The 45470-nt window shown below is 66.3% G+C and carries 52 protein-coding genes and 2 pseudogenes; 25 read left to right on the forward strand and 29 right to left on the reverse strand.

Going from position 1 to position 45470, the window contains the following annotated elements; genetic code table 11:
* Positions 1-107, reverse strand: a 107-nt coding sequence (locus A9W96_RS32520) for a hypothetical protein (protein ID WP_231999609.1), incomplete at its 3' end; no start/stop codon positions are given.
* Positions 108-209: 102 nt separating this feature from the next.
* On the opposite strand from A9W96_RS32520, the gene crcB (A9W96_RS06080) reads away from it, so the two are divergent.
* Both crcB (A9W96_RS06080) and crcB (A9W96_RS06085) read left to right on the forward strand, forming a co-directional pair.
* Positions 210-608, forward strand: a complete 399-nt coding sequence (gene crcB, locus A9W96_RS06080; RefSeq protein ID WP_066864904.1) for a fluoride efflux transporter CrcB — start codon at positions 210-212, stop codon at positions 606-608.
* Complete coding sequence (crcB, locus tag A9W96_RS06085) at positions 605-988, forward strand: fluoride efflux transporter CrcB (RefSeq protein WP_066879131.1); 384 nt, start codon at positions 605-607, stop codon at positions 986-988. The genes crcB (A9W96_RS06080) and crcB (A9W96_RS06085) overlap by 4 nt, the downstream gene beginning before the upstream one ends.
* Before the next feature lie 7 nt (positions 989-995).
* Here the strand turns inward: crcB (A9W96_RS06085) and A9W96_RS06090 are convergent, their stop codons facing one another.
* Together A9W96_RS06090 and A9W96_RS06095 are read right to left on the reverse strand one after the other, a co-directional pair.
* Positions 996-1622, reverse strand: coding sequence for a GNAT family N-acetyltransferase (locus A9W96_RS06090; RefSeq protein ID WP_066879134.1), 627 nt, complete (start codon positions 1620-1622; stop codon positions 996-998).
* 8 nt (positions 1623-1630) lie between these two features.
* The gene (locus A9W96_RS06095; RefSeq protein WP_066879137.1) at positions 1631-1987 is read right to left on the reverse strand and encodes a DUF488 domain-containing protein; all 357 of its coding nucleotides are present in this window, start codon (positions 1985-1987) and stop codon (positions 1631-1633) included.
* Between the two features lie 52 nt (positions 1988-2039).
* Between A9W96_RS06095 and A9W96_RS06100 the strand changes: the two are divergent.
* Positions 2040-3315, forward strand: a pseudogene (locus tag A9W96_RS06100) (DUF222 domain-containing protein).
* 3 nt (positions 3316-3318) lie between these two features.
* On the opposite strand, the gene A9W96_RS06105 reads toward A9W96_RS06100, so the two are convergent.
* Both A9W96_RS06105 and A9W96_RS06110 read right to left on the reverse strand, forming a co-directional pair.
* A complete protein-coding gene (locus tag A9W96_RS06105) occupies positions 3319-4242 on the reverse strand; it encodes a CoA ester lyase (protein WP_066864920.1) in 924 nt (307 codons plus the stop codon).
* Positions 4243-4334: 92 nt separating this feature from the next.
* Positions 4335-5297: a hypothetical protein gene (locus A9W96_RS06110; RefSeq protein WP_067138434.1), complete on the reverse strand. Its 963-nt coding sequence runs from the start codon at positions 5295-5297 to the stop codon at positions 4335-4337.
* A gap of 341 nt (positions 5298-5638) precedes the next feature.
* On the opposite strand from A9W96_RS06110, the gene A9W96_RS06115 reads away from it, so the two are divergent.
* The 3 genes from A9W96_RS06115 to A9W96_RS06125 all read left to right on the forward strand — a co-directional run bounded on the left by A9W96_RS06115 (position 5639) and on the right by A9W96_RS06125 (position 8214).
* Entirely contained in the window at positions 5639-5911 is a 273-nt protein-coding gene (locus A9W96_RS06115; RefSeq protein ID WP_067138436.1) for a WGxxGxxG family protein, read from the forward strand.
* Between the two features lie 230 nt (positions 5912-6141).
* Positions 6142-6708: a hemerythrin domain-containing protein gene (locus A9W96_RS06120; RefSeq protein ID WP_066864929.1), complete on the forward strand. Its 567-nt coding sequence runs from the start codon at positions 6142-6144 to the stop codon at positions 6706-6708.
* A 30-nt stretch (positions 6709-6738) separates the two neighbouring features.
* Positions 6739-8214: a YdiU family protein gene (locus tag A9W96_RS06125; protein WP_067138438.1), complete on the forward strand. Its 1476-nt coding sequence runs from the start codon at positions 6739-6741 to the stop codon at positions 8212-8214.
* Between the two features lie 2 nt (positions 8215-8216).
* Here A9W96_RS06125 and A9W96_RS06130 read toward each other — a convergent pair whose 3' ends face one another.
* The 5 genes from A9W96_RS06130 to A9W96_RS06150 all read right to left on the reverse strand — a co-directional run bounded on the left by A9W96_RS06130 (position 8217) and on the right by A9W96_RS06150 (position 12068).
* Entirely contained in the window at positions 8217-9044 is an 828-nt protein-coding gene (locus A9W96_RS06130; protein ID WP_066864936.1) for an LLM class F420-dependent oxidoreductase, read from the reverse strand.
* A 32-nt stretch (positions 9045-9076) separates the two neighbouring features.
* Positions 9077-10648 carry an adenylate/guanylate cyclase domain-containing protein gene (locus A9W96_RS06135; protein ID WP_067138440.1) on the reverse strand — a complete coding sequence of 524 codons (1572 nt, stop codon included), beginning with the start codon at positions 10646-10648 and terminating at the stop codon, positions 9077-9079.
* A 70-nt stretch (positions 10649-10718) separates the two neighbouring features.
* A complete protein-coding gene (locus tag A9W96_RS06140) occupies positions 10719-11129 on the reverse strand; it encodes a DUF4267 domain-containing protein (RefSeq protein WP_066865234.1) in 411 nt (136 codons plus the stop codon).
* A 58-nt stretch (positions 11130-11187) separates the two neighbouring features.
* Complete coding sequence (locus A9W96_RS06145; RefSeq protein WP_066864943.1) at positions 11188-11460, reverse strand: hypothetical protein; 273 nt, start codon at positions 11458-11460, stop codon at positions 11188-11190.
* Between the two features lie 11 nt (positions 11461-11471).
* The gene (locus A9W96_RS06150; RefSeq protein ID WP_067138442.1) at positions 11472-12068 is read right to left on the reverse strand and encodes a TetR/AcrR family transcriptional regulator; all 597 of its coding nucleotides are present in this window, start codon (positions 12066-12068) and stop codon (positions 11472-11474) included.
* A 97-nt stretch (positions 12069-12165) separates the two neighbouring features.
* Between A9W96_RS06150 and A9W96_RS06155 the strand changes: the two genes are divergently transcribed.
* The 3 genes from A9W96_RS06155 to A9W96_RS06165 are packed head-to-tail and all read left to right on the forward strand — an operon-like array spanning position 12166 to position 14329.
* The gene (locus A9W96_RS06155; RefSeq protein WP_067138473.1) at positions 12166-13170 is read left to right on the forward strand and encodes an oxygenase MpaB family protein; all 1005 of its coding nucleotides are present in this window, start codon (positions 12166-12168) and stop codon (positions 13168-13170) included.
* 50 nt (positions 13171-13220) lie between these two features.
* Positions 13221-13718, forward strand: a complete 498-nt coding sequence (locus tag A9W96_RS06160; protein ID WP_067138443.1) for an RNA polymerase sigma factor — start codon at positions 13221-13223, stop codon at positions 13716-13718.
* 14 nt (positions 13719-13732) lie between these two features.
* Entirely contained in the window at positions 13733-14329 is a 597-nt protein-coding gene (locus A9W96_RS06165) for a methylated-DNA--[protein]-cysteine S-methyltransferase (protein WP_066865237.1), read from the forward strand.
* 46 nt (positions 14330-14375) lie between these two features.
* On the opposite strand, the gene A9W96_RS06170 is transcribed toward A9W96_RS06165, so the two are convergent.
* Positions 14376-14765, reverse strand: coding sequence for a DUF732 domain-containing protein (locus A9W96_RS06170; protein ID WP_066864956.1), 390 nt, complete (start codon positions 14763-14765; stop codon positions 14376-14378).
* A gap of 184 nt (positions 14766-14949) precedes the next feature.
* On the opposite strand from A9W96_RS06170, the gene A9W96_RS06175 reads away from it, so the two are divergent.
* From A9W96_RS06175 to A9W96_RS06185, 3 genes are all read left to right on the forward strand, one after another.
* Entirely contained in the window at positions 14950-16407 is a 1458-nt protein-coding gene (locus A9W96_RS06175) for a phospholipase D-like domain-containing protein (protein ID WP_067138445.1), read from the forward strand.
* 82 nt (positions 16408-16489) lie between these two features.
* Positions 16490-17356, forward strand: a complete 867-nt coding sequence (locus A9W96_RS06180; protein WP_067138447.1) for a phytanoyl-CoA dioxygenase family protein — start codon at positions 16490-16492, stop codon at positions 17354-17356.
* A 193-nt stretch (positions 17357-17549) separates the two neighbouring features.
* The gene (locus A9W96_RS06185) at positions 17550-19091 is read left to right on the forward strand and encodes an LCP family protein (protein WP_067138475.1); all 1542 of its coding nucleotides are present in this window, start codon (positions 17550-17552) and stop codon (positions 19089-19091) included.
* 7 nt (positions 19092-19098) lie between these two features.
* Here the strand turns inward: A9W96_RS06185 and A9W96_RS06190 are convergent, their stop codons facing one another.
* The gene (locus A9W96_RS06190; RefSeq protein ID WP_369830818.1) at positions 19099-20436 is read right to left on the reverse strand and encodes a serine hydrolase domain-containing protein; all 1338 of its coding nucleotides are present in this window, start codon (positions 20434-20436) and stop codon (positions 19099-19101) included.
* Between the two features lie 353 nt (positions 20437-20789).
* On the opposite strand from A9W96_RS06190, the gene A9W96_RS06195 reads away from it, so the two are divergent.
* Together A9W96_RS06195 and A9W96_RS06200 are read left to right on the forward strand one after the other, a co-directional pair.
* Positions 20790-21491 (forward strand): M15 family metallopeptidase, encoded by a 702-nt coding sequence (locus A9W96_RS06195; protein WP_369830819.1) that lies wholly within the window; start codon positions 20790-20792, stop codon positions 21489-21491.
* Positions 21492-21519: 28 nt separating this feature from the next.
* Positions 21520-22029, forward strand: a complete 510-nt coding sequence (locus A9W96_RS06200; protein WP_066879164.1) for a DUF2505 domain-containing protein — start codon at positions 21520-21522, stop codon at positions 22027-22029.
* A 95-nt stretch (positions 22030-22124) separates the two neighbouring features.
* On the opposite strand, the gene A9W96_RS06205 is transcribed toward A9W96_RS06200, so the two are convergent.
* From A9W96_RS06205 to A9W96_RS06220, 4 genes are read right to left on the reverse strand one after another with little or no spacing between them, the layout of a single operon-like run.
* Positions 22125-23003 (reverse strand): TIGR03619 family F420-dependent LLM class oxidoreductase, encoded by an 879-nt coding sequence (locus A9W96_RS06205; protein WP_067138453.1) that lies wholly within the window; start codon positions 23001-23003, stop codon positions 22125-22127.
* Positions 23000-23830 (reverse strand): TauD/TfdA family dioxygenase, encoded by an 831-nt coding sequence (locus A9W96_RS06210; protein ID WP_067138455.1) that lies wholly within the window; start codon positions 23828-23830, stop codon positions 23000-23002. Before A9W96_RS06210 ends, A9W96_RS06205 begins: the two co-directional genes overlap by 4 nt.
* Before the next feature lie 5 nt (positions 23831-23835).
* A complete protein-coding gene (locus A9W96_RS06215) occupies positions 23836-24159 on the reverse strand; it encodes a hypothetical protein (RefSeq protein WP_067138457.1) in 324 nt (107 codons plus the stop codon).
* Entirely contained in the window at positions 24156-25433 is a 1278-nt protein-coding gene (locus tag A9W96_RS06220) for an SRPBCC family protein (RefSeq protein ID WP_067138459.1), read from the reverse strand. The genes A9W96_RS06215 and A9W96_RS06220 overlap by 4 nt, the downstream gene beginning before the upstream one ends.
* 97 nt (positions 25434-25530) lie before the next feature.
* Here A9W96_RS06220 and A9W96_RS06225 point away from each other — a divergent pair, with 97 nt between their 5' ends.
* From A9W96_RS06225 to A9W96_RS06245, 6 genes are all read left to right on the forward strand, one after another.
* Positions 25531-26454: a LysR family transcriptional regulator gene (locus A9W96_RS06225; RefSeq protein WP_067138461.1), complete on the forward strand. Its 924-nt coding sequence runs from the start codon at positions 25531-25533 to the stop codon at positions 26452-26454.
* Between the two features lie 28 nt (positions 26455-26482).
* Complete coding sequence (locus A9W96_RS32040) at positions 26483-26641, forward strand: hypothetical protein (protein ID WP_197499417.1); 159 nt, start codon at positions 26483-26485, stop codon at positions 26639-26641.
* A 26-nt stretch (positions 26642-26667) separates the two neighbouring features.
* The gene (locus tag A9W96_RS06230; RefSeq protein ID WP_067138463.1) at positions 26668-27105 is read left to right on the forward strand and encodes a nitroreductase family deazaflavin-dependent oxidoreductase; all 438 of its coding nucleotides are present in this window, start codon (positions 26668-26670) and stop codon (positions 27103-27105) included.
* Between the two features lie 81 nt (positions 27106-27186).
* Positions 27187-27645, forward strand: coding sequence for a hypothetical protein (locus A9W96_RS06235; protein WP_067138465.1), 459 nt, complete (start codon positions 27187-27189; stop codon positions 27643-27645).
* Positions 27646-27832: 187 nt separating this feature from the next.
* Positions 27833-28870 (forward strand): UDP-glucuronic acid decarboxylase family protein, encoded by a 1038-nt coding sequence (locus A9W96_RS06240; protein WP_231999607.1) that lies wholly within the window; start codon positions 27833-27835, stop codon positions 28868-28870.
* Positions 28867-30036 carry a glycosyltransferase gene (locus tag A9W96_RS06245; protein WP_067138477.1) on the forward strand — a complete coding sequence of 390 codons (1170 nt, stop codon included), beginning with the start codon at positions 28867-28869 and terminating at the stop codon, positions 30034-30036. Before A9W96_RS06240 ends, A9W96_RS06245 begins: the two co-directional genes overlap by 4 nt.
* A 7-nt stretch (positions 30037-30043) precedes the next feature.
* Here A9W96_RS06245 and A9W96_RS06250 read toward each other — a convergent pair whose 3' ends face one another.
* Both A9W96_RS06250 and A9W96_RS06255 read right to left on the reverse strand, forming a co-directional pair.
* Positions 30044-30772: a class I SAM-dependent methyltransferase gene (locus tag A9W96_RS06250; RefSeq protein WP_067138469.1), complete on the reverse strand. Its 729-nt coding sequence runs from the start codon at positions 30770-30772 to the stop codon at positions 30044-30046.
* Between the two features lie 134 nt (positions 30773-30906).
* Positions 30907-32235 carry an adenylate/guanylate cyclase domain-containing protein gene (locus A9W96_RS06255; RefSeq protein WP_066865011.1) on the reverse strand — a complete coding sequence of 443 codons (1329 nt, stop codon included), beginning with the start codon at positions 32233-32235 and terminating at the stop codon, positions 30907-30909.
* 60 nt (positions 32236-32295) lie between these two features.
* Here A9W96_RS06255 and A9W96_RS06260 point away from each other — a divergent pair, with 60 nt between their 5' ends.
* From A9W96_RS06260 to A9W96_RS31230, 5 genes and pseudogenes are all read left to right on the forward strand, one after another.
* Positions 32296-32664: a VOC family protein gene (locus A9W96_RS06260; RefSeq protein ID WP_066865015.1), complete on the forward strand. Its 369-nt coding sequence runs from the start codon at positions 32296-32298 to the stop codon at positions 32662-32664.
* Positions 32592-33371: pseudogene (locus tag A9W96_RS33230) on the forward strand (BadF/BadG/BcrA/BcrD ATPase family protein); the annotation flags it as partial. The gene A9W96_RS06260 and the pseudogene A9W96_RS33230, both read left to right, overlap by 73 nt.
* A gap of 96 nt (positions 33372-33467) precedes the next feature.
* The gene (gene murQ / locus A9W96_RS33235) at positions 33468-34370 is read left to right on the forward strand and encodes an N-acetylmuramic acid 6-phosphate etherase (RefSeq protein WP_369827463.1); all 903 of its coding nucleotides are present in this window, start codon (positions 33468-33470) and stop codon (positions 34368-34370) included.
* Positions 34371-34587: 217 nt separating this feature from the next.
* On the forward strand, positions 34588-35160 hold the full coding sequence (locus A9W96_RS06270) for an N-acetylmuramoyl-L-alanine amidase (RefSeq protein WP_255362943.1): 573 nt from the start codon (positions 34588-34590) through the stop codon (positions 35158-35160).
* Positions 35161-35267: 107 nt separating this feature from the next.
* Complete coding sequence (locus tag A9W96_RS31230) at positions 35268-35498, forward strand: hypothetical protein (RefSeq protein ID WP_066865019.1); 231 nt, start codon at positions 35268-35270, stop codon at positions 35496-35498.
* 50 nt (positions 35499-35548) lie between these two features.
* Here A9W96_RS31230 and A9W96_RS06275 read toward each other — a convergent pair whose 3' ends face one another.
* The 11 genes from A9W96_RS06275 to A9W96_RS06320 all read right to left on the reverse strand — a co-directional run.
* A complete protein-coding gene (locus A9W96_RS06275; RefSeq protein ID WP_066865023.1) occupies positions 35549-35959 on the reverse strand; it encodes a cupin domain-containing protein in 411 nt (136 codons plus the stop codon).
* Between the two features lie 12 nt (positions 35960-35971).
* The gene (locus A9W96_RS06280) at positions 35972-36742 is read right to left on the reverse strand and encodes an SDR family oxidoreductase (RefSeq protein WP_066865026.1); all 771 of its coding nucleotides are present in this window, start codon (positions 36740-36742) and stop codon (positions 35972-35974) included.
* A complete protein-coding gene (locus A9W96_RS06285) occupies positions 36739-37149 on the reverse strand; it encodes a GNAT family N-acetyltransferase (RefSeq protein ID WP_066865029.1) in 411 nt (136 codons plus the stop codon). Before A9W96_RS06285 ends, A9W96_RS06280 begins: the two co-directional genes overlap by 4 nt.
* Before the next feature lie 5 nt (positions 37150-37154).
* Positions 37155-37466: a hypothetical protein gene (locus A9W96_RS06290; RefSeq protein WP_066865033.1), complete on the reverse strand. Its 312-nt coding sequence runs from the start codon at positions 37464-37466 to the stop codon at positions 37155-37157.
* Positions 37467-37559: 93 nt separating this feature from the next.
* Positions 37560-38090, reverse strand: a complete 531-nt coding sequence (locus tag A9W96_RS06295; protein ID WP_231998451.1) for a cupin domain-containing protein — start codon at positions 38088-38090, stop codon at positions 37560-37562.
* A 17-nt stretch (positions 38091-38107) separates the two neighbouring features.
* A complete protein-coding gene (locus A9W96_RS06300) occupies positions 38108-38875 on the reverse strand; it encodes an SDR family NAD(P)-dependent oxidoreductase (RefSeq protein ID WP_066865036.1) in 768 nt (255 codons plus the stop codon).
* 563 nt (positions 38876-39438) lie between these two features.
* Positions 39439-42375: an RND family transporter gene (locus A9W96_RS06305; RefSeq protein ID WP_066865039.1), complete on the reverse strand. Its 2937-nt coding sequence runs from the start codon at positions 42373-42375 to the stop codon at positions 39439-39441.
* Positions 42372-42797 (reverse strand): MmpS family transport accessory protein, encoded by a 426-nt coding sequence (locus A9W96_RS06310; protein ID WP_066865042.1) that lies wholly within the window; start codon positions 42795-42797, stop codon positions 42372-42374. The genes A9W96_RS06305 and A9W96_RS06310 overlap by 4 nt, the downstream gene beginning before the upstream one ends.
* A 241-nt stretch (positions 42798-43038) precedes the next feature.
* Complete coding sequence (locus A9W96_RS33015; protein ID WP_255362941.1) at positions 43039-43374, reverse strand: methyltransferase; 336 nt, start codon at positions 43372-43374, stop codon at positions 43039-43041.
* On the reverse strand, positions 43275-44063 hold the full coding sequence (locus A9W96_RS06315; RefSeq protein ID WP_255362942.1) for an acetylserotonin O-methyltransferase: 789 nt from the start codon (positions 44061-44063) through the stop codon (positions 43275-43277). The genes A9W96_RS33015 and A9W96_RS06315 overlap by 100 nt, the downstream gene beginning before the upstream one ends.
* 45 nt (positions 44064-44108) lie before the next feature.
* Positions 44109-45470: MFS transporter (locus A9W96_RS06320; RefSeq protein WP_067138480.1), on the reverse strand; the 1362-nt coding region annotated here is incomplete at its 5' end.

The raw sequence follows: 45470 nt of genomic DNA on the forward strand, positions 1-45470 counted from the left end.
ACGTCACCGGGGTCGGGCGCGATCGAGTAATACGCCGTCACCAGGTGGGGCAGATCGACGAGATCTTCGGGCTGGGCCGGCTGACCGGCGCGAGGGTTGGCGACCATGGTTGTCAATTCTGCCCGTGTCCGCGTCCCCCCGGGCTGCGCCGGTCTGGACTTCGGCCATACGCTGCGTAGCGCACCGGCAAACGAAGGGAACCGACGCCAGTGGCTCAACGGGACTATCGCGAATTGGCCGCGGTGTTCGCCGGTGGTGCGCTGGGGTCGGTGGCCCGTGCCGCGCTGAGCACGCTGGCCGGCGGCGATCCGGCGAGTTGGCCCTGGGCCACGTTCGCGGTCAACATCGTCGGGGCCTTCCTGGTGGGTTACTTCACCACCCGGCTGCTGGAACGGTTGCCGACGTCAAGCTATCGGCGGCCCCTGCTCGGCACCGGATTGTGCGGCGGTTTAACCACTTTCTCGACAATGCAGGTCGAGACGCTGCGGATGATCGAGCACGGTCATTGGGCGCTGGCCGTCTCTTACACGGTCACCAGCATCGTGCTGGGCCTGCTGGCGGTGCACCTTGCCACCAAGTTGGTGCGCCGGGTTCCGGTGCGCCGATGACGGCCGCCACCGTGACGACGGCTCTGGTCTGGGTCGGCGTCGCGCTGATCGGCGGCATCGGGTCGGTCCTGCGTTTCGTCGTCGACCGCACGGTGGCGCGGCGGGTGTCTCGGCCGTTTCCGTTCGGTACGCTATGCGTGAATGTCAGCGGCGCAGCGCTTTTGGGCTTTCTCGGTGGCCTGGCGTTGAACAAGGAGGCGGCCCTGCTGGCGGGCACCGCCTTCGTCGGCGCCTACACCACGTTTTCGACCTGGATGCTGGAAACGCAGCGGCTCGGCGAAGAACGCCAACTCCGCGCGGCACTGGCCAACATCGTCGTCAGCGTCGCGCTGGGTGAGGCGGCGGCCTTCATCGGACAGCAGCTGGCACAGCAGCTTTGATGGCTGTTCAGGTATCGCGCTGACGCGGGACGTCCTCTGGAGTGCGGGGCAGCACGTACAGCGCCATCCGCCGATTCGACATCTGATGCTCACCGAGGAATGTGCAACCGCTGCGCTCACAGAACTTGCGCGCCAACACGTTGCGATGGTCGGGATCGAACATGATGCGGCGACATCGCGGATCGAGGGTGAGGATGCTGACCACCAGGTAAGGCAGCAGGTAGCTGACGTGGCCGCGCTCGATGTGGTCCAGATCGGCGACCGCGACGTGCAATCCCAGATCGTGCGGGTCGTGCTCATACCGTCGGGCGATGGAATCCTTTGCCGCCCTGTATAATTCGATATACGCGCGATCGACCCCGTCCAGGGTGGCGATGAAGGGACGCGAAAACGCGCCTTCCAATTGCGCCTGCAGATACCGATGCCAGCGCTGCACCGGCCAGTTGGACTCCCAGGCCTGCACCAGATGGGGCCGGCTCATCCACTCCGCGATCATTGCGGCGTCGGCGTCCGGGTCGACGACGCGCAGACCGTAGGGCTCGGGGAGGTCCGGGATGGGCGGCGGCGGGACGCTGCTGATCGCCTCGGGAAGATCGGTCAGTTCCCGCGGAAGGATGGGCTGGGCGTCACTCATCACTGGACTCAGCGCGGCTTGAGCAGCTTCGCCAGGACGGCCGCCTGGCTGATGTCCAGGTCGCGGGTCGCCGTCACCAGCGTGACCGGGCCCTGCTTGGCAAGCGCGCGCAACTCCTGCAGGGCGGCATTGCCGTGCAGCTCCTCCTTGTAGCGTGCCGCGAATTCGTCGAACCGGTCCGCGTCGTGGTGATACCACTCGCGCAGGTCCTTCGACGGCGCGACGTCCTTGCACCACATGCCCACTCGCGGATCGTCCTTGCGCACTCCCCGCGGCCAGACCCGATCGACCAGAACCCGCTGCCCCTCGCCGGGGCTGACTTCGTCGTAGACCCGCGCCACCTGGATGCGCCTTCTGGCGCTCATCCGTTCAGCGTAGCGATGGGCGCTTGTCGGTGGGCCGTTTATAATCGAATATATGTTCGAAGAATTGGCGGCGGTCGACCCGGCTGCCGACGAAGCGGCGCTGATCGAGCGCATCGCCGACTTGGAGTCGATCAAGTCTGCGGCGGCAGCGGGCCAGGCCCAGAGCGGCGGCGGCCCTGGATGCGACGCGTCGGGCCGCCGAAGCGGCCGCCGGGGTGTCCGCGGCGCGCCGCGGCCGCGGCGTGGCCGGCGAGGTCGCGCTGGCGCGACGGGACGCCCCCGCGCGAGGCGGCCGGCACCTGGGCTTCGCCAAGGCTCTGGTGTACGAGATGCCACATACGCTGGCGGCGCTGGAGAGAGGGGTCGTGTCCGAGTGGCGGGCCACGTTGATCGTGCGCGAAAGCGCATGCCTGGACGTCGAGGACCGCCGCGCCCTGGACGCCGAAATGTGTGCCGACCCGACGAGCCTGACCGGCATGGGCGATGCGCGCGTGGCCGCGACCGCGAAGGCGATCGCCTACCGGCTCGATCCGCACGCCGTCGTCGAGCGGGCGGCCAAGGCCGCGAATGACCGGACGGTCACCATTCGGCCGGCGCCGGACACGATGACCTATCTCACCGCGTTATTGCCGGTGGCCCAAGGGGTTTCGGTGTACGCGGCGCTGCGTCGTGAAGCTGACACCCGCGGCGACGGGCGGCCGCGCGGGCAGGTGATGGCGGATACGCTGGTGGAACGAGTCACCGGGCGCTGCGCGACGGTCCCTACGCCGATCGCGGTCAACCTGGTGCTGTCCGACGAAACGCTGCTCGGCGGCGGCAATGCACCGGCCGACGTCTGCGGCTACGGTCCCATTCCCGCCGCGGTCGCGCGGAGCATGGTCGCACAGGCCGCCACCGACGATCGTGTGCGAGCGACCCTGCGCAGGCTCTACACGCATCCCCGAGCGGGGGCACTGGTGGCCATGGAATCACGGGCACGACTTTTCCCGCGCGCCCTCGCCGCGTTCATCGGGTTGCGCGATCAACGCTGCCGCACGCCCTACTGCGACGCGCCGATCCGGCATCGCGACCACGCACAGCCGTGGGCCGACAGCGGCCTCACCACCGCAGACAATGGCCTGGGCCTGTGCGAGCGCTGCAACTTCGTCAAGGAGAACGCGGGGTGGAAGGTTAGCACCGGTGTTGACGAAAACCACACGCACACCGCGCTTGTCACGACACCGACCGGCAAAACCTACCGGTCGGCGGCCCCAGCGCGTGGGCCCACGATCACCGTCAGCAAGCTGGAGATCCGCGTCGGTGTCGCGCTCGCGCGACACGCCGCATAGCGCTCAGTAGTGATAGGTGTCCGACGGCGCCGGCGAATGGTCCCGTTCTTCGTCGTCGAATTCCGACGATTCGATGCCGTACGCCCGGGCGAGCTCGAGAATCTTGGTCGCCCGGGCGATGCGCGGGAGGTCGGAGCCGTTGCGGATCTCTCCCCCGTCACGCTCGAACTCAGCGAAAAACTCTTTAGCCCACGAGATTTCGTCGTGTGAGGGTGACAGGCCCTCGTTCACCACGGCGCATTGGTCCGGGGTCAAGCAGATCTTGCCGGTCATCCCGAACTCCACGGAAACCGCCGTGGCCTCGATCAGCTTCAAAGCGTTGGAGCCGATCGTGGGCCCGTCGATGGCGCTGGGCAGGCTGGCCGCCTTGGCCGCGATCGTGAATCGCGACCGGGCATACGCCAACGTGCCCGGGTCTTCACCGAACCCCGTGTCGCGGCGGAAGTCGCCGATGCCGAAGGCGAGTCGGAAGGTTCCCTTCGCCGCGGCGATCTCGGTGATGCGCTCCAGGCCGCGGGCCGTTTCCACCAGCGCGACGATCGGCACGTTGGGCAGCCGTTGCGCCGTCTCGGTGACGTGGTCCACCGATTCGACCATCGCCAGCATCACCCCGCCGACCGGAGTGGCGGCCAGGGCGGCGAGGTCGTCCGCCCACCACGGGGTGCCGAAGCCGTTGATGCGCACCCAGTCGGTGTTCCCGGCGTTCAACCAGCGCACCACGTTGTCGCGGGCGGCGTGCTTGTCCTTGGGAGCGACCGCGTCCTCGATGTCGAGCACGACGATGTCGGCGCGCGAGTGCGCCGCGGCCTGAAACCGGTCGTCGTGCGCACCGTTGACCAGCAGCCAACTCCGGGCCAACACGGGGTCGATGCGGAAACCGATGACGTCGTCGGAGTCCGGCGCGCTGCTGTTGACCTGCTCGTACATTCCCCAACCGTAGCGATATCGCAGACGGCTCGGCCGCCCGACCGAGCGAGAACTCGGGCCGGGCGGCCGTGCCACCTGATCGGATGTTCGAACTAGTTGATGCCCACGACCTCTTGCGCAATGGCCGCGATGCGCGTTTGGGCAGCTGAGACGACCCGCTGGCGATTCTTGTTCGTCTCCTCGTAGGCGATGATCGCCCGCACGTCGCTCGGGCTGGTGAGCTCCTTGACCGCGGCCGCCGCCTCGTTGACGTTGAGCTCGTCGTAGTTGGCGATGGGCAGCTCGTCGGCGTCGAGCACGCCCACCGCGGCGCGCGCCGAGTGCAGGGCGTCGGCGGTCTGCCGGGCGCCCTCGTTGCGAGTGACCTTCTCGGCCGCCTCGAGCGCGGCGTTGCGCGACGCGGCGAGCGCTTTCGTCGCCACATCACCGGCGTGGGCGCCCCTGCCCACCAGGTCATTGATCGCCGGCCGCGCCGAACGCAGTGCGTCGGCGGCGCGGTCGATTCCGCGGGTCGACCACTCAACGGGCAGGTTGAACAGTTTCACCGCGGTCCCGGTCGCCGCCTGCAATGGCGTGCGCCGCAGCGCGGCCGGACCGCCGAGGGCGTCCTCGGCAAGCACGGTCGTCAGCCAGGCGACGGTGGCCGAGTGCGCAGTGATCAGCCGCGTCGCCAGGCTTTCGATGTCGGGGAGCTCGGCGGCGACGGCCAGCGCCTTGAGGTAGCGCGAGCGGTCCAGCAGCTGGTTTTCCAGCGCCAGATCACCCAAAAGCGCCTCATCGAAAGGTTGGGCCTGCTCGGTCAAGGCCTTGACCGCGGCCGCGGCGCGGCCCAGGAACGGGCCGACCACGTCGGGGACGCCACCGAGGTCCCGGATCGCCTTCTCGATGGCCTCCGATCGCTCACGCCCGTTCGAGGCGTTCTGCGTCAGCTCCCGTTGCACCGCCTCGGTGCGTGCCTGCGCAATGCGGGTTTCGGCGACCTGGATTTCGGTGTTGGTCAGCTGGTGCAGTGCGCGCAGCTGCGCAAGCACTGTGGTCTTGTCCGATGAAGTCATGAAGATTTCGCCTCCTGCGTTGATTACTTGGATCGGCACGAGAGCGCCTTGTTTCTGCGGCTACCCATTCGCCGGGGGGCGCTCAACATCTGCGGCGGACGTGTGACACATCTCGCTTTTTTGGTTGGCGTCCGACCGGCCCGCCAATCGCTGCGGCGGTGGCCAGCAAACGAAAAAGGTCTGGCGTCGAGTTTCGGCGTGGTTTGCCGGGGTAGCCCACACCTCGCTACGTTGCGGCCATCGGTCGTGCGTCGCGTCATGCGGAGACTAGAGCATCCTGGTCCCGAAATGCGTGTCGATCAGTCGTTATGGCTCGATCAGCAAACTCACTAGGAGTAGAAATGCGTAAGACCATTGCAATCGTTTCAGCCACCGGAGCGCTGTTGTTCGGTAGCGCGGGTGTCGCCAATGCCTCCAGTGCTCCGGCGCCCTCGTCCACGACGACGACGTTGGCGGACAGCAACAACAACAATGACCAGCACAGCGACAAGACCGGGCTGTGGGGCCTCGCTGGCCTATTGGGCCTGGGCGGACTCGCCGGACTGATGCGCCGCAAGGACACGCCCGCCGGCACCGGCGTCGGGCCGGCCACCACCCGCGACCGCGGCGTCTAACTAACCCGCGCTTCCCAGATCCCCGTCGGACGTCCGCGCGGTTGACGGGGATCTGGGGACCCGCGCACAAACACCCTGTGCCGCAAGCTATTTCAGCTGACGGTCGAGTGCCGGCGTGCGTCGCGCACGGTGAGGCGCCGTTTGGCGGCCTGTGCAGCGGGTATGCCCTGGATCAAGCCGCACACAGCCCAACGTGCGTTTCCCACTCTCTCCTCACAGGAGGTACGGCGATGGCCGAGATGATCATTCAGTCACCCGACGAAGTCGTCGCGTTCCTGAAAGCCCAGCACAACCTCATCGAGGACATGTTCGATCAGGTGCTGCACGCCACGGACCCGAAAGCGCGTGAAGAGCCGTTTGCGGCCTTGCGCCAGTTGCTGGCCGTCCACGAAACGGCCGAGGAAATGGTCGTGCATCCGCGGGTGCGGCGGGAGGACGACGCCGGCGACGCCATCGTCGATGCCCGTCTCAAAGAAGAGCACGAAGCCAAGGAGCTGCTCTCGCAAGTGGAGAAGCTCGATATCACCTCCCAGGAATTCATCGACGAACTCCGCAAGCTGCGCGAGGCCGTACTCGAGCATGCCCGGCAGGAGGAGAACGACGAATTCCCCGTGCTGGAACGCGAAGTGGACCCCGACGATCTCAAGCGGATGGGCGCGGCGGTACGCGCGGCCGAGGCCATCGCCCCGACGCGTCCGCACCCAGGCGTGGAGTCGGCGAAGCTCAACTTCGCGCTCGGGCCGTTCGCATCCATGCTCGACCGTGCCCGTGACCTGATCGGGAAAGCGCTCGGATAGAGCACCCGGGTTTTCCGTAGGCTCGATGAGATGAGCGTTGCCCCGGATACCACCGTCGCACTTCAGGATCGGTTCTTCCGCGAGCTGCCGGAGATGGCGGTCCGCTGGCAGGCCGAGACGTTCCCCGAGCTGCGGCTGCTGGTGCTCAATGAGCCGCTCGCCGCCACACTGGGCCTCGACCCCGGCTGGCTGCGCGGCGCCGAAGGGCTGCGCTTCTTGGCAGGCAACCTGGTGCCCGACCGCGCCACTCCGGTAGCCCAGGCCTACGCCGGGCATCAGTTCGGCGGCTTTGTTCCGCGGTTGGGCGACGGGCGTGCGCTGTTGCTCGGCGAACTGGTCGACGGTGACGGACGGCTACGCGATGTCCACCTCAAGGGCTCCGGAGCCACCCCGTTCGCCCGCGGCGGTGACGGGCTGGCGGCGGTGGGGCCGATGCTGCGCGAATACATCGTCAGCGAGGCGATGCATGCCCTGGGAGTGCCCACGACGCGGTCGCTGGCGGCGGTGGCCACCGGGCGTCCGGTCCATCGCGAAGAAACGCTGCCGGGGGCGGTACTCACCCGAGTGGCAAGCAGCCATCTGCGCGTCGGCAGCTTCCAATTCGCCGCGGCCACCGGCAACCACGACCTGCTGCGCCGCCTCGCCGACCACGCGATCGGCCGCCACCACCCCGCTGCCGCCGAGGCCGAGAATCCCTACCTCGCCCTGTTCGAAGCCGTGGTCGCCGTCCAGGCATCGCTGATCGCCCAATGGATGCTGATCGGGTTCGTCCACGGGGTGATGAACACCGACAACACGACCATCTCGGGCGAAACGATCGACTACGGACCGTGCGCCTTCATGGAGGCCTACGACCCCGACACCGTCTTCAGTTCGATCGACTTTTGGGGCCGCTATGCCTACGGCAATCAACCCGTGATCGCCGGATGGAACCTCGCCCGGTTCGCCGAGACGCTGCTGCCACTGTTCTCGGACAACACCGAGCAGGCGATCGCGCTCGCCGAGCGGTCGTTCGGGATCTTCCAAACCCGCTACGACGCGGTGTGGTCCTCCGGGATGCGCGCCAAGCTCGGCTTGCCCGCCGACATCGACGCCGAATTCGCCACGGTGTTGGTGGAGGAATTGCTCCTGCTGCTCAAGCAGAATCACGTGGACTACACCTCGTTCTTCCGCCGGCTCAGCGACGCCGCGCGCACAGAAGCCAAGTCGGGCGCCGAACCCGTCCGCGGGTTGTTCGCCGACCTCGCCGGTTTCGACGCCTGGCTGACGCAGTGGCGGGCGCTGGGTCCCGACGCCGATGCGATGGATCGCACCAACCCGATCTACATTCCGCGCAACCACCTGGTCGAGGAGGCCCTCACCGCCGCGACGGCCGGCGAGCTCGGCCCGTTGGAACAACTGCTCGCAACGGTGACGCAGCCCTATGCCGAACGGCCGGGTCTGGAACGCTACGCCACCCCCGCCCCCGAGGACTTCGGGAAGTACCAAACCTTTTGCGGGACTTGAGTTTAGGATAGCTTGGCGAGCTCGGCCTGCAGCCCGTCCAGGCGTCGCAGCGTCTGATCGCGAGGCTCCGTTGGCAGGTCCACCAACAGGTGTGTCACTCCCAGATCGCGATAAGCCTCGAGGTTCTCCGCCGTCGGTTCGCCACCGTGAAAGTGGATCACCGGCACGTCCTGGCCGGCCACCTCGCGCAACTGCTCGAGCGGAGCCGACAGCTCCTTCGCCGATGGTGTCATCGACAGCCACCCCGCGTTCAGCCGGGCGATGCGCTTGAAGCCCGCCGGCCCGCCGCCAAGATAAAGCGGCGGATAGGGCCGCTGCACCGGCTTGGGCCAGCTGTAGATCGGGTCGAAGTTCACGAATTCGCCGTGGAATTCCGCCTTTTCGTGGGTCCAGATCTCGATCATCGCTTCGAGCCGCTCGTCCACCACACGTCCGCGAACCGCGGGATCCACACCGTGATTGGCGATTTCCTCACGCAACCAGCCGACGCCCACACCGAACCGAAACCGGCCCTGCGACACCAGATCGAGCGATGCCACCTCTTTGGCCGCGTGGATCGGGTCGCGCTGGGGCACCAGCGCGATGCCGGTGCCCACCACGAGTCGTTCGGTGGCGACCGCCGCGGCGGTCAGCGCCACGAACGGATCCAGGGTGCGGTAGTACTTCGGCGGGATCGGCCCACCGCTCGGGTACGGGGTCTTCGCGTCGACCGGGATGTGTGAGTGCTCGGCGAGGAAGAGCGATTCAAACCCGCGCTGCTCGAGCGCCTTGCCCAGATCGACGGGACCAATGCCGTCGTCGGTAACGAAAGTCAGCACACCGAAACCCATGACGCTTAGTCAACCGCATCGCCGCGCGGCTGTCAGCGCCACGTCGTTCCGGCGGCCAGTTGGCCGCCGTCGGTGATCGGGGCCAGACGCGCCATTCCGCGCAGGATCCAGGGGGTGCGCCGGGCCAGCACCGCCACCGCCCGGTCCGATCGACGCATCGAGGTCCGTGGGCCGGGCGTGGGTGCCGAGGCCAACTGCGCTTCCCGCGACGCTATGCCGGTGCCGTGGCGGTCGACGGCGACCAGCTCCCACTCGCCCGGTACACCGCGCAACTCGACGAGACCGCGCTCCCGGAAACCGATCCCGGAGCCGACCACCAGGTCACGAACCGTGCGCGACACCAGGATTTCCCCACCACCGGCTTGACCGAGGATCCGCGCCGCGATGTGCACGGCGATGCCACCGATGTCGGTGTCCATGAGTTCGCACTCGCCAGTGTGGATGCCGATGCGAATCTCGACGCCCAGTCTCTCGACACCGTCGCGCAGGTTCTCGGCGCAGCGGATGCCCTGGGTGGGCGCGTCGAAAGTGATGAGGTAGCCGTCGCCGGTGCTCTTGACCACGGTGCCGCCGTATCGTCGCGCGGCCTCTGCGGTGATCTCGCCGAAGCGCTGCAGGATCGCGCGCCATCGCTCGTCGCCGGTCGCCGCCACGCGTTCGGTCGAGGAAACGATGTCGGTGAACAGCACGGTGCGCAGGGCGCGGTTCGACGGCGGCGGAGTGGCGTGGCTGCCGGTGAGAAGCTCCTCGATCTCGGTGGCGATCTTGTCGGGATCGGTGAACCACGGCGCGTGATCGGTGCCGTCGAGTTCGACCATCCGCGCGTTGGGAATGTGTGCGGTGAGGTACCGCCCCGCCTGCACCGGGACGCCGGGGTCCCGGGTGGCGTGCACGACCAGCGTGGGCATGGTCAGCGTCGGCAAGATCGGCCGCACATCGATCTGGAACGCCGCTTCGAGTGTGGCCCGCGCCATTCCGGGGCTCGCGCACATCCGCTCCAGCATGCCCAGCTGCCGAGAGGACCGGACGGAGGGCAGCAGACATTTGAGGGCCTCGCCACTTCCCCACGCCGACAAGACAGCCCGGCCGAACCTCTGAAAGCCGCTGATCTGTTCTTCGGACGGGGTGTACTCCTCGCCGAGCTCGGCTATGCAGCGTGCCCGCAGTTCGGCCGGATCAAGATCGAGGTCGTCCCATCCCTGGCTGGGAAGGTATGCCGCCGTGCCGGTGAGGATCAGCGCCCTCGTCCTTTCCGGTCGCGTCGCGGCGAACAACATGGCGGCCGGGCCGCCCTCGCTCACGCCCAGCAGGGCGGCCCGCTGGAAGCCCGCGGCGTCCATGACGGCCTCGATCTCGGCGGCCCGATCGTCCAGGGTGCGGACCCGCGGCACCGGGTCCGACAACCCGACGCCCGCCTTGTCGAAGAGGATCACTCGGCAGAAGGTGGCCAGCCGCTCCATGAAGGCCTGGAACTCCGGCATCGCCCAGTACAGCTCGACATGGCTGGCGAACGAGCCAGCGAAGACAAGTTCGATCGGCCCGTCACCAAACACCTGGTACGCGAGGCTGAGACCACCGCAGTTTGCATACGCCGTCTCCGGCACGCACTGAGCGTACCGAGTGCATTCCGTTCTAGGGCAGCAAAAAATTAATGATTCGCTCGGGTATGTCAGCTCAGGGCGCTGGCGGTTCGGTCACCGCGCGGTTGGCCGGACGGCGGCTCGGGCGTACCGCACCCCAGAGGCCGGTGGCGACGCCGACGGCGGCGCCGCCCAGGCCGATGATCTGTTGGGAGGGCTTCAGCTCGCCGTGCACGCTCAGCCCGCCGACCAGGTCGGCCACGTCGGCGCCGGCGGACGCCAGAAACCAGCCGCGCGTGTTCTTACCGCGCAGCGCCGCCGCGGCGAGCAGCACACCGATCAATGCGTCGCGATAACCCATCGAGCGCAACAACAATTGCGCGGTCGGCGTCGGCTCTTCCGGGTCGCCCCATAGCTTGTTCGCCCGTAAGGGATCGACGAGGAATGAAACGCCAGAGGCGAGGCGGATGGTGCCTGCAAGAAGGCCGAACCGGTCGATTGACATGTTCACAGAGCCTAGGAGCAAACCGTCCCGTCGTGCACGCATTGCATCCGCACGTCGCTCACGGCGCGGGGCAGGAATCGGCGATCTGCAACGACGCCGGCCACAGCACCGTGGCCGCCCCGAAGGCTATGGCGTCCGCGCCGGTGGGCGACACGGCTTCGATCCGTGCCTGGATTCGCTGGGTCTGCTCGGGATGAAAGACGGTCCACGCGAACCCAATACACAGATACGGAATGGTCAGCCACACCGCCAGTTCGATCAGCGCGCCGACGCTGACCTTGTGCCCGAGAATGCGTCGGACCGGGGCCATCGCATGATCGATTCCGCCCATGAGACTCCCAGCTACCGAAGCACCAGTTTGAGAGCGTAGTCGACGACGGCGTCGAGATCACTGCCCAGATGCCCGGCGAGCCACTGCTGAGCAAGCTCGGCCATGGCACCCGTGTACAGGGCGGCGGCCACCTCCGCGGCCACCGGATCGGAATCCGGATTGAGCCGCCAGCCCTCGGTCAGCACGCCCTGGCGCAGCATGTCCTGCGTCACGCGACGGCGCGCGGCCAGCACGGGATTCGTGCGGGCATCGGTGAACAACACGCGACCGCGCCGCGGATCGGCCGACGAGAAGCCCAGCACCGCCGCGATGCCGGCGCGGGTTCGGGCCCCCAACGAGTCCCCCGCCTCCTCGATGGCGGCCGCGATCACCTCGGTCAGCTGCTCGCTCACCCGGTCGTAGACCGCGCCGAGCAGTTCGTCGGTGTCACCGAAGCTTTCGTAGAAGTACCGCGTGTTCAGCCCGCATTCCCGGCATACCGAGCGCACCGAGACGGCCGCCTCGCCGCCGTTGCCGAACAGGCGATAGGCGGCCTCGACCAGCAGCGCACGACGCTCGGCGCGGCGGTCCTTGAGCGGTATACCGGCCCACCGGGTGGGACTCGACATTCCTACAGCGTAAGTCGAGTGGGCTTCGGTCTTGTCACACTCGTAGCCAAAACTTATTCTGGTTACAGTCGTGACCAGAACTGCCGAGGAGCGCGCCGTGTTTCTGCCACACCAGATCGTCGGGCAGCTGATCAACAAAAAGTTGGACGACAACATGCGGCGGTACTTCTTTCGTGGCATGGAGTTCGCCGCACCCGTCGGCGATCCGGGCTGGTTCGGTCCCGACAGCGCCGTGTGGCGGGTGCATTCGCACCTGCCCGCCCTGATCTTCGGCCTGCAATGCGCCGCCTTCATGGAGACCCTGGACCCGTCGATCTATTGGATGGGGATGCATCACTCGCGGCTGATCAAGCGGGACAGCAACGGGAACCCGGTTTCGCATGTGCCCCAAATCGATCCGGAAGGCGCAGCGACGCGCCTCGGCCACTCGGTGGCCTTCTTCATCGGCACGGCATACGGGTCGACGGAAACCGCTGAGCGACTGGCGAAATCGGTGCGCGCGATGCACCACACCATCAAGGGCACGCGCCCCGACGGCGCCCGCTACGACGCCGACGACCCCGAGTGGCTGCGGTGGAACTATGCAACGGTGGTCTGGGGCCTGGCCACCGCACACGAGCTTTATCACCCAATGCCCTTGCGCGGCAAGCAACTCGACCGATACTACGGCGAGTTCGTCCGGGTCGGACACGCCCTGGGCGGCACCGATCTGCCGGCCACCAAGGCCGAAACGCTCGAGTGTCTCGAGTCCTACTTGCCGAAACTGGCTGTCACACATGGCAAAGCGATGGGTACCGGCCCCAACGTTCCCATGCCGCAGGCGGCCGTCGACTGGGCCATCCGTGACACCATGCCGAAGTGGGCCAAGCAGCTGCTGCAGCACCGCGACTGCAACATCATCGAGCGCACCGCCCGTCGCACCGCGGTGTGGTCGATCATCAACGGGATCAACGCCGCATCCGGCCCGGCCCCGGAGTTTCGGCAGGCCCAGGCCAGGGTCAAGGGCGGCACCGCCGTCCCACACACCCTGCCGACCTACGTCCTCGGCAGCGATCAGGTTCGCAGCCGCTCCGAGGTGGAGCGCAGCTTCCAGTCGGTGTAGCCCACACTAAGGGCATCTCACAAAACTCCCGGCCCAAGCGTCTACACAGCGTGACAGCCAAACGCCCCTTCGAGGCGGTGGTGGTCAACCACGGTCCCGCGGTGTTGCGGGTGTGCCGTGCCATCGTGGGGCCGGTCGACGCCGACGACGCCTGGTCGGAGACGTTCTTATCCGCGTTGCGCAGCTACCCCGACCTGCCCGCCGACGCCAACGTCGAGGCCTGGCTGGTCACCATCGCACACCGCAAAGCCATCGACGTCACCCGGGCCCGGGCGCGGCGCGCGGTGCCCACCGATCAGCTTCCCGAGACCGCCGGCCCGGCGGACCCCGGCAGGGACGACGACCTCGCCGACGCGCTGGACAGGCTGCCGGCCAAACAGAAGCAGGCCGTGGCCTACCACTATCTGGCCGGCCTGCCCTACGCCGAGATCGCCGCCATCCTCGGCGGCAGCCCCGACGCCGCCCGGCGCGCCGCCGCCGACGGCATCGCCACCCTCAGGCGCACGTACCCCGGCATCGCCACCACCGGGACAGGAGAACACCGATGAGCAACGAACAAGCGATGGCCCACGAGCTGGCGCGGATCACCGACGCCACCGCCGGCGATCTCGACGCGCTGCACGCCCGGCTAGCCACGTCCGCCGAACACCAAGGCATCCTCGACATCGCCTACCGTGTCGTCGACAGCCCGGTCGGCGCCCTGCTCATCGCGGCTACCGAGCACGGCCTGGTCCGCGTCGCCTACGCCAGCGAGGGCCACGACACCGTCCTGCAGAGCCTCGCCGACAGAATCAGCCCACGCATCCTGCTCGCGCCGGCCCGTCTCGACACGGCAGCCAGGCAACTCGACGAGTATTTCGCCGCCACGCGCCAAGAATTCAGTGTGCCGCTGGACTGGCGGCTCTCGGCCGGATTCCGCAACACGGTGCTTCGCCATCTGCCCGAGATCGGCTACGGCCACACCGCGAGCTACGCCGCGGTGGCCAGGCTGGCGGGCAACCCCAACGCCGTTCGCGCCGTCGGCAGTGCCTGTGCCACCAACCCGCTACCGGTCGTGGTCCCCTGCCACCGCGTGGTGCGCAGCGACGGCGCGCTGGGCGGCTATCTCGGGGGCGTGGAAGCCAAACGCATCTTGCTCACCCTCGAGGCCGCGGCGTAAGGGCGAAACCCGTTGCTGCATAACGTGATAGCGGCCGAGCCGACCGCTAGGCGGCGCCTGGGGTGAGCGGCGGAAGGTCGACGACCGGCGCCGGCTGCGCCGGCGGCGCCTGGTTCACGCGTTGACCCAGGTGCTGCGGGCAGTAGGCGCTCGCCGCGATCATGGTGAACTGCGCGGCGCCGTCGACCGTGAACCCGGGATTGCTCGACGACACGCTCTTGATGACGTCCACTTGGGGACTGCCCTGGTCCATCAGCTCACACGCCCTTTTGCCCACCCCGACGGCGGCGGCCGGATCCCGATAGGTGATGCCCGCCTGGTTGAGCGCGGCGATGAAGCTCGCATCAGGTCCCGAAGTCCCGACCGGGTCGGCGTAGGCGGGCGCGGCCGCGCCGACCAGGGCGGCGGAGCCCGCAAGCACTACCAGCATTCGCATCGCTTCATCCTCATATAGATCGGCGCCATTGTCCTGCCGAGGCCCTCCGACCCCGCATAACCGCGGTGAAGGTGCAAGTCGAGCGGTCGGGCGGCGGTTGCGCAGCAATCCTGACAGCCGCCTCCGATGTGGTACACAGTGGCTATGTCCGCGCTGCCCTATCAACCTCGTTGAGAGCCCCGGCATGCACGACGATCGACTTCTGATTCCCGGCCAGACCTGCTGGCGCGTGGCGCGTGCCGACCAGTTCGCCCCCATCATCGACGCGGCCGACTACTTCAAGCACGTCAAGGCGGCCATGTTGCGCGCCCGCCATCGAATCGTGCTGATCGGCTGGGATTTCGACTCGCGGGTGACGTTCGAGCGGGGCGAGAAAACCCTCCCCGGGCCAAATCAGTTGGGCGCGTTCCTTTATTGGATGGTGTGGAAACGCCCCGGCCTGGACATCTATGTACTGAAGTCCAATCTTCGTCTGCTGCCGGCCTTCGATGGGCTGTGGTTCGCCCTCACCCCGGTGTCGCTGCTCAACCAGATCAGCAGCAGGCGACTGCACTTCGCCATCGACGGCGCACACCCGATCGGCTCCGTGCACCATCAGAAGATCGTCGTCATCGACGACGCCGTGGCCTTCTGCGCCGGCATCGATCTCACCCTGGAACGGTGGGACACCCGTGCGCATGAGCACGACAATCGCCATCGGCGCACGGCGGGACGCGGCTATGGGCCGCGGCACGACGTCGGGCTGGCGGTTGACGGCGCGGCGGCGCGGGCGCTGGGCGAGCAGGCGCTGGCGCGCTGGGAGACCGCGACGAAACAATCGCTGAGCCAGGTCGAGGCCAAGCACAGCGCCTGGCCCGCCAAGCTGCGGCCGAGCCTGCACAACGTGGACGTCGGAATCGCCCGCACCGTGCCGGAGCTGCTAGATCGCCCCGAAGTGCGGGAGGTCGAGGCGCTCAACCTGGCGGCGATCGCGGCGGCACGCCACACCATCTATGTCGAGAACCAGTACCTGGCTTCCCGGACCATCGTCGAGGCGCTGGCCGCGCGGCTGGCCGAAGACGACGGTCCCGACGTCGTCATCGTGCTGGCCCGTAGGGGCAACAACCCTCTCGAGCGCGGAACCATGGACAGCGCACGGCACCGCCTCATCCGGCTGCTGTGGGAAGCCGACGAGCATGACCGGTTGGGCATCTACTGGCCGGTGACCGACGGCGACGGACCGATCTACGTGCACTCGAAGGTGTTGGTGGTCGACGATCGGCTGTTGCGTATCGGCTCGTCGAATTTCAACAACCGGTCCATGGGCTTCGACAGCGAGTGCGACGTGGCCATCGAGGCGCGGCCTGATGATCCGCGACACGACGAGCTGCGCCGCGAAATCTCTTCGTTCCGGGACGAATTGGTGGCCGAGCACCTCGGTGTTTCGGTGCGCAAGTTGACAGAGGCGATCGGCGAACACCAGTCGGTTTTCAAGGCGATCGAGGCGCTTCGCGGAGAGGGCAAGACGTTGCGGCCATTCACCGAGCGCACCGTGGCCAACGAGGCGGGTCCGCTGGCCGAGAACGACCTGATGGATCCCGACCACGTTCCGCGGTCGCTGACCCGTAGCGTGCAACGCTTCATCACCGGCCTTCGGGGCTGACGAGTCGGCGATTCGGGGTGTGGGCCGAGGCGAAATCGGCTTAGTGTGGGCAGAAGTGCCAGTGGACTAAGGACGAGCACCGATGAGCATCGACGACGAATCCGTCACCACGCTGGAGGATCTGCGGGGCGATCTGGCGCAGCGGTACAAGCGCACGCCGACCGGCGGAAGTTCGGTCGACAACGCGATTGTCGAGGCGGACATGGCGGCCCTGGACCGCGACGGCTACGTCATCTGGGAGAACCTGATCAGCGCCGAGCAGTGCTCGCAGATCCGCGAGGTGGTGCGGCCGTGGCTCGGGCACACCGGACGCAACTCGTTCGAGGGCCTGCGCACCCAGCGCATCTACAGCGTGCTGAGTAGGACCCGGGTGTGCGATCGACTTGTCGATGATCCCCGGGTGCTGGCGGTGCTCGACCGCTTGCTGATGCCCAACTACCTGCTTTCGGCGTTGCAGGCCATCAACATTCAGCCCGGTGAGGCCGCACAGCTGGCGCACCACGACGACGGCTTCTACCCGATTCCGCGCCCCCGCGCACCGTTGGCCGCCGCGACGATCTGGGCGATCGACGACTTCACCGCCGACAACGGCGCCACGGTCCTCTACCCCGGCAGCCATCGCTGGGGCAAGCGCCGACCCGCTCCCGGCGATGAGGCTTTACCGGTCATCATGCCCGCCGGCTCGTGCGTCTTCTTCGTGGGCACGCTGTGGCACGGCGGCGGCGCGAACAACACCGACGGTGAGCGCCTCGCCGTCACCGCGCAGTACTGCCAACCCTGGCTGCGCCCGATGGAGGCCTTTACCTTGTCGGTGTCGCGAGATATCGCGCGAACCGTTTCCGATGACATCCGCCGGATGCTCGGCTACAGCATCCACCCGCCGTTCGTCGGCAACGTCGACGGGCTGCATCCGTTGCGGCTCTTGGAGATTGAGTCCGGGCCGCAGTAACACCGTAGCCGCGCCACCCGATGCCGACCTCTCAATCCGCGCAAACCGCGGTTTGAAGCGCCGCTACCTGGCTATTCTCAGTCCTGTCATGACGCGTCGAGCGGGGCCGCCCGGCGAAGAAGCATCGGATTCAGCGACGGCCGAGCCCCGGAATCGCCTGCACCGCAACCACAGAATCGTGGCCGGTGCCAAGATGCTGGCCGCGTTGATCTCCCTGGTGGTGGTCGCGGTCATCGGCATCGCTTGGCACGCGTATCGCAGCGCGTCGGCGGGCATCACCAAATCCGAGGCGCTGGCCGGTGAACCGGCATCGACCGGAAGTGATCAGAACATTCTGATCATGGGTCTGGACAGCCGGCGCGACCAGCATGGCAGGCCGCTTCCACTCGACATCTATGACGCGCTGCACGCGGGCAACGAGGACTCCGCCGACGGGGATTCCGACGCGCTCATCGTCGTGCACCTGCCCGCCGGCGACGCTGCGGCCACGGCGATCTCAATCCCCCGCGACGACTATGTCGATCTGGCCGGATGCCCCACCTCGGACTGCCGCGGCAAGATCAAGGAGGCCTACAGCTACGCCTACCAACGGGTGATGACCGGCCGCACCTCCGCCGGCTCGCAATCGAGTCCGACCCCGACTCAAGGTCAAGACGCCACCGCGAAGGAACAGGCCGCACGGGAGGCGGGCCGCAAAGCCGAGATCAGCACCGTCAAAAGCCTTTTGCAGATCCCGATCGACCACTTCATCGAAGTCACCTTGGCCGGATTCTTCCAAATCGCCCGGGTGGTGGAACCAATCACGGTGTGCCTCAACGAGGACACGTCGGACCGCTACTATTCCGGCGCGGACTTTCATAAGGGCATGCAACAGATCAGCGCAGGCCAGGCAATGGCCTTCGTTCGACAACGCCGCGACCCCAACGATGCGGCGTTCACCGACCTCGATCGAAGCCGGCGCCAGCAGGCCTTCATCGTCTCGGTTCTCAGCGCGCTGCGCCGCGGCGGGGCGCTGTCGGACCCCAGCCGGCTGCGCGCCCTGTTGGACGTCGCCAAGCAGAACGTCGCCGTGGACGCCGGCTTCGACTTCGACGATTTGGTGCGAAATGCGTTGACATACCCCAATAGGCCAGTGGAGCTGTACACGCTGCCGGTCACCGGCTTCGGTCAACTCTCAGATGGCGCCTATGTGAACTTCATCGACACATCCACCGTCCGATCCATCGCACACAACCTGGTGGGCGCCGATTCGTCTACCGCACCCTCGACCACCAGCCCCACCACGGCGGCGCAACCGGACGGCGACGCGCAGAGCACCGCCGGCAGCGTCGTCCTCGACGTCGTCAATGCCTCGGGACGCCAGGGTGAGGCCGCAACTGTCCAAATGCTCTTGGCGACTGGGAAATTCAGCCAGGGCAAGGTGAGCACGGCCGACTCCACCACCGAGACCAGCACCATCACCTATGGGGTCGGCGCGAAGGTGGCGGCCACCGAGCTCGCCGACCAGTACGACATAACGGCGACCGCATCCGACAGCGTCGCCCTCAACACGGTGCGGCTGACCGTCGGGACCGATTTCTCCCGGTTCGACCAGACCCATCGTTCCACGTCGGAATCGACGACGACGGCAGCGGCACCGGTCACCACCGTGCCCGCTACCGGCGCCGGTACGCAGCAACCCGCCGTTACCAACCTCTCCCGCATGACCGCCGACGGCATTCCCTGCGTGAAATGACAAAGAGCTACGGTTTTTTCCGCGGCGCGGGCGTCGTTTCCATTGGTGCGGCGCCGTAGAGGTGCAGGGCCTGCGCCGCGGCTGTGGCCACCGCGCCCCGGAGGTGCGAGATCGGCGGGCTGCCCCGTAGGTGAATCGAGTTCGAGAGCAGAATGACGTAGGTATTCGACCCTGGGTCCATCCACAGCGTGGTTCCGGTAAATCCGGTGTTGCCGAAGCTGCCGACGGGAAAGACCGTCCCGCGCGGCCTGGAGAAGGCCGTGTCGATGTCCCAGCCAAAACCGAACAGGCTCTGCCCCTCGATCGCCGGATATTTCGGAGTGCGGGCTTGCTGGGCGGCACGGTTGGCCGCTTCTACTTGTTCCGGGCTATGGCCGGGCTGCTGCGGTGTCGTCATCAGCGCGAGAGTCGTCGGCCGCAAGGGGAATTCACTCGGGCGATCCGCCAGCCGATCAAGCAGCGCCTGGGCAAAGACGCCGACGTCGTGGGCCGTCGAGAACAGGCCGGCGTTGCCGGCCACTCCTCCCATGCGGCGCGCCGTCGGGTCATGCACCGTACCCCGAAGCAGCGCAAAGAAATCCGGATTCTTGCCCGGGTCGTCTCGGCTTTCCTCGTCGCGCGCTGTCGGGGCGATGCGCGGCAAAACGTTCGTGTTCCAGGTCCCCGCAGGACATGTCACGGGCGCCGACCCCGCTGCGGCGGGGCCCCACGCTACGGCGGCCCCGCGCACTACATGTGGTCCGCACGCTTTGTCCACCGGAAGATACCGAGTGTCTTGCAGCCCAAGCGGCGCAAACACATTGCGCTCGACGTAGGTGTCCTCGGTCTCGCCGGTCGTCTTTTCCAGCAGCGCGCCCAGCAGGATGTAGTTGATGTCGGAATAGCGGAAAAGCTCCCCCGGGCCCGACTGCAGTGGCGTGGTGAGCGCGCGATGAATGCCTTCGGCTTTGTCGGGTCCGCCCAGTCCCCAAGGGTCTGCGAGGTTGACGTCGATCCCTTCGCCGGAGGTGTTGGTCAGCAGCATGCGGACCGTGACCTTCGCCCGCTGCGGGTCGTTCGCCGCGTTGAAGTCGGGCAGATACTTCTGCACCGGATCGTCGAACGCAACCCTGCCCTGTTCGTAGAGCTGCATGATGGCGACCGCCGTGGCGAGACACTTCGTCAGTGACGCCATGTCGAAGATGGTGTCCTCGGTCATCGGCTCGGCCGGTGCGGGCGACCCGTCCAGCCCCGGCTCGCCCGCGAGCTTGCGCGACCCGTAGGCCTGGTGGAAGACGACCTTGCTGTCGTGCCCAACCATCACCACGCCGCCCGGGAGCCCGCCTGCCGCGATCGCGTCATTCATCAGCTTGGAGATGGTGTCGAATTCGGGGGCGGGAGCCGCAGTCGGCGCCGCCGCGGGCGCCTGCGTTTGTGCGGGTGTCTGCGCGGGCTGCGGTGGGCGCTCGGGGACCGGTGTGTGTGCCGTGAACGCCCACGGCGAAGCCGCGATGAGGGCGAGCAACACAATCGCGACGACAACCGTCTTGCGCAGCGAGGGTGGCCAGAACTTCCCCCTGCCACTGACTACCGGCATATCGCAAGGGTAAGGCGGGGGCCTGGCTGTCTGCAGTAGCGTTGGCGCCGGACCCGTCTCGCGACGCCCGGTTGCGACGGTCTTGTCGCGATGGAGCAAGCGGTGAGGACCCATCCCCGTTGATTGCCGGCAGGCGGTGGGGTGCCGTGCTGGCCGTCGCGTTGGCGGTCGGGGTCACCGCGACGCAGTGCACCGCCGCGCCGCCACCCCCGGTGGCCGGGCCGTCACCTCCCGCATCCACGGCGTCGAGGCCGCCGCCGGCGCCTGGCCATTCCGACGTTCGCCCGGTCACCGCCGCGGAGCTCGGAGCGAGCTGGCGACCTGGCTGCCCGGTGAGCCCGACGCAGTTGCGGCGCGTGGGCGTCGACCACATTGGCTTCGACGGCCAGACCCACCGCGGTGAACTGATCGTGCACGAGGACCTGGTGCCCGACGTCATCGCGATCTTCGAGCGGCTGCACCGACTGGGCTTCCCCATCGAGAAGATCCGCACCGCGGACCGCTATCCGGCCGCCGACGACGAGCAATCCATGGAGGACGACAACACGTCGGCGTTCAACTGCCGCGGCATCCCGGGAAGCGAACACTGGTCACCACACGCCTACGGTCGGGCCATCGACCTGAACCCACGCCTGAACCCCTGCGTCTACGCCGACGGCACTTTTCAGCCGCACAACGCAGCGGGCTATCTGGATCGCGGCCGCAGTGACCCGGGGCTCTTACACGACGGCGACCCGGCTGTCCGCGTCTTCACGGACGGCGGGTGGCGGTGGGGCGGCCACTGGACGGAGCCCATCGACTACCAGCACTTCGAGCGGCCCTGAGCCAGGCTTCCGGTAAGAATGGATGCATATGTCGCGATCATTCGACGTCTCGACCGAGTCGTCCGCCACTGTAAAGCAGATCCATTCCGCCTTCGGCCGCGAGGACTATTGGCTGGCCCGCATCGCGGCCGCTGACGGCGTACTCGTCACATTGGATTCTCTGCTGGTCGACGACGACGGCACGGTGACGGTCCGCACGACCCAGCACCTGGGCCGCCAGCTCCTCCCTGGACTGATCGCCAAGTTCGTCACCGGTGACGTGAAGATCGTGCAGGCGGAGACGTGGCGACCGGACGGTGACGGGCAGGTGCGCGGACACGTCAACGTCTCGGCGTCCGGCGGTTTGGGGTCGGGCCGCGCGGAAGTCTGGCTGGCGCCGACGGACGACGGGGGCTCGCAATTGCGGTCAGCCTTGCGGGTCGAGGTCAAGCTCCCTTTGGTGGGCGGCAAGCTGGAGAAGTCCATCGGGTCTGACCTGGCCAAGGGCATCCCCGAGATGCTGCGCTTCACCACCACGTGGATCATCCAGAACACCTGAGGCGTGGATCGTCGATCGCGGCCTTCGGGCCGGATGCTCCACGTTGATTTAGCCGGCAGCCGCTAGGGGTCGCGGATGGTCATCGCCAGTCCTGTCTACTGCGTCCGCGCGTCGGCGCCGAAGACTTCGCGGTGCAATTCGATCAGAGCGTGGAGTTGCTCGAGGTAGTGCCGCAACGAATGGTGGACGAAGCGGGCCGACAGGGTCGTGGTGCCGCCGTCGGCCAATTCCCGCAGCGTTTCCTGGGTCGCTTCGGGCTTCCCGGCCGGGTCGAGGGGCTGCTCAGCTGGCATCACCACCTCGAAATCCGGTGGCAGGTCAAACCGCCGAAGCCAGTCCGCCGCGGTGCGGATCGACACGTAGTACGGGCACCAGCCGTCCGCGAGGGTGACCGCGCGCCGTAGCGAACGGCGCGTGCGCCCGCCGACCCAGATCGGCATGTGCGCCTGTACCGCACAGGGATCCACCGTCAGCCCGTCGAACGAGTAGAACTCGCCGTGATACGCCGGCTCGTTGCTCGTCAGAGCCGCCCGCAGCGCCTTCAGGGCGTCGTCGCCGCGGGCGCCGCGATCGTCGAAAGGCGCACCGAGCAGGTCGAACTCCTCCTTGAGCGAGCCGACGCCGACCCCGAGGATCACCCGCCCGCCGCTCACGTGATCTAGTGTGCCGTAACGCTTTACGATCGCCAGCGGATGATGGTATCCGAGCACCAAGGTCATGGTGGCCAAGCGAATCCGCGTGGTGCGCCCCGACACGTAGCCGAACGTGGCCAGTGGATCCCAGTAACGCGCTCCGCGCCGCCCGGATTCGGTCGATGGGATACCGATGTGCTCGCTGCAGGTCATGTGGTGGTAGCCGAGGCGGTCGGCGACCTCGGCGGCCCGGCTGATGTCCTCGATGCCCGCGTCTTTTTCCCACTCCAGCGGTGCCCCAGCGACATTGGTGACGACCGGGGTGGCGATGCCGACTTTCACTGCAGGGGCTCTTCGCCCGCGAGGATGGTTCGGTGCATCAGTCGCCCGCTGTCCGCCGGATACGGCAAGACCCGGTGCATGGTTCCGGTGTTGTCCCAGATGAGCAGGTCGCCCGGCTGCCACTGATGCTGGTAGACGTATTGGGGCTGGGTGGCCCAATCACGAAGCCGGGCAAGCAGAGCGCGGCTTTCCTCTACCGGCAAACCGATGACGTAGTCGGACGTCGCGCCCAACAGCAGCGACTTGCGCCCGGATTGGTGGGTCCACACGATGGGGCAGGCCTTGGTGGGCGACTTCTGCCAGAACGCCACCTCGTCGTAGCTCATCTCCGGGGTGACGTAATACTGTGACCGCTCCGCGCTGTGCACCACCCGCAGCTTCGCTATCGCCTCCTTGTCGGCGTCCGGAAGGTCTTCGTAGGCCGCGTAAGTGTTGCAGAATTCGGTCTGCCCACCGGTGTCGGAGAGCTGCACCGCACGCAGCAGCGTGGCCAGATTCGGTAGCGGCTGCAAGGAACCGTCGAAGTGCCAGAACATCGAGCCTTTGAGATATTTGGCGCGCTGGTTGACCTTTTCGTCGAGGGAGATCTTGTTGATGCCACCCTGGCCTTCGTTGGCGACCACCGTGCCGAGGGTCTTGGCGATGGCGACTTGCTGCTCGTCGCCGATGTCCAATCCGCGGAAGTACACCACACCGCGCCGTTCGAGGACCTCGCGAATGGTCGAAGCCTCGCGCCCGCTCAGCAGCGTGTCGAGATCGGTTCTGATCTCGCTGCCGATTCTCGGGGTGAGGTCGACAATCTCCAGCTGTGCGGAGGTGAGGTCCATGATCTTCAGCTGACTCTCGTGAGGATGGTGTTGGCCGAATGCTTGACCCGCGGCTGCTTCCACAGCTCGACCGCCAGCGAGACGGTGATCAGCGAGTAGAGCAGGTTGCGCAGGTTGGCGACGTCGTCGGGCAGCGGCTCGGAGTAGTCGAACTTGTCGATGTAGGCGACGGCCTCCTCGGCGTGCGGAAACACCTCGTCGTAGAAGGCCCGGATTTGCTCCATCGAGCTGTTGACGCGTTTGACGTAGCGCTCGTGGCCGTCCTCGATCGCCCACTCGGGCACCAGGTGCTCGAGTTGCGAAAACTGAGGCGGCAGTGCGGTGTTCATTGCTGACCCGATTCGCCGGCCGCGACATAGTCGCCGACCACCTTGTGCAGGTGGCGCAGCAGGATCTCCTCGTCATTCATCGTGAAGTGGGTCAGCACACCGCTGTTGAGCATCGCCTGCAGGCCCTCCGACGGGCTGGCGTCTTCGAGGATGATGTCGTTGAGGAAGGTGACGGTGAGCTCCTGACCGAGCCGTTCCCTGTGCGTCTTGGGCGGCTGATAGAACATCTCGACTTCGAATACGTGCGAGTGCGGTCCGGTGGGCCAGTGGGCGTGGGTGGTGAACCCTGATGCGCCGAAAATGAGGACGAAGTTGGGGAAGAACTGGAACGAGTCGAACCCGTACTTCTCGGACCGTGTGGGATTGATCCCTGGAGGCATCGGTCCCCGGTCGAGCTTTTTGTTCCAGGGCCCCGCCGCGCTGGCTTCCATGACGCATTCAATCGGCTTGGAATATGGCGTCTTTCGCGATGGCTCACCGGCGAAAGAGAACATCCGATGCGGGCCGCTCAGTTGGTAGGCCAGGGCATCGGTGAACGGGTTCGGCTGGTCGAAGGCGTCCCTGGCCTCCGCGGTGAGAGCGCCGAACGACGACGCGTGCAGGTACGGTCCGTGGTAACTCTCGGCGAAGCTGTCGACGAAAATCTTCCAATTGCACTGCAATTCGGCCGAAAACCTGTAGACCTGGTGCGGGCCGTCAAATGGATAGCCCTCGATGCCGTGGGCCAGTTCGCCGAGGAAGGAACGCAGCGGCTCGGTGTTGTCCGGGTTGAGGTTGATGAAGATGAAGCCTTCCCAGACCTCGCACTGCACCGCCGGCACCCGGCAGCTGTCGGCGTCGAAGTCCAGCAGCAGGTCCTTGCGAGTGGCCGAGTGCAGCGAGCCGTCCAGCTTGTAGCGCCAGCCATGGAAGCGGCAGTACAGCAGCGGGGCGCGGCCGGAGACCTCTTGGAAGGGATCGTCTTCCCACAACATCTTGTTGCCGCGGTGCGGGCAGATGTTGTGGAAGGCGCGGATCACCCGGTCCTTGCCGCGCACGATGATGATCGATGTGTTCAGGAATTTGAACTCGCGGGTGAAGTAGCTGCCCGTGCGCGGGACGCGTTCGACCCGTCCGACGTAGAGCCAGGTCTTCTTGAAGACGTGTTCGCGTTCCTTCTCGTAGAACTCTTCGGACACGCAGTCTTCAAGCGACACCGGGCCGCGGCCGAGTTCGGGATATGCGTCGGTCCAGTGCCCGGTCGGGGGCTTGGCGACGGCGATGGGCTGGTTCATCCCCGTTCCTCCTACGTGGTGCGGCCGACGGTAGCAGTCGCGCGAGGCCCCAATAAGGTGTACGGACGCAACACCCTGTTGCATACTTGGAACACCGATGGAACAGAATCTGCCCTTTGACCTCGATGCCCTGCTGGTATTCGGCAAGGTGGTGGACTGCCGCAGCATCTCGAAGGCGGCGACATCGCTCGGAATGCCCAAATCCACGGTGAGCCGCAAGCTGACCAAGCTGGAATCCGACCTGGGCATCAAGCTGCTGCGCAAGAACACTCATCAACTCACGGTCACCGACCTCGGCGAGCGGATCCACGACCACGCGATGAACATCTTGGCCGAGGCCAATGGCGTGCGGGCACTGGTGGAGGCCAGCAAGCAGGAACCGCACGGGGAGCTGCGGGTCGCGATACCGGTGAGCCTCGGCATCGACTACGCGTCCCGGGTCGGCGCCACCTTCCTGCAGCGGTACCCCCACTCCCGGTTGGATATTCGGTTGGTCGACGCGATGGTCGACCCGATCAAAGACGGTTTCGACGTCGTGTTCGGTCCGGGACCGCTGCAGGATTCGACGCTGATCGCACGAAAAGTGTTTGACCTGAATCTGTTCCTCTGCGCCTCGACGGGATTCGTGCAGACGCTGCCGGAGCCGGTCACCGATCCGTTGCAGTTGAACACGCTGCCGTTCATCGACTTCGGCTTCTGCGGGCCCCAGAAGCTGGCGCTGACAAAGCTCGACCGACGATTCGAGCTGTCCCCCCGGGTTCGGGCGCGAGCCAACAACTTTCAGGTGTGCAAGGAGTACATTCTGCAGGGCCTCGGCATCGGTGCGATGCCCACCCAGATCATCTGCGCGGAAGAATTGAGACAGGGCACCATCGTGCCGGTCCTTCCCGAATGGGCGGTCGAACCCCTCGCCGTGCACATGATCTACCCCTTCGAGCTGTCCTTCTCTACCCTGATCAGCGCCTTCTACGACACGGCCTGTCAGATCATCGTCGAGAACATCGCCAGAGCCGAGACCTAACGCTCGTCGACAATGAGACAATCGCCTGATGTCCAGCGAATCCGCACGTCGACCGCCGGCCGCGCCCACACCGCCACGGGGGCAGGTCACGCCCGAGGACGTGGAACGGTACGCCGACGAGGACCAGGCGCGCGAGGCGCTGGACGAGCGCCGGCTCCGCGACGAGCAGCCGCCGCATCACCACTAGCCCTAAAAAGGCGCAGACTGGTAGCTATGAGTCTGGCAGAAAAGCTGCTCCCGCAGGTGCTGCGGGTGCACGACACGGTGTATCAGAAGACGAACGGCTGGATCGGTCACCGCACGTTGTGGATACCGAGCCTGCTGCTGCATACCGTCGGCGCGAAGACCGGTAAGCAACGCACGACGTCGCTGACCTACGCCCGCGACGGTGACAACTACCTGGTGGTCGCCTCCAAGGGCGGCGCGCCCCAGGCCCCCGGCTGGTACCACAACCTGAAGGCGCATCCCGACGTCGAGATCAACGTCGGCCCAAGGCGTTTCGCCGTCACCGCACGACCGGTGCTGCCCGACGATCCCGACTATCCGCGGCTATGGCAGATCGTCAACAAGAACAATCAGAACCGGTACAACGAATACCAGAAGCGGACGTCGCGACCCATCCCCGTCGTCGTCCTGGCCCCGAAAGGCTAAAGGCCGCAGGCCGCGCAGCTCAGGTCGCGCCCCTAGCCGCCCACATCGGCCCGGGCGCGGCGCCGAGGCACGATATCTCCCATGGTTGCCGTGTACCGCGCGCCGATGCGATCCCGCAACGATGCCGTCGACCCACAGGCCGCGATCGATCGCGCCCGCCGGCTCGGGGTGTGCGGGTTTGGGCAATTCGTGAACCGGCCGGGCGAACAGGAGCGGCTTGTCCATCGGGTCGACCGATTCGTCGACGTCGACGAAGGCTCGTTTGTGTGGACCCGCGACACCTACGGGTGGTTCTGGTTGGGCCGCATCTGCGGGCCTTACTGCTACGACGCCGACCCAAGCGCCGCAGCGGTGGACTTGGTGCACATCCGACCCTGCGAGTGGCTGTCCGTCCCGATGCTGGAGCAAGACGTGCCGGTCGCCGTCGTCGCGACATTTCGTCGAGGCGGACGGAACTTCCAGGAGATCCATCACGCCTCGGTCGGTGTTGAGACACAAGCCATTTGGGATGCGCGGACGAATAAGCCGGCCGGAACCTAGAGCACCGCGGCGCTGCCCAACGCGCTTGACGTCGGCGAGTGCGGAAACGCGGCGACAACCGACGGTGAACCGGGGCAGCGCACATTCCGACGTGCACGCTGATGGGCGTCGTGTTCGCATCGACGGTGAACTTCCGCTGAACGAACCAATAACGCCAGTGTGAGTGGGGACAGTTCCAGCGGGCGTCTTGCAGGAAGTCAGCTCCGCCATGCGAAGCTACGTGCTGGATGGCCGGAACCAAGGAGTGCAAGCAGTGAGAGCCCTCGTCGCCGGCGCGGCCGGATTCCTGGGGTCCCACCTGTGCGATCGTCTCCGCCGCGACGACATCGAAGTCATCGGACTCGACAATCTCTGCACCGGTAGGCGCGAAAACATGATGCAGCTCGAGGCAGACCCGGGCTTCCGTTTCATCGAGCACGACATCACCCGGCCCGTAGCCGCGGTCATGCCAGGTCCACTGGACGTCATCTTCAACCTGGCCTGCCCCGCATCGCCGCGCGCCTACCAGCGCGATCCGCTGTTCACCCTCGAGACCAACTACGCCGGGACCAGAAACCTACTGGAACTGGCGCGCGAGCGCGGGGCGACGATCCTGCAGGCCTCCACCAGCGAGGTCTACGGGGATCCGACAATCCATCCGCAGGCCGAAACGTACTGGGGCAACGCCAACTGCTTCGGCATGCGGGCCTGCTACGAGGAAGGCAAGCGGGTTGCGGAGACGCTGATGCTCGAATACGCGCGGCGCTACCGCGTCCGCATCAAGGTCGTCCGCATCTTCAATACCTACGGTCCGAGGATGGATCCGGCCGACGGGCGAATCATTTCGTCGTTCATCGTCCAGGCGCTACGCGGTGAACCGATCACCGTCTTCGGGGACGGCAGCCAGACCCGTTCCTTTTGTTACGTCGACGACCTCATCGAAGGGCTCGTGAAAATGGTGGCGAGCGAAGCTTCGTTCACCGGACCCGTCAACCTCGGCAGCCCAGCCGAACGCACCGTGCTCGAAACAGCAAGGCTGATCAAGGAAATGACCGGCTCCCCCTCCGTGACGGTCTTTCAGCCACTGCCGGCGGACGACCCGAAGCAGCGCAGGCCGGACATCGCCCTCGCCGAGTCCGCCCTCGGCTGGAGGCCGCGAGTCAGTTTCGAAGAAGGCGTCGAGCGGACAATCGAATATTTCACCGGCATCGCCGGATCCGGCTCCCAGACAGGCGTCCAGTGGTGAGGATCGCACTGGCTACCTTGGGAACTCGGGGCGATGTCGAGCCGTGCGCCACCATCGGTCGCGAGCTGCAGCGCCGCGGTCACGACGTACGCATGGCGGTCCCGCCAAACTACCTTGGCTTCGTCGAGTCGGCGGGGCTTGCTGCGGTCCCCCACGGCCCGGACCAGATTCGGCAGAACGCGGAGATCGCCCGCAAATACGGGGAGACTCCGAACCCAGTCTTCATGGCGTGGGTGATTGCCGAGGATCTCAAACGACTCTGGCCGCAGCTGGGCACGGCGCTCACGTCGCTGGCAGACGGGGCGGACCTATTGTTGACCGACGCGAGCCAGCAGGGGCTGGCCGCCAATATTGCGGAATACTACGACATTCCGCAGGCCGCGCTGCACATCTACCCGCTCGGGCGTGACACGGGTACGCAAGTAACCAAAGAGGCCGAAGACGCCGTGCGCCAAACGTTAGGCCTGCCGGAGGGATCGGGGTCCTCGGCGCGACAACCGCTGGAGATCCAGGCCTACGACGAACTCTTCTTCCCCGGGCTGGCAGCCGAGTGGGCGAAATGGGATGTCCGACGGCCTTTCGTTGGCGGGCTGACGCTGGAATTACCGACGGAGGTCGACGACGAGGTCTCGTCATGGATTGCCGCGGGCACGCCGCCGATTTACTTCGGCTTCGGGAGCAGCGCGCGAGTCGCTTTCCCCGCCGGCTTGCTCGAGATGATCAGCTGGGCCTGCGCGCAACTAGGCGAGCGTGCGCTGATCTGCAGCGGCGTAAGCGATCTGGCCGACATCCCGCAAAACGACCACGTGATGGTTGTGGGCGCGGTGAACCACTCGGCCGTCTTTCCCGCTTGCCGTGCGGTCGTTCACCACGGGGGCCCCGGCACCACGTTCGCCGGCATACGGGCCGGCAAACCTACGCTGGCCCTTGCCGTTTCGGTCGATCAGCCGATGTGGGCTGCTGCGGTCGGCCAGCTGGGCGTCGGCATCGGACGGCACTTTTCCGCAACCACTCCGGATTCGCTGCTCGCCGACCTGCGGGCCATCCTCACTCCGCATTGCGTAGCTCGGACCCTCGAGGTCGCCGCCCAGATGGCCACACCCGCCGCAAGCGCCGCCACCGCAGCCGGCCTGCTGGAAGACGCGGTCGTCCAATACGCCGGCTGAACGCCTGTCAGCGCTCATCGGAGCGGCGAAGTTGCGCGTCCGAAACGCTCCGATAAGACGGCATCTCGAAGTCGGGGAAAGCGCAGATGTCGCCGCGATCCCTGACCCGCTCTAACCAGTAACGCTGATCGGCGGCCGAGGTGCAGGCATAGATTTTCATGTACGTCGCAGCGAACGGGAACAGGAAGCCGTTGCCGACAGCCTGCCAAACGGCTGCCGCCACACCGGGGGTTTCGACCCCTCGATAGTCGTCCAGCGCGATCACTCCCCGTCTGGCCGTGTGAGTCACGGCGAGGATGATGTCATTGGCGACGCACTGGTACCCGTGACAACCGTCGATGTGGACGAAGCGCAGGCTGCGGTCTCCGAGATCGAGCTCTGAGGATTCGCAGACCTCCAGCGTTGGCCGGCGAGTGTGGAAACGGTCCCAGTTGGTGAGGAACTGCTGCTGATCCAAGCCCGAGTACTGCTGGCGTGGGGCTTGGGCGATGTCGGCGTGATTCATCACGCCGCCGAACAGATCGCAGATCACCAGTTCTTCGTCGTCCCGCAGGCCATAGCCCATCAAGATGGCGGACTTGCCCTGATATGCGCCGATTTCGAGCATGTCGCCCTTGACGCCCTCGGCCGTCTGGCAAGCGAGCAGTTTGCTGAACAGCTCGACGTCGGCCTCGAAAAACCAGCCGTCGACCTTGTCCATCTGCTCGGTGTAGAGGGCCCAAGTGGCATCGGTCATGACGCGCTCCTGCGCATGAACTCCTCCAGCGCGGTTGTGGGCCGCCGATTTTCGTGAGGTCAATATGGCGAGCGGCGTGCGGTTTGAACGGTATCAGTTCTGCGCCCAGCCGCAATCGATGCCGCAGCCAGCCGTCAGCCCTCGACGGCGAACAGCCCCCACTCGCCCGTCACACCCTTGAGCGTGTGCTCGCCGCGACCGGCGAAGCGCAGGTCCGACCCGGCGACCAGGTCGACAACGATGCGCGAAACGAGCACCTCGCCGGCCCGGGCCGCTGCCGCAACCCGCGCTGCGATGTGGACGGCGATGCCGCTGATGTCGTCGTCGCGCAACTCGACCTCACCCGTGTGTACGCCCGCCCGAACCTCGAGACCGAGGCTCCGCATGACGTCGCGGATCGCCATGGCGCACCGGATCGCCCGCGCGGGCCCGTCGAACCGGGCGAGAAAGCCGTCGCCCGTCGTGTTGACCTCACAGCCCTTGAAGCGTGCGAGCTGGCGTCGTACCTGGGCGTCATGCCTGCCGAGCAGCTCCTTCCACCGTTGGTCGCCAAGCTCGACCGCCCGCTTCGTCGAGTCCACGATGTCGGTGAACAACACGGTGGCCAGGACGCGCTCGACCGCCGGCTGCGGGCGGACGCCGGTGAGGAACTCCTCGACCTCGTCGAGCAGCGCGTCGGCGTCACCCGTGAAGAACAGATGGTCGCCGCCGTCAATCTCGACGAACTTGGCCCCGGGGATGCGATCGGCGAGGTAGCGACCCATCTCGCACCTCACCATCCGGTCGTCGTGCCGGTGCAGCACGAGCGTCGGCGCCTGGATCGCCGGCAGCACGTCACGGATGTCCAGCTGCGGATAAAGCGCGAAGATGTTGCGGACCATGCCGGGGCTGGCCGCCACGCGCTGCAGCCGCGCCCACCACCGCCGAAAATCGGCGTCGCCCCGCCGGCTCGGCGCCCATGCACCCAATCCGACGCCCTCGCCCCAGCCTGCCGCGCTCACCTCAACCAGCGCCGACAGCTGCTCCTCGGTGACACCGAGCGGGTAGTCGGCCGTTCGGAGCAGGCGGGAGAACGAGCCATAGAGGACAAGCGCATTCACGCGATCGGGATGGCTGGCCGCCGTCAGCATCGCCATCGTGCCGCCTTCCGAGACGCCCACCAGGTCGGCGCGTTCACATCCGGACGCATCCATGACGGCGCGCAGGTCATCGACGGACTCTTCCAACGTCGGCGCGTGCATCACCGGATCCGAGAGACCGGTGCCCCGCTTGTCAAAGGTGACGACGCGACGAAAGGACGCGAGCCGCGAGTAGAAGTGAACGACCGACGGCTCCTCCAACATGATGTCGAGGTGCGAGATGAAGCCGGGCGCGACGACGAGGTCGGGACCCATTCCGGCTACCGAAAACGCGATGTTAAGGCCACCGCTCTTGGCATAGTGAATGTCCGTCGGGACGTTCATGGTCGAACCTTACGCCGCGTGGGCCCTACGACGGCGCACGGAACGGATACCGTGCATGACATGCGTCGGGTGGACTACGTCATTCACTATGTCGAGTCGCTGCGCCGGTCGGTGGCGTTCTACCGCGACGTGATCGGCCTTCAGGTCCGAATCGAGGGCGACGGCTATGTCGAGTTCCACATGGAGAACACCAAGTTCGCGCTTTTCGAACGCTCGAAGCTGCCGGAACTCATCGGTCGCGAGGGCGGCAACCCGCCCTGCGGTGAGATCGGCTTCGTGATCGACGACGTCGATGCGGAAGCGGAACGGCTGCGCGGGCTTGGTGTCGAGATCCTCACCGGACCGGTGGATCGACCATGGCGCGAACGGACGCTGCACATCGCCGACCCGGACGGCAACATCGTCGAGTTGGCGCAGAAGCTGCGGTGATCCTCGCCGTCGACCTCGGTAAGACGTCCTGCCGGGCCGCGGCGGGCGGCCGCAGGGCCGAGGGCGCGGGCGCGCCGGGGCTCGCGACGCCCGGCGGCGTGCGGGCCGCGGAGGCGGCCATCTTGGCGGTGGCGCAAAAGTTCGGGCCGGTCGACGAGGTGGTCGTGGGCGCCGCCGGTGCGCTGGCGGCACCCGACGCGGCGCGCGCACTGGGCGACGCGCTGTTGGCATCGCTGCCGGCCCGACGCGTCGCGGTGACCAGTGACGCCGTGATCGCGCACGCGGGCGCGCTGAACGGACAGGCGGGCGTCGTGCTGATCGCGGGCACCGGCGTGGTGGCGCTCGCGATCGACACGACCGGCGCGCTGCGCACCGCCGACGGTTGGGGCCCCTGGCTGGGCGACGAAGGCGGCGGCGCGTGGATCGGCGCCGCCGGGCTGCGTGCGGCGCTACGCGCCCACGACGGGCGCGGTCCGTCCACCGCGCTGCTAGAAGCTGCACGCGCCCGCTTCGGCGCGCCGGAGACCTGGCCCGCGCAGCTCACGGGCGCCGCCGCGGTCGCGTCGTTCGCGCCCGACGTCCTGGCGGCGGAGGGTGACGCCGCGGCGCTGGGGATCGTCAGCGCCGCCGCGCAGGCGCTCGCCGCGACCGCCCGCGCGGCCGGCCATGGCCCGGTGGCGATGGTCGGTGGGCTGGCGGGAGTCCAGGCGCTCCGCTCGGGGCTCGACCTCATCCCCGCGGCCGGCGACGCGCTCGACGGCGCGCTGCGGCTTTCAGCGATCCACGAGCCCTACCTGATTCGCGTGCAGGCGGATCCGAAAGTCCCTGTCCCGCAAGGGCTCGACGCGCTCGCCACCGAGGCCGTGCGGCCAGGCCTGGACGACCTCGACGCGCGGCCCATCGGCGAGGTCGTCGCGCTGCTCGTTGCAGCCGAGGGCGAAGCGCACGAGGCGGTGGCCACGGCGGTCCCGCAGATCGCGGCGGCGGCCGAGGCGATCACCGCACGGCTCGAACGCGGCGGCCGCCTGATCTACGCCGGTGCCGGGACACCCGGCCGGCTCGGGGTGCTCGACGCGGCCGAGTGCGGGCCGACGTTCGGCACCGACCTGGTGCGTGGCGTGATCGCCGGCGGGCCAACGGCTTTGACCGAGGCGATCGAGGGCGCGGAGGATGCGTTCGATCCCGCCAATCTCGCGGACCTGACCGCTGCCGACGCGCTCGTGGGGATCACGGCGTCGGGCCGCACGCCGTACGTGGTGGGAGCCCTCGCGCACGCCCGCACGATGGGTGCGCTGACCGTCGCGATAGTCAACAACCCGCGAAGCGAAGCGTCCGCCGACCTCGTGATCGAGCTGCTGACCGGGCCGGAGGTGCTCGCCGGGTCCACCCGGCTCACCGCCGGGACGGCGCAGAAGGTGGTGCTCAACGCGCTTTCGACGAGCGTGATGATCGCGCTCGGCAAGGCCTTCGGACCGCGGATGGTCGACGTGCGGGCGACCAATGCGAAGGTGCGTCGTCGCGCGGTGCGGATCGTTCGCGACGTGGCCGGCGTCGACGAGGAGACCGCGGCGACCGCGCTGGCCGCCGCGGGCGGTCACGCCAAGACCGCGATCGTCGCATTGCTCGCGGGCCTCGATGCGGCCGAGGCCGCCGCCCGGCTCGACCGGGCGCGCGGACGCGTGCGGGCCGCGTTGGGTGGGACATGAATGAAGTCGTCCCGCGGGCCGGTGTCACGCCCGTATCGTGAGGATCGTGTGTGAGCCAGCGTGCGGCCCGCCGGCTCTGGTCAGCCGCCGTCAGCTGCTAGCGCTCGCCGGCGGCGCCGGGGCGGCGTCCCTGCTCGGCAGCCCGCCTTCGGCACCGGCTCCTCCCCCGACATCGACAATCGGTGCGCACCTGACCGCCACGACTTCGGCACTGCTGCTGTGCCGGGACGCCTGGGGCGCCCGACCGGCCCGCTCCGGAGGGAAGCGCCACACCATCACCCGGATGACGCTCCACCACGAGGCCGTCGTCCTCGGCGAAAACCGCAATGCCCCAAACCATCTCCGCCAGGATCAGCGATTCCACCAGGATCAGCACGGATGGGTCGACATCGCCTATCACGTCGGCGTCGACCGCAATGGCAACATCTACGAACTGCGCAGCACCGAGATCGCGGGCGACACCGCGACGGACTACGACACGACGGGCCATTTCCTGGTTCTTTGCGAAGGAGACTTTGATCAAGAGGCCGTGCCGGAGGCCCAGCTTCAGGGGGCGGCGCGCGCGTTCGCCTGGGCCGCCCAGAATTTTCGCGTTTCGACCGACACGCTGGCGGGCCATCGGGACCTGGCCCAAACCTCGTGCCCGGGTCGAAACCTGTACGCCCACCTATCCTCGGGCGACCTCAAGCGCCGCATCGACGATCTCCTCGGCGCGGGCGGAGTGGATCTTCAGCGCTTCTGCGGACCCGACGCGGCCGCACGGGTCGCGTCAATCGAGGCCGGCAACTGACCACCGCCATCCGCTCGTCGGAGGCCGCCGGGATGCGAATCGCCGGAAATGTTTGCAGTCCTTCAGCAGCGGGCATCTCGCTGAGCACGGGCTAAGAAGGGGTCAGCATGTCGGTCACACATCTCAGCGGTTTCGCCAACGCCTGCCAGGAGGCCGTGACGGCCGTCCTCCATGCCATCACCACTCACGGGGACGAACGCCGAGAGCACCTCTCTGATGCCAAATCGGCGGTCGACACGGCCTTACGCGATGCCCATAGCGGTGAGGAATGGTACCTGGCCGAGCACCTGCGTCAGGGGATCAAGGGTGTGGAGACCCGCCTGCGCGACGCTTCCTAGCCGCTCGCCATCCCACTGGTCGTCCTCGTCGACCTGGCGAGCCGAGCTAGTCAACCGGTGACGCGCAATCCCTTTCGCTGCGCCAACTCCTCGTCGGTAACCCGTTCGAGCATCGGCTGCCCGGGCACGCGGAACAGGGTGAGGACGAAGCTGCAAGGAATGTCGGTGCGGTTGTTGGCGTCCTGATAGTGGATCACGTCGCCGCCCGGCCCCCAGAACGCGTCTCCAGCGCGCAGGACGCGTGGCGGCTCACCCTCGATCTCGAACAACAACTCACCGTCGATCATGTAACCGAACCCCGGGCCGCCGGGAAGGCGATGTGGTGGGTAACCCGGGGCCCCCGGCGGATGGCTGATGAGAACCGTCATCACATGGGCATCGTCGGGAATCAACGCCGACGGTACTTCCTGCAACACGGTCATAGTTGAGGTCGAATCGGAGTCGGTCGTGTCCTGCACCATTCGTTGCCCCTCTTATGGTTGCGAAACGGGCGCACGACCGGAGTGTGCGTCGATCCAGTCGGAGTATCGGGTGGTGAAGATGGTGGCGTTCTCAGCGGGCGCGAGGGTGTGATCGTCGATCACGGCACCGAAGTAGGGCGCCAGTGCGTCGGTCACGACGTGACGATGATCGCCAACGGCGGCAAGGCCCATGCGAACAAAGTCGTCCATCCCTATTGCCTCTGGCCCGGCGATCTCCATCACTGCGTTGATGGGGCTCCCGCCGGCCGCGTGGGCCACGGCCGTCGCGACATCGTTGGCGGCGATAGGACGAAACAACGCGTGCGGCAGCCTGACCACGTCACCTTCGGTCGCGGAATCGGCCAGTCCAACGGCGAATTCGAAGAAGGGCGTCGCTCGCACGATCGAATAAGGCCGACCGGACTTCCTGATCAGGTTTTCTTGAACGGCTTTCGCGGTGTTGTAGCCGCTGTCCGGCATCGTCTGCGCACCCACAACGGACAACGCCACATGGTGGTTGACTCCGGCTTCTTGTTCAGCCGCAAGGAGATTGGTGGTCGTGGTGGTGAAGAAGCGCATCACGGGTTCATCGTCGAACTCTGGCGAATCAGCGACATCGACCAGCACATCAGCACCGGCGAGCGCGCCGCCAAGGCCTGCGCCGGTGAATGAATCGACACCTGATCGGCGTGAGGCCGCGATCACGTCATGCCCCTGGGCGCTGAGCTTGGAGATGACTTTCGAGCCGATCAGCCCGCGTCCGCCGATGACGACGATCTTCATGATGAACCTTTCACAGTTCGGGTTTCGTCGGGCGCGGCAGGCCGCGACACCGGGCGGAGCAATCCCCGGTATTGGTCGGTCACCAGATCCCGATATTCAGGATGGCGCAGAATGTAGTCACCCGTGATCTTGCACCGCGGGATAACCGTGTGCCCGGCCCTGCGGATCAGTGTGAGCACACCACCGATCATCGCCGAGGACACACCCCGATCACGCCATTGCGAATCGACTTCGGTGGCCATCAACACGATGTGGCCGCGGTAGCGGCGGTAGGGCTGCCAACCGATCACCTGGTCGTCTACGGTGGCCTCGAACCGACCTTCTCGGGCGTTGTCGGCGATGATTGTTAGCAGGCCATGGTTTGCCCTGCGTTCGATAGTGCCCATCGGCGTTGGTGATTCACTCATAGCGGTCAGCCGACGTCCTCGTCATCCCGGTCAAACTCTTGGCGCGCCACACCATAGAACGATGTGCCGTCGTGTGGGCTGCCACTGATCTGACCGCGGTGGCGCCGGGGCCGCAGCGGCGGTTGCTCGGTGTACCCGAACTCGGGCTCCTCAGCGGCCAGGCGCTCATCCAGCGCCAAATTTTCCTTGGGCGAGATCCATCGCAATGGAGCGTCGACCACGATGTCACCATCGTCGTTGCGCACCTCGTCGGAGTCCAGAGATTCGCTGGGGCCCAGCGTATTATCGGGTCCCGGGTCGTCGTAGTCGCCGTCCAAGGTTGTCCTCCTTGACTTTTCGCTCGCCGACCTGTGGCTTTCCCGCCGACTTTGCTTGTGTGTACCGGGAATTCGGACTCCGGGGGTCCACTATCAAATAGGTTCACCGGGGAATTTCAATCCGAAGCGTTTGCATAGTTCGGGGACGCTGTCGACATCCATCTCAAGTTCGTACCGCGCGCAGAGTTGATCCAGCGTCTCTGTCGATATCTTGGCTATGCCGCCGAGGTCGGAAAGTTCGTCGAAGAACTGCTCAAATCCTGCGGGGGAAATGATCTCCAGGATGCGGGCCGGCTCATCGCCCGCGTTCCAGAATGTATGCCATTGGCCTCGTGGCTTGAAAATGAAGTCGGCTGGTCCGCCATAGAGCACCTCGTCGCCAAGCAAAGCGCCCACGCGTCCCTCAATGATGAAGCTGTACTCATCTTCGTTGTGGTGGCGATGAAGTGGTGCGGCCAACGCTCGGGGTGACATGGGATGCTCGAGCACGGAGAAACGCCCTTCCGCCTGAAACCTATCCAGGATGTGGCGGATACCGACCGTCCCGTTGAACACGTACTTGCCTTCGGTGCGGCCGACCGACTTGGCCGACGGGCCGCCTGGCCTCAAGATGTCGTTTGTCACTGGGATCCTCCGTCAGCTCAGTTGCGCCCGGCCATGATGCCGCCGTCGACATTGAGAATCGCGCCGGTGACCCAGCTGGCCGCGTCGGAGAGCAGATAGGTGATGGCGTTGGCGACGTCGGCGGGGGTGCCGACTCGCCCCAGGGGATGAATCGGCGCGAAAGTGTCCAGGGTGGAGTCGATCTCGTCCTTCGGGACCCACCGCTCGAGAGCGGGGGTTTTGACGGCGGCCGGCGCTACGGCGTTGACGCGGATCTGATGCCCGGCAAGCTCGATGGCCAGGTTGTGGGTGAGCGCATGCAGCCCGGCTTTCTGCATCGAATGGCCGGTCGATGGGGTCACGCCCAGTGCCTGATGCGCCCACATGCTACCGATGTTGACGATGGACCCGCCCTCGCCGCGTGCGATCATGCCCGCGACGACGGTCTGCGTCAGGAAGAACAAGGCGAAGTTCAGCTCCATGTAGGAGTCGTAGTCCTGCGAGTCGTACGCGAGAAACGGCTTCGGGATGAAGAATCCGGCCGCATTCACCAGGAGCGTGGCGTCGCTGTGATTCTCGGAAAGCGCGCGCTGCGCGTCGGCGACCGCCGCACGGTCCGTCAGGTCGGCGACGATGCCCGAGGCTTCCCCGTCGCTCGTCAGCTCGCTGACGGTGTCGTCGACGCGCGCCTTCGACCGTCCGACGATCACCGCGCTGCCGCCGTGACCGACGATGTCGATCGCGACCTGCCGCCCCATGCCGGCACTACCGCCGACAACGATGACCTTCTTGCCATCGAAATGCATAAGCGGGGTCCCTTCCTGGCTCTCCTTGACAGCTACGAGTGGACCCGGACGGACGATCCCGCGGTCGCTCGTACCTAGGCTGCGGCCGGCCCGGGTGAACTGTCATCACCCCAACCACCCATTCACCCGGGTGAGAATGCGCCGCCTGAAGCGACGCGTGAATGAATAGGGCGGTAACGATTAGTAATTACGTTCGCGTAAATACAGTTACCTTTGACTGCACGATCTTTTTGCGAAACGCAGACCGTTGACCCTCGCCCTGGAATCAGCCCCGATTTGGGGCGATGGCGCGTACCCTGAGCGGTATGTCCAAGACCAAGACCAGGGTCTGTGTACATTGCGGCCATACGTTCGATCCAAACGACCGGCCGCGGGATTTGTCCGATCCGGAATGGCTTCCGGCCGCCTCAGTCTATTGTTCGCATGATTGTAGTGACCGGTTCCATTGCGATATGGGTCATTGCTGCTCGGCCCACGCGAAGGGGAAGGCTCGGCGCCACGCCGCCAAGGCGGCCCGGTAGCCGAGACCATCCGGCGATCGGCGACGCCCGCTGTGCGGGGTGCTAGGTCTGCGGGTCCGGTGGGGCACCGTGCCGCGGGTGGTACAGCAGAGCACGGACCAGCGGCCGCGGGCCGACGGACCGGAGCATCTGGCTGGCCGGACGGACCCGCACTCGCTTCGGCCACCAGAACCAGCGGCCCATCACCGTCATGATCGACGGCGTGATGAGGGTTCGGACGACGAAGGTGTCGAACATCAGACCGATCCCGATCGTGGACCCGAACTGACCGATCGCCCGCAGATCGCTGGAGAGCATCGCGGCCATCGTGACGGCGAAAACCACACCGGCCGCGGACACCACCGGGCCCGTCACGCCGACGCCGCGGATGAGTCCCGTGTTCAGGCCGGCTCCGATCTCTTCCTCGATTCGGGACACCAGCATCAGGTTGTAGTCGGACCCCACCGCCAAGAGCACGATCAACGCGAATTCCGTTGCCACCCAGTGCAACTGGAAGTGGCCCAGGTGCTGCCAGATCAGCGTCGAGAATCCGAACGCCGCGCCCAGCGACAGCACGATCGTGCCGACGATGACTCCCGCGGCGACGAGAGCGCGGGTAACGATCACCATGATGATGAAGATCAGCACGATCGACGCCACCGCGGCGATCAGCAGGTCGTACCAGGCGCCAGTGGCGATGTCGTTGAATGTTGCGGCGGTGCCGCCGAGATAGATGTCGGCGTTCTCCAGCGAGGTGAGCTTCAGCGCCTCCTTGGCCGCGTTGCGCTCTTGCTCGACGGACTTGATGCCTTCCGCGGTCGCCGGGTCCACGGAGTGAGTGATGATGAAGCGCGCTGCCTTTCCGTCGGGCGACACCATCAGGCTCAACCCGAACTGGAAGTCGGAGTTCTGGAAGATCTCCGGCGGCAGGTAGAACAGGCTTTCCACCCGAGCGTCGTTGAACGATTTGCCCATTACGGCGTTCGTGTCGGTCAGCCGATCGAACTGATCGACCAGGTTGTCGAACGTGCTGTAGATGGTCAGCGTCGTATCGCGGATCGACTTGGTGACGGCGATGTTCTCCGGGATGATCGCCAGCAATTCGCGCGTGGCCTTGGCTGTGTTGGAGAGATCGCCGGTGAGGGCGTGGAACTTTTCGGCCAGCTGATCGAATCCGTCCAGCGCGTCGAACAGCGACCGTAGCGACCAGCAGATCGGGATGTCGTAGCAGTGCTTCTCCCAGTAGAAGTAGCTGCGAATCGGCCTCCAGAAGTCGTCGAAATCCGCGATGTGGTCCCGGATCTCGTCCGTGATGGCCGCCGTCTCTCCGGTGGTCTTCGAGCTGTCCTCCGCGGCGTCGGCGAGCTTTTGGGTTATCGCGTACTGGCGCTCCAACAGCGCGATCTGGGTGTCGAGATCTCCGATGATCTTCTTGATGTCGGCGACGCGGTCCTTGAGGTAGTTCAGGTTGCTGCGGATCGGCGCGGTTTGCACACTCAGCTGGAACGGAATGGACCCGTCTTCGATCGGTGGGCCGAGCGGTCTGGTGATGCTCTGCACCCGTTCGATGCCCGGCACCCGGAAAATGGCACCGGCAACTTTGTCCAACACCAGCATGTCTCGGGGATTGCGCAAATCGTGGTCCGATTCGATCATCAGCAGGTCCGGGTTCAGGCGGGCCTGGGTGAAGTGCCGATCGGCCGCGTCGTACGCCTGCACCGAGGCCGCGCTCTTCGGCAGGTAATACAGGTCGTTGTAGCGCGGGGTGAAGCCCGCGAGACCAAGGGCGCCAACGATCGCCAGGATGACCGAGGTCGCGAGGATGGGCGCCGGCCAGCGCACGATGGCCGTCGCCAGGCGGCGCCAGCGGGTGTAGTTGAACTTGCGCTTGGGGTCCAAAAGGCCGAAGCCACTGGCGACTGCAATGAGAGCGGGCGTCAGCGTGACCCCAGCCGCCACCACCACCAGCAGTCCCACCGCGCACGGGAACGCCAGCGAACTGAAGTAGGGCAGCCGGGTGAACTTCAAGCAGGCCAGCGCCCCGACGATCGTCAGCCCGGAGCCCAGGACCACCTTGCTGACGCCGGCGAACGTGTCGTAATAGGCGGCCTCACGGTCCAGACCGCGTTCGCGGCCCTCCTGGTAGCGGCCGACCATGAAAATCGCATAGTCGGTACCCGCTGCGATCGCGAGTGAGGTCAGCAGGTTCACGGCGAAGGTCGACAACCCCATGACGCCGGTTTCGCCCAACAGCGCCACCGCGCCGCGGCCGGCCGCGAGTCCCACGAAGAGGATCACCATGGTCAGCAACACGGTGCTGATGGACCGGTAAACGAACATCAGCATGAGCGCGATGATCACGACCGTGATGATCGTGATCTTGGCCAGGCTCTTGTCACCGACAACAATCACGTCGGCGGTCAGCGCTCCCTGGCCCGCGACGTAGGCCTTGACGCCGGCGGGCGGCTTGGAGTCCGCGACGATCTTGCGCACCGCGGCAACGGATTCGTCGCCGACCGCCCCACCCTGATCGCCTTTGAGGTTGACCTGGACGTAGGCGGCCTTATGGTCGTAGCTCTCCACACCTGAGGACGTGAATCGCTGCCCCCAGAAGTTCAGCGCATGCTCGACGTGTTCGTGGTCGGCCTGGATCTTTTTGACCAGGTCGTCGTAGAACCGGTGGGCGTCCGGGCCGAGCGGTTTGTCACCGACCAGGGTGACCAGGACGAGGTTGTCGGAGTCGTACTCCTTGAACTTCTCGCCGATGTGTTTCATCCCGGTTACCGATGGTGCGTCTGACGGCGAGAGCGGGACGGAAATCTCCTCGGCAACCTTCTCCAACTGCGGGACGAAGACGTTCACCCCGATCGCGATCAGCACCCAGGCCACGACGATCGGCAGCGCCAGCGCGCGGATGGTACGAGCGAGGCGCGGTTTGCGCTCGAGCTCATAGGGCTGCGCGACGGGGATTTCGTCCGTGTCGCTGGTTTGGTCGGTCATGCCGACTTGTCCAAGCAGGAAACTTGCGCGTTGTGCCCGTTGGCCTGTTGCTGATCGACCAATTTGCCGTCAACGGTGATGCGGCAACCGATGAAGGGGCTGTCACCTTGGGCGACGACATAGGCGAAGATGCCGGGCATCTCGGCGACGATCGTCTTCGACCACGGCAATGTCGTGAAGTTCGCCTTCTGCGGCAGCGACTCCGCATCCATCCAGTTGACGACTCCGGTCGTCCCGGGCGGCCCCAGTATTTCGTAGATGGCGGTCTTGGCCGCATAGGGCGGGGTGGCATCCCGGGGATCGGGCTTGGGCAAGCCGGGTCCAGGGAAGACGCCATTGAGTCGCATCACCGCGATGCCGCCGACGGCCAGCGCCACCACCACGACCAGCGGAACCCATGCCCGCGTGAGAAGCCTCAACACCGCGCCCCCCGATTTGGAATGCCCGAAGGGCTGATATTAAGCCATCTCTTCGCTTGTGCCACGGCTAGCCGAACGCCATCACGATCGAGTTGATTCCCGGGGTGGCCGCTAGGGCGACGCTGCAGCAGCGAGCAGGCATCGTCGTCGCCCCTGTGATAGTGAAAGTCGAGCGCCTTTCGCTGATATCTCTGGCCGATCGCGTCCGCTGCCAATACATCGGCCCCCCGTGGCGGCTACCATGTCAGATCCCTACGGTTTCTATGACGGCGAACTGCCCAGCCTGTCCGACGGTGGTGCGGCGAAATCCGGTGGAGGCGAAAAGCGCGTCGAACTCTGCGATGTCGCGTTCCTTGCCACCGGTCATGACCAACATGTTCATGTCCATCATTGTCGGCAGCACGGGACCGCCGAATTCTCCGACGAGATAGTCGATCACGACGAGGCGCCCACCCTCTTGGAGGGCAGCACGGCAGTTTGTCAAGATCCGTATGCAGTTCTGGTCGTCCCAGTCGTGCAGGATGTATTTGAGCACGTACAGATCTGCGGGCGGTACCGACTCGAAAAAGTCTCCCCCCACTGCGTTAAGGCGTTCCCGCAGGCCATCTTTGCGAGCCGCCGCCGCCGCGTAGGGCACGATTTGCGGCCGAAGACGCCGCCGCGCAGCTCGGGATTCGACCGCATCATCGCCCGAAGAACCTCGCCGTTTGCTCCCCCGACGTCGAGCGCGTACTCGACGCCTCGGGTATCGACCAGCTTCGCGATCTCGATCGCAGCGGCCGCACTGAGATTCGACATGGCTTCGGTGAAATGACTCGCCTCGTCGGGATGTGTGGCTAAGTAGTCGAAGATCGTGCCAGGTATACCGTGGGCAGCCTCCATCTGCCTGGTGCCGCTGCGAACAGCATCCGGGAAGCATCCCCAGGTCAACCAATGACCAGGTGCGGCTTGCGCAAGGACCATGCCACGCAACGAGTTCGGGTCGTCTCTGAGCAGCGTGCTGAGCAGGGGCGTCCCGCTCAGCTGCACACCGTCGGCCGACGTCACAAGCCCCAGCGAGGCGCAGGCCCGGATGAGCCTCCGAGTGGCGTCGGGATCGAGGGACTCCTCCGCAGCGATCGATTCAGCCGTATCGATACTCCCAGCGAGATGATCCGCTAAGTTGAAAGTCGCTGCGGCACGAACGATCTGGGTGACCCAGTAACCAGTCAGCATGGTCATCATCCGCTCGTGGTCTCGGGCTTCGGACGGTACGGGTGGTGTGGTCATCTTTCCTCCAACTTGCCGTGCCTGTTGCGGTACCTTCCTGCGACATCACGGCGGCGGGGATGGTTCGGTCGCGGCCGACGGCTGGCCGGCCAGGGCGGGTTGCGCACCGGGCCGGTCGCGGCAGAGCGCCGCGATGTCACAGGGCACAGGTTGGCACCCGGCGACGGGGTTGGTGATCAACAGCGCGGCGCACAATGCGCCCAGGCCGAAGAGCGCAGCGCTCACCCCTAACACGTGGGCGAATCCGGTGGCGCTCGCCACGCCAACGGTGATCAGGCCCATGGATCCGATCGACATCAGCGCGGCGAGTCGCGAGACGGCGTTGTTGATCCCCGACGCCAGGCCGCCGTGTTCGATCGGCACCGAGGCCAACGTGACGGACATCAGCGGTGTGATGGTCGCGACCAGTCCAATGGCCAGCACGGTCATGCCGGGGATCAGGTCGGTGATCGCGTGAAATCCGTTGGGCTTCGGGCGAATCAGCAGCAGCCCGACCCCCGCCACGGCGGGGCCGACGATCAGGAACGCGCGTGGTCCCACCCGCGCGGCGATGCGGCCGACGTGACGGGCGAACAGGAACGACACCGCTGGGATCGGCAGGGTGGCCAGTCCGGCCGCGGTGGCTGAGTAGCCGCCGATCTCTTGGGTGTAGAGGGCGACGGCCAACGACCCCAGTGTCAACCCGCCGTAGACGAAGGCGGTGACGAGGTTGGCGGCAGCGAAGTTGCGAAAGGCGAACAGCGGCAACGGAAGCATCGGGCATCGGCTGCGGTGCTGCCAGCCCACGAAGCCGGCCAGTGCGGTAATCCCGACCACCGATGGCGTGATGACCATCGGGGCGGTCCAGCCGTCGTGTTGTGATTCGATCAACGCAAACACGGTCGCGGCCAACCCAATCGACGATAGGCCCACCCCGGCCGCATCGACGTGGGCGCCCTCGATGCGCGCCGACATCGGGCACAACCAGAAGGTCAGCGCATATCCGATCGCCATGGGAATCGCAGACACCACGAATATCCAACGCCAGCTGAGGAAATCGACGCACAGTCCTCCTAGCAGGGGGCCCAACGCGAACGCGGCTCCCGTCCATCCGGTCCAGACGCCGATCGCTGCCGACTGGTGCGCTTTGTCGAACACCGAGTTGATCAGCGCCAGCGAGCCCGGCACGAGGAACGCCGCTCCCAGGCCTTGGATGAGGCGCCCCGTGATCAGCATCGTCGGCGCGATGGCGGCCGCAATGTTGCCCGGCGGGTCCATCTCGGATCTGATCGGACGGGTACCCGTAATGCGGTTCGGGCTGTCGGCTTTCGGGGCGGGCTCGGTTCTCGCGGCGGCCGCCATCGCCAACAGGTAGCCGTCGACGATCCATTGCTGCAGCACCAGGCCACCCCCGAGGTCGTGCACGAT

Source organism: Mycobacterium sp. 1245852.3 (assembly GCF_001669335.1).
Taxonomy (GTDB): Bacteria; Actinomycetota; Actinomycetes; order Mycobacteriales; family Mycobacteriaceae; genus Mycobacterium; species Mycobacterium europaeum_A.

What these genes read in the sequence shown, in the direction of transcription:
- A9W96_RS06180 (WP_067138447.1), top strand. Translation starts at nt 16,490, where the DNA reads ATGAGCATCGACGACGAATCCGTCACCACGCTGGAGGATCTGCGGGGC.
- A9W96_RS32040 (WP_197499417.1), top strand. Translation starts at nt 26,483, where the DNA reads ATGTCCAGCGAATCCGCACGTCGACCGCCGGCCGCGCCCACACCGCCA.
- A9W96_RS06190 (WP_369830818.1), bottom strand. Translation starts at nt 20,436, where the DNA reads ATGAATGACGCGATCGCGGCAGGCGGGCTCCCGGGCGGCGTGGTGATG.
- A9W96_RS06140 (WP_066865234.1), bottom strand. Translation starts at nt 11,129, where the DNA reads ATGTCAATCGACCGGTTCGGCCTTCTTGCAGGCACCATCCGCCTCGCC.
- A9W96_RS06170 (WP_066864956.1), bottom strand. Translation starts at nt 14,765, where the DNA reads ATGCGAATGCTGGTAGTGCTTGCGGGCTCCGCCGCCCTGGTCGGCGCG.
- A9W96_RS06115 (WP_067138436.1), top strand. Translation starts at nt 5,639, where the DNA reads ATGCGTAAGACCATTGCAATCGTTTCAGCCACCGGAGCGCTGTTGTTC.
- A9W96_RS31230 (WP_066865019.1), top strand. Translation starts at nt 35,268, where the DNA reads ATGTCGGTCACACATCTCAGCGGTTTCGCCAACGCCTGCCAGGAGGCC.
- A9W96_RS06230 (WP_067138463.1), top strand. Translation starts at nt 26,668, where the DNA reads ATGAGTCTGGCAGAAAAGCTGCTCCCGCAGGTGCTGCGGGTGCACGAC.
- A9W96_RS06305 (WP_066865039.1), bottom strand. Translation starts at nt 42,375, where the DNA reads ATGACCGACCAAACCAGCGACACGGACGAAATCCCCGTCGCGCAGCCC.
- A9W96_RS06315 (WP_255362942.1), bottom strand. Translation starts at nt 44,063, where the DNA reads ATGACCACACCACCCGTACCGTCCGAAGCCCGAGACCACGAGCGGATG.
- A9W96_RS06285 (WP_066865029.1), bottom strand. Translation starts at nt 37,149, where the DNA reads ATGAGTGAATCACCAACGCCGATGGGCACTATCGAACGCAGGGCAAAC.
- A9W96_RS06110 (WP_067138434.1), bottom strand. Translation starts at nt 5,297, where the DNA reads ATGACTTCATCGGACAAGACCACAGTGCTTGCGCAGCTGCGCGCACTG.
- A9W96_RS06165 (WP_066865237.1), top strand. Translation starts at nt 13,733, where the DNA reads ATGGCCCACGAGCTGGCGCGGATCACCGACGCCACCGCCGGCGATCTC.
- A9W96_RS06210 (WP_067138455.1), bottom strand. Translation starts at nt 23,830, where the DNA reads ATGGACCTCACCTCCGCACAGCTGGAGATTGTCGACCTCACCCCGAGA.
- A9W96_RS06215 (WP_067138457.1), bottom strand. Translation starts at nt 24,159, where the DNA reads ATGAACACCGCACTGCCGCCTCAGTTTTCGCAACTCGAGCACCTGGTG.
- crcB (WP_066879131.1), top strand. Translation starts at nt 605, where the DNA reads ATGACGGCCGCCACCGTGACGACGGCTCTGGTCTGGGTCGGCGTCGCG.
- A9W96_RS06250 (WP_067138469.1), bottom strand. Translation starts at nt 30,772, where the DNA reads ATGACCGATGCCACTTGGGCCCTCTACACCGAGCAGATGGACAAGGTC.
- A9W96_RS06280 (WP_066865026.1), bottom strand. Translation starts at nt 36,742, where the DNA reads ATGAAGATCGTCGTCATCGGCGGACGCGGGCTGATCGGCTCGAAAGTC.
- A9W96_RS06130 (WP_066864936.1), bottom strand. Translation starts at nt 9,044, where the DNA reads ATGGGTTTCGGTGTGCTGACTTTCGTTACCGACGACGGCATTGGTCCC.
- A9W96_RS06120 (WP_066864929.1), top strand. Translation starts at nt 6,142, where the DNA reads ATGGCCGAGATGATCATTCAGTCACCCGACGAAGTCGTCGCGTTCCTG.
- A9W96_RS06090 (WP_066879134.1), bottom strand. Translation starts at nt 1,622, where the DNA reads ATGAGTGACGCCCAGCCCATCCTTCCGCGGGAACTGACCGATCTTCCC.
- A9W96_RS06125 (WP_067138438.1), top strand. Translation starts at nt 6,739, where the DNA reads ATGAGCGTTGCCCCGGATACCACCGTCGCACTTCAGGATCGGTTCTTC.
- A9W96_RS06185 (WP_067138475.1), top strand. Translation starts at nt 17,550, where the DNA reads ATGCTGGCCGCGTTGATCTCCCTGGTGGTGGTCGCGGTCATCGGCATC.
- A9W96_RS06200 (WP_066879164.1), top strand. Translation starts at nt 21,520, where the DNA reads ATGTCGCGATCATTCGACGTCTCGACCGAGTCGTCCGCCACTGTAAAG.
- A9W96_RS06300 (WP_066865036.1), bottom strand. Translation starts at nt 38,875, where the DNA reads ATGCATTTCGATGGCAAGAAGGTCATCGTTGTCGGCGGTAGTGCCGGC.
- A9W96_RS06225 (WP_067138461.1), top strand. Translation starts at nt 25,531, where the DNA reads ATGGAACAGAATCTGCCCTTTGACCTCGATGCCCTGCTGGTATTCGGC.
- A9W96_RS06275 (WP_066865023.1), bottom strand. Translation starts at nt 35,959, where the DNA reads ATGGTGCAGGACACGACCGACTCCGATTCGACCTCAACTATGACCGTG.
- A9W96_RS06260 (WP_066865015.1), top strand. Translation starts at nt 32,296, where the DNA reads ATGCGTCGGGTGGACTACGTCATTCACTATGTCGAGTCGCTGCGCCGG.
- A9W96_RS06235 (WP_067138465.1), top strand. Translation starts at nt 27,187, where the DNA reads ATGGTTGCCGTGTACCGCGCGCCGATGCGATCCCGCAACGATGCCGTC.
- A9W96_RS06105 (WP_066864920.1), bottom strand. Translation starts at nt 4,242, where the DNA reads ATGTACGAGCAGGTCAACAGCAGCGCGCCGGACTCCGACGACGTCATC.
- A9W96_RS06175 (WP_067138445.1), top strand. Translation starts at nt 14,950, where the DNA reads ATGCACGACGATCGACTTCTGATTCCCGGCCAGACCTGCTGGCGCGTG.
- A9W96_RS06145 (WP_066864943.1), bottom strand. Translation starts at nt 11,460, where the DNA reads ATGGGCGGAATCGATCATGCGATGGCCCCGGTCCGACGCATTCTCGGG.
- A9W96_RS06095 (WP_066879137.1), bottom strand. Translation starts at nt 1,987, where the DNA reads ATGAGCGCCAGAAGGCGCATCCAGGTGGCGCGGGTCTACGACGAAGTC.
- A9W96_RS06220 (WP_067138459.1), bottom strand. Translation starts at nt 25,433, where the DNA reads ATGAACCAGCCCATCGCCGTCGCCAAGCCCCCGACCGGGCACTGGACC.
- A9W96_RS06150 (WP_067138442.1), bottom strand. Translation starts at nt 12,068, where the DNA reads ATGTCGAGTCCCACCCGGTGGGCCGGTATACCGCTCAAGGACCGCCGC.
- A9W96_RS06255 (WP_066865011.1), bottom strand. Translation starts at nt 32,235, where the DNA reads ATGAACGTCCCGACGGACATTCACTATGCCAAGAGCGGTGGCCTTAAC.